Raw genomic sequence first — 57,671 nt, 5'->3', positions numbered from 1 at the left:
ACGGCGCGGGTAAATCGACGCTGATTAAGCTGCTGGCCGGCGAACTGGCCCCCATCAGCGGCGAGATTGGCCTGGCGAAAGGCATCAAGCTGGGCTACTTCGCGCAGCACCAGCTGGAGTTTTTACGCGCCGATGAATCACCAATTCAGCATCTGGCACGCATGGCGCCGCAGGAGCTGGAGCAGAAACTACGAGACTACCTGGGTGGATTCGGCTTCCAGGGCGATAAAGTCAGCGAAGAGACTCGCCGCTTCTCCGGTGGCGAAAAAGCGCGTCTGGTGCTGGCATTGATCGTCTGGCAGCGCCCGAACCTGCTGCTGCTCGATGAACCGACCAACCACCTGGACTTAGATATGCGTCAGGCGCTGACCGAAGCGCTGATCGATTTTGAAGGCGCGCTGGTTGTCGTCTCGCACGACCGTCACCTGATCCGCTCCACCACCGACGACCTCTATCTGGTACACGACAAGAAAGTCGAGCCGTTTGATGGCGATCTGGAGGATTATCAGCAGTGGCTGAGCGATGTCCAGAAACAGGAAAATCAGAGCGACGAACCAGCGAAAGAGAGCGTTAACAGCGCCCAGGCACGTAAAGACCAGAAGCGTCGTGAAGCGGAACTGCGCACTCTGACGCAACCGCTGCGCAAAGAGATCACCCGTCTGGAAAAAGAGATGGAGAAACTGCACGCGCAGTTAGCTCAGGCGGAAGAGAAACTCGGCGACAGCGAACTGTACGACCAAAGCCGCAAAGCCGAACTCACCGCTTGTCTGCAGCAGCAGGCCAGTGCGAAATCCGGACTGGAAGAGTGTGAAATGGCCTGGCTGGACGCTCAGGAGCAGCTTGAGCAGATGCTCGCCGAGTAGTCATAATTGCCGGATCCGACGCCAATACGTCCTATCCGGCATTTTTGTTGAATTATCCCTGCATCGCCAGACGCTGGCGGATTTCTTCGAAATGCTCGCGGTTAAACAGCTTGCCGTTGAGAAAACGAGTTTTCAGCTCCCCTTCCTGCTCTTGTTTCCAGGTTTGTTCATCATGCAGACGCAGTTCCCCTTGCTCATCACGTGTGACGCGAAGCAGACCACGGGCTGAACGCTTCAGGCCATTATCGGTTTTCGGCTCTTTGAAAATCGTCCGGCCTTTGCCGTCGACTTCTCCCCACGTCGCTTTCATCGCAAAACCGAAGGTGTCACGCGTGTTGTACTGATAGGTAAAGGAACCGACGCCAAACACGACGTTTGAACTGGCAAATCCTTTCGATTCCAGACGACGCAGGATCTCATTCGCCCGCTCAAGGGTGATGGAGTCGCCATAAATCAGTCCCACATGCGGGTCGAGCACCTTGTAACCTTTGGCGTTAATCGTACCGCCAAAAATCTCCCACAGCACTTCCACGGACCCTTTCTCCTGAGCGGTACGATCGCTGCTTGTATCGTTATCTTCGCCAGTACCGCACAGAATCTCTACCGGGTTGCCGCTATCCGGACGGAATACCACACGACCTTCACGCGCCAGAATGATGCTCTTCAGTTCGCGGGTATATTCCGACAGCACCTGCCAGTAGTCCCAGGTATCAGATACTATCGATACAAATCCTTGCGGGTAGAGATCGGCAATCAGGCGGCGGAAGGTTTCAATCTCATGCTCGCGCTCGCCCATACACATCACGCTGTGTTCAGTAGCTGGAATGCTGGCGCCGATAAAATAGGTCTCGCCGTCGGTGTAGTAATCGCGGGCGTACAACAGAGATGGAATACTGTCGGTCCCTTTAAAGCTCAACAAATGCCCACTGCCCGCCTGCATGGTGTCTTGTAATCCGGACATACCGCGAAATGAAAAGTCATGGCACTGGAAGTCAAGATGCGTCAAGTCGCTACAGGTTTTCTGTGCCCAGCGTGCGCAGATTTTACGGTAATGGTGAGCAATCGTGGCGTTTGTCGACGCTTTCCACAATTCCGCCGACAGGACGGTCTCCAGGTAATTCACCAGCCAGAAAAATTCGGGTTTGGTGTTGATAATGGTTAAAACCGGTACCGCCATCGGGACTTTACTGCCTTCATCCAGCGCCTTGATGTGCAGCGGCAGATAGCCCAACTGATGCAATGCACGAATATGGTCCACCGCCACCGCATCTTTGCCGAGATAGCTATCCATGACCTGTTTGTATTCACTCACAACCTCATCTTCCGGACGGGCAAAGAACGCCTCATTAAACAGGTCGACTAAAAACCACTGCATAAACCCCTGCAGGCCGAAAAATACCAGTTTGCCATCCGCCAACGGCGAGGAGAAAAAGCGATCGCTGCGTGGGGTAAAGTTGGAATACACGCGACGGGTGCCCTGCGGATACTGCACGCGGTGAGACACTTTGTAGCCGTCGATAGCTAAAATAGGATTCATTTTCATAACAGGTGTCTCCCTCAGGCGCGGTAAATCGCGTCAATATCGATAAGTTCAAGCTGCGGATGTTCCAGCGTCGGGGCAGCTAAAGAAGTGGAGGTGTAGATGGCGTCAATACCGTTAGCAAACAGGTGTTCAACGCCCTTAGAAAAGATCCCGTGGGTGACGTACAGGCTAACGCTGCGGGCACCGGCATCACGTAGCACCTGCGCAGAACCTATGAAGGTGCCGCCAGCATCACACAGGTCGTCGACAATCAGCAGATCCCTCCCCCTGACGTCTCCGGCCAATAACGCAAATCCCGTCAGGCTGCCGCTTGCCACATCACGTTTTTTGCTCAGGATGGCGTACTGCTCCACACCGGCCGCTCTGGCTACGGCATCAATCTTCTTCAGGGATCCTGCATCGGGAGCAACCAACATCAGCGCGTTTTGCTGAAACAGCCGCGATAATGACGCGCTTTGCATCAGGCAAACCTCCTGGGGGATCGCCACAAAGTTGTCGATTGCAGCCGCCGCCGCGTCACTGTGCGGGTCGAGCACGTTGACCTTGTCAAACTTCAACGTATTGAGCTGACTGGCGAAGACTTTCAGCGCAAAGCTGTCACCCGATACCATATGTCTGTCCTGACGCGCCCACGGCAGCCAGGGAAGGTCGAGATGGCTGACCAGTACATCGGTCTGATGACGGACCGCCTCAACCAGTTGCGCCAGCAGCATAAAATCGTTCATATCGCGCAAAGCCGTGGCACGGATGCGCATCAGGCGAGCAAAGGTTGGCAACGCATCGGTGACTTTTAACCAGACAGCACCATCAGGAAAAACACCGCTGGCAACGGCATAGGACTGGTCGTCCAAAGTTAGTGTCAATTTTATGTTCATCGCGTTCACCCCTCAATTGTGTCCCTTAGACACAATTAATAATGTCCTTAAGACACATATTAGGCAAGCATAAAATGAATTATTTTTAAGCTGTTAGTTAATCCACTGATAAGTAATAAGAAAAAACGAGCCTTGCCCCCCAGTACCGGGCTGGTACACTTATCAGCGTTACAAATCATCGTGAGTACCTTATGACCACCGAAGCCGACTACCTGAATCAGTACGACGCCAGCCGCTTCCCTTCACCTCTGGTGACAGTAGATAGTGTGTTATTTACCCTGCATCAGCAGGCGCTGTGCGTATTACTGGTCGAGCGGGCAAAGCAGCCGCAAAAAGGACGTTGGGGATTACCCGGCGGCTTTATTGATATCGAAAACGATGATTCAACCCGTGCCACCGCACTGCGCAAACTCACTGAAAAAACGGGTGTTTCGCCTTCGTGGCTGGAACAACTGGATACCTTTTCCGGGCCTGATCGTGACCCGCGCGGCTGGAGCCTGACGGTCACCTGGTTTGCACTAATCGCCTGGGTAGACTGCGCGCCCCATATCGCCAGCGTCAGCAATGCCCGTTGGGTGCCGGTTGATGAGTTGAAAAACTATTCACTCGCGTTTGATCACGAGAAAATCATTACAGCGGCGCTGCATCGCTTGCGGCAAAAAACGATGTACTCGCTCCTGCCAGTGTACTGCTTGCCGGAAACATTTACCCATGGGCAACTACTCGAAGCCACTGAGGTGATCCTCGGTCAGTCGATCCAGCGTAAAAGTCTGATTCGTCGCTTTGAAGCGTCAGGAATGTTTGAAGATACTGGAGAAAGCGTGGCGACAGGGACGCGTAAAGCCCGCCTGTGGCGACGTAAACCTAACGTCGATTTTCATTTTTTCTCGCGTAACCTGCTGACTGACTAGCGACAAAATCACATATTGGCTAACCCGCACGCGCTGTGCGCGGTATAGTTATTCTTTCCGATTATTAATTGCTCCGGTGTTATGGTTGAAATCACGTCCACAGAAATGACCCCACCTACCGACGATTCGCGAGAATTCCGCCCGATGCGCGGTATCAGTAACCGCCATCTGCAGACGATGCTGCCGCGATTAATTCGCCGTAAGGTGAAGTTCGACGCCCACTGGCAGCGTCTGGAATTGCCCGACGGTGATTTCGTCGATCTGGCGTGGAGTGAAGATCCGCAACAGGCGAAACACAAACCGCGCCTGGTGGTTTTTCACGGTCTGGAAGGTAGTCTGAACAGCCCCTACGCACATGGCCTGATTGAAGCAGCACAAAAGCGCGGCTGGCTGGGCGTGGTAATGCATTTTCGCGGTTGCAGTGGTGAGCCCAATCGTTTGAACCGTATTTATCACTCCGGTGAAACAGAAGATGGCACCTGGTTTTTACACTGGCTGGAACGTGAGTTCGGTCGCGCACCGACCGCCGCGGTAGGTTATTCACTCGGTGGAAACATGCTGGCTTGTCTGCTGGCAAAAGAAGGCAACGATATTCCGATAGATGCAGCGGTTATCGTTTCTGCGCCTTTCGTGCTCGAAGCCTGTAGCTACCATATGGACAAGGGCTTTTCCCGTGTCTATCAGCGCTACCTGCTCAATTTATTGAAAGCCAACGCCTCGCGTAAGCTTGAGGCGTATCCAGGTTCGCTGCCGGTAAGTCTGGCCCAGTTGAAATCTTTGCGCCGCATTCGCGATTTTGACGATCTGATCACCGCCAAAATCCACGGTTTCGCCGATGCTATAGACTATTACCGCCAGTGCAGCGCCATGCCGTTGCTCAATCGGATCGCCAAACCAACGCTGATTATCCATGCTAAAGACGATCCGTTTATGGATCATCACGTGATCCCGAAACCGGAAAATCTGCCTTCGCAGGTGGAATATCAGCTGACTGAACATGGCGGCCACGTCGGATTTATTGGTGGCACAGTGCGCCGTCCTGAGATGTGGCTGGAATCAAGAATCCCGGACTGGCTGACAACGTATCTGGAGGCGTCATCATGATTATCCCATGGCAAGATATCTCTCCGGACGCGCTGGACAATCTGATTGAAAGCTTTGTCTTGCGTGAAGGCACCGATTACGGTGAACATGAACGCTCGCTCGAACAAAAAGTCGCCGACGTCAAACGCCAACTACAATCAGGTGAAGCCGTGCTGGTGTGGTCCGAACTGCATGAAACGGTCAACATTATGCCGAGGAAGCAGATTCACGAGTAATCCCTAGCCGCCGGCCGACTTTACTATAATTACAACCATTTCATGGAGTTGTTATGTCTGCCAAACATCCGGTGATTGCGGTAACAGGATCCAGCGGCGCGGGGACCACCACCACCAGCCTCGCGTTTCGTAAAATTTTCGCGCAGTTAAACCTGCGCGCCGCCGAGGTGGAAGGTGACAGTTTTCACCGCTATACCCGTCCGGAAATGGACATGGCGATTCGCAAAGCACGCGATGCCGGGCGGCATATCAGCTATTTCGGCCCCGAAGCTAACGACTTCGGTCTGCTGGAGCAAACCTTCATTGAATACGGCCAGACGGGCAAAGGTCAGTCGCGTAAATACCTGCACACCTACGATGAAGCAGTACCGTGGAATCAGGTTCCGGGGACATTCACGCCCTGGCAGCCGCTGCCTGAACCGACGGATGTCCTGTTCTATGAGGGACTTCACGGCGGCGTTGTCACCCCTCAGCAAAATGTGGCCCGGCATGTCGATCTGCTGGTTGGCGTGGTGCCAATCGTGAACCTGGAGTGGATCCAGAAGCTGATCCGCGATACCAGCGAGCGTGGACACTCGCGTGAAGCGGTGATGGACTCGGTGGTGCGCTCAATGGACGATTACATCAATTACATCACGCCACAGTTTTCCCGTACGCATATCAACTTCCAACGCGTACCAACCGTCGATACCTCTAATCCCTTTGCCGCCAAGAGCATTCCGTCACTGGATGAAAGCTTTGTCGTGATTCATTTTCGTAATCTGGAAGGGATCGACTTCCCGTGGCTGCTGGCCATGCTGCAGGGCTCATTCATTTCTCATATCAATACGTTGGTCGTACCGGGCGGAAAAATGGGTCTGGCGATGGAATTGATTATGCTGCCGCTGGTGCAGCGACTGATGGAAGGCAAAAAGATAGAGTGATATGTGGAAAGCGCCCGATGGCGCTTCGCTTATCGGGCCTACGACTCAACATCGCCCTGTAGGCCGGATAAGGCAACGCCGCCATCCGGCATCAGCAATTACGCGGCAACCACTTCATAGGAGTGGGTAATGTTCACCGCCTTTTCCAGCATCAGCGCCACGGAGCAGTATTTTTCCGCCGAAAGATCGACCGCACGTGCGACGGACGCATCTTTCAGATCGTTACCCGTTACGATGAAATGCAGGTTGATATGGGTAAACAGGCGCGGCGCTTCATCACGACGCTCGGAGGTCAGCTTCACTTCGCAGTTGGTCACATCCTGACGACCCTTTTGCAGGATCGACACCACATCAATTGCGCTGCAACCACCCGCAGCCATTAAGACCATTTCCATCGGGCTCGGCGCTTTATCACCGGAATTACCGTCCATCAAAATCTGGTGGCCAGAGGCGGACTCACCGAGGAAGGTCAGCCCTTCAACCCACTTAACACGTGCTTGCATATTTTATTACTCCGATGCATCAATTTTCCTGACAGATTACGCGCACACAACAAATCTCGCAACGGAAGGCGACCTGCGTCATGCTGAAGCGAGACACCAGGAGACACACGGCGAAAGCTATGCTAAAACAGTCGGGATGCTACAGTAATACATTGACGTACTGCATGTATGCAGAGGACATCACATTACAGGCCGTCGCACGTATTGACAGCCCCCTTCCCAGGTAGCGGGAAGCACATTTTTGCAAACCCAGAGACAGGATGTTTTTTGGCTCTGGAGACAGCTTATAACAGAGGATAACCGCGCATGGTGCTTGGCAAACCGCAAACAGACCCGACTCTCGAATGGTTCTTGTCTCATTGCCATATTCATAAGTACCCATCGAAGAGCACGCTGATTCACCAGGGTGAAAAAGCGGAAACGTTGTACTACATCGTTAAAGGCTCAGTGGCAGTGCTGATCAAAGATGAAGAAGGGAAAGAAATGATCCTTTCTTATCTGAATCAGGGCGATTTTATTGGTGAATTAGGCCTCTTCGAAGAAGGTCAGGAACGCAGCGCCTGGGTCCGTGCTAAAACTGCATGTGAAGTCGCTGAAATTTCCTACAAAAAATTTCGCCAATTAATCCAGGTCAATCCAGATATTCTGATGCGCCTGTCCTCTCAGATGGCTCGCCGTCTGCAGGTCACGTCTGAAAAAGTGGGCAACCTTGCCTTCCTCGACGTTACCGGTCGTATCGCGCAGACTCTGCTGAATCTGGCGAAACAGCCTGATGCGATGACCCACCCGGACGGCATGCAGATTAAAATCACCCGTCAGGAAATCGGCCAGATCGTTGGCTGCTCCCGTGAGACCGTCGGTCGTATTCTGAAGATGCTGGAAGATCAGAACCTGATCTCCGCACACGGTAAGACCATCGTCGTCTACGGCACACGTTAACCCCATCGAAGTGGCGCGTTACCCCGTAATGCGCCACTTTTGTTTGCTCCGATGTGGCGAAGACTGATATACCACCCAGAGATCAACTACGCACTACGACAAACGCTGGTGCTATGTTTACCTGTGGCCGTCGGCCTGATCATCGGTCAGCTTCATCTGGGACTCCTCTTTTCCCTCGTCCCTGCCTGCTGCAATATTGCCGGTCTTGATACCCCGCATAAGCGCTTTTTCAAACGCTTAGTGATTGGCGCGTCTTTGTTTGCCGGATGCAGTCTGATCATGCAATTACTGCTGGCACAGACTATACCGCTGCCGCTGATCCTCACCGGCCTGACGCTGATTCTTGGTGTAACCGCAGAATTAGGCCCTCTGCATGCGCGACTACTACCTGCCTCGCTTATCGCGGCAATTTTCACACTCAGTCTGGCAGGTAACATGCCCGTCTGGGAGCCGCTGCTAATCTACGCGCTGGGCACATTGTGGTATGGCCTGTTCAACTGGTTCTGGTTCTGGATGTGGCGCGAGCAGCCGCTGCGTGAGTCGCTCAGCTTGTTGTACCGCGAATTAGCCGATTACTGTGAGGCCAAGTACAGCATGCTGACCCAGCATGCCGACCCAGAAAAAGCGCTGCCTCCCCTGCTGGTGCGCCAGCAAAAAGCGGTGGATTTAATTACCCAGTGCTATCAGCAAATGCATATGCTGTCGGCGCATCGCAACAACGATTATAAGCGCCTGCTACGTGCCTTTCAGGAGGCGCTCGATTTACAGGAACATATTTCCGTTAGCCTCCACCAGCCGGAAGAGGTGCAAAAGCTGGTCGAACGTAGCCACGCCGAACAAGTGATTCGCTGGAATGCGCGCACCGTCGCCGAACGCCTTCGCGTACTGGCCGATGATATTTTGTATCACCGCTTACCGACCCGTTTCTCAATGGAAAAGCAGATTGGCACGCTGGAGAAAATCGCCAACCAGCATCCGGACAATCCGGTGGGTCAATTTTGCTACTGGCACTTCAGCCGTATTGCCCGTGTGCTACGCACCCAGCGGCCACTGTATGCCCGTGATTTAATGGCTGACAAGCAGCGTCGGCTGCCGCTGATCCCTGCCCTGAAAAGCTATCTGTCGTTGAAATCCCCGGCGCTGCGTAATGCCGGACGCATCAGCGTCATGTTGAGCATTGCCAGCCTGATGGGCAGCGCCTTACACCTGCCAAAACCCTATTGGATTTTGATGACAATCCTGTTTGTCACGCAAAATGGCTACGGGGCAACCCGGGTACGTATCTTACACCGTTCAGTAGGGACGCTCGTCGGTCTGGTGATCGCCGGCGTCACGCTGCACTTTCATATTCAGGAAGGTTACACGCTGGCAGGCATGCTACTGATAACCCTGGTGAGTTATCTGACCATCCGCAAAAACTACGGCTGGGCTACCGTCGGCTTTACCGTCACCGCGGTATATACCCTGCAACTGCTGACACTGAACGGGGAACAGTTTATCGTGCCGCGGTTTATCGATACGGTCACTGGCTGCCTGATCGCTTTTGGCGGGATGCTCTGGCTGTGGCCGCAGTGGCAGAGCGGTTTACTGCGTAAAAACGCCCACGATGCGTTAGAAGCCGATCAGGAGGCCATTCGCCTGATTCTTAGCAACGATCCCCAGGCCACACCGCTGGCGTATCAACGCATGCGGGTCAACCAGGCGCATAACACGCTGTTCAACTCACTTAACCAGGCGATGCAGGAGCCTGGGTTCAACTCGCACTATCTGGCGGACATGAAACTGTGGGTTACGCATAGTCAGTTCATCGTCGAACACATCAACGCAATGACTACGCTGGCAAGGGAACATACGATGCTGACGCCGGATTTGGCGCAGCGATATCTGGAGTCCTGTGAAATTGCGATCCAGCGCTGTCAGCAGCGGCTGGAATATGACGGACCCGGAAGCTCCGGCGATGTGAATATTCTTGAGGCGCCAGAGATGCTGTCCCATGGGCCTTTAAGCACCCTTGAGCAGCATCTGCAGCGGGTTTTGGGGCATCTGAACACCATGCATACCATTTCGTCGGTAGCATGGCGTCAGCGACCGCACCATGGGATCTGGCTGAGCCGCCGGTTGCGGGACATGAAAGGTTAAGATCGACTGCCGGATGCGCTACGCTTATCCGGCCTACGAATCACACCTTACCCTGTAGGCCGGATAAGGCGCTCGCGCCGCCATCCGGCAATCAACCCACCACTTTCGCCACGGCCTGCGCGAAGCGCTGCATCCCTTCATCGATATCGGTCTGCTCCACCACCAGCGACGGCGCGAAACGCATCACGTCCGGTCCGGCGTTCAGTACCATCACGCCTTCATTCGCCGCGGCGTACAAGAAATCACGCGCCCGGCCTTTAAACTGCGGCTTCAGTTCGGCGCCAATCAGCAGTCCCATACCGCGAATGTCGCTGAAAATGTCAAACTGCTGGTCAATTTTCTGCAAATGCTGAACAAACGCCTGGCGTTTGGCCTGAATACCTTCCAGCACTTCCGGCGTGTTGATGATATCAAACGCAGCTCCCGCAACCGCGCAGGCCAGCGGGTTACCGCCGTATGTGGAGCCGTGTGAACCCACGTGGAACGCGGAGGCAATCTCCTGGGTGGTCAGCACCGCGCTCACCGGGAAACCGCCACCGAGCGCCTTGGCGCTGGTGAGGATATCCGGCGTCACGCCGTAGTGCATATAGGCAAACAGTGAGCCAGTACGCCCCATCCCGCTCTGTACTTCATCAAATACCAACAGCGCCTGGTGCTGATCACAGAGCTCACGCAAGCCTTGCAGGAATGCCGGCGTTGCCGCAGTAACGCCACCCTCGCCCTGAATAGGCTCGATCACCACCGCGCAGGTGTGATCGTCCATCACCGCTTTGACCGCATGCAGATCGTTAAACGGGACATGGATGATATCTGCCGGCTTTGGTCCAAAGCCGTCGGAATATTTCGGCTGCCCGCCGACGGATACGGTAAACAGCGAGCGGCCGTGAAACGCGTTATGGAAGGCAATGATTTTGGTTTTGAACGGGCTATGACGCACGCAGGCATAGTGGCGCGCCAGCTTAAAGGCGGTTTCGTTAGCTTCGGTACCGGAGTTCATGAACAGTACGCGTTCGGCGAATGTTGCCTCAATGATTTTACGGCCTAAGCGCAACGCAGGTTCGTTGGTGAAAACGTTGCTGGTATGCCACAGGGTTTCACCCTGGGTTTTTAACGCCTCAACCAGTGCAGGATGGCAATGCCCTAACGCGGTAACTGCAATGCCGCCCGCGAAATCAACATACTCTTTACCCTGTTGATCCCATACTCGACTCCCTTTCCCTTTTACCGGGATAAACTCAGCCGGTGCATAAATCGGCAGAATCACTTCATCGAATGTCGCGCGTGTAATTGCAGTTTGTTCAGTTGCCATGTCATTACCACCCTGTTAAGCAGAAATGCTAGTGAAATTATAATCACAAAATATGAATAAAAAATCACTGAATAGCAACCACAAATCACCGGTTGAGGAAATTAGCCAGCAGCTGATGCCCCTGTTCGCTGAGAATGCTCTCCGGGTGAAACTGCACCCCTTCCATATCCCACTCCCGGTGGCGAATACCCATGATCTCCTGCGTTTCACTCCAGGCGGTCACCTCAAAGCAGTCAGGAAGGGTTTCGGGAGCAACCACCAGAGAATGGTAGCGCGTTACCGTTAATGGATTGGCGAGCCCCTGAAAAACGCCCTGCCCGTTATGCGTAATCGGCGACGTTTTACCATGCATCACTTTCGCCGCCCGAACCACGGTCGCGCCAAAGGCCTGCGCCATCGCCTGGTGCCCCAGACAAACGCCCAGCAGAGGGATCTTCCCTGCGAAATAGCGAATAACCTCCAGCGAAATACCGGCGTCATCCGGCGTACAGGGTCCCGGGGAAATGACGATTTTTTGCGGGCTCAGCGCGTCAATTTGCGCCAGCGTCAGCTCGTCGTTGCGCCTGACAAGGACATCAGCCCCCAGTTCGCAGAAGTATTGGTACAGGTTCCAGGTGAAAGAGTCATAGTTATCGATAAGCAGGATCATGGCGGCTCCGGTACATAAGAACCGCGCTATTCTACTCAGTTTCCGGTGCTTCGCTTACCACTTTACGAAATATCGCCCGCAGTGCAGACAGGTCACCCATCGCCCCGCTCTGATTAGCCTGATTCCACTCCTCAACCGGAATGCCATCCCAGCTCAGCACATACCCTGCATGAATCGCTAACTGTTCGAAGAAAATACGCTGCGCCAGACCGCTACCAATGCGAAACGGATGCAGCACATTGATTTCGCAATAATAGTGCGCAAGACGATCGACAAACTTGTCTTCCGGTAATCCCACCAGCCAGGACTCATCTTCCAGGTCCTGCATCAGTGCATTGCCCTCTTTCTCGATATAGGCGAAATGGCAAAAGCGAGTATCGCCCTGGTAAATATCGACTTCGCGCAGGTGTCCCGCCCAGTCAAAAATATCCCGATACAGCTGGCGATGAATGGCGCACAGGTGCGGTAAGCCCCGTTTAAGCGGCCCCAATTCGATAGTCGCCGCACGCAGCGCCGTCAGTTCATAAGCCGCCTGTGCCAAACGCTGCGCCTGATGAATCCCCAGACGGTTACGCATGACATTCAGGCCCGGATATAAATACGGGTCGCGACCATCACCGAATTTATCGCTCATAGTGCCTCCTCAGCTCTTCAAGACGCGCCAGAGCGTCTTCAGCACTCAGAGTAACCCGTAGAATATCTACGCCTTCCAGCCGTCGGCTGGCCTGGAAATTGGCGTTTCGCCGCTGTTCCCACAGCCTGGACTTTTGTTTATCGGTGAGTTTTTTCACGTGACCTCCCTGAATGAGCCGACACTTGCCACAAGTATAAGCAGCAATTTCGGGTTACGCAGAGATAGGGGGGAACGCGGGCAAGAACTACCCGCGCGAGATACGATTACGGCAGAACTTTAGCAGAAAGGATAACAATCGGTTTTGACGGAACATTCTGGTATGGACCGACATCATGGGTCTGTACCTGAGAGATCTTATCCGCGACATCCATACCTTTCACAACTTTTCCGAAGACAGCATAGCCAAAGTCGCGCTGGCCGTGATCGAGGAAAGCGTTGTCTGCAATGTTGATAAAGAACTGGCTGGTCGCGCTGTCTTTATCCGCTGTACGCGCCATAGCAATCGTGCCGCGGGTGTTACGCAGTCCGTTATCGGCTTCATTCTTGATGGGCGGGTTAGGTTTCTTCTGCTGCATCTGCTCGGTAAAACCGCCGCCCTGCACCATGAAGCCAGGGATCACACGGTGGAACGTAGTGTTGTTATAGAAACCGCTGTTGACATAATCGACAAAGTTTTGCACTGAAACCGGGGCTTTCTGACTGTTCAGCTCCAGCTCAATGTTACCAGCAGAGGTTGTCAGCAGAACATGAGGGTCACCTTTTGCTGCCAGTGCTGCGGGAGAGAGAGCAGAAAGAGCGAGAACAGCTGCAACAGCCGCCAGAGTCGATTTGAGCATGAGAATTCCTTAACAAGAGCAGAAATGAAGCAAGTGAATTGATTCTAAAGAGCCTTCAAGGACAAGGCCATCCCTTTACCTAATTTTACGTACTTGAAACAAATGTAACCTTACTGCCGCATGAATCAATGTGATTTAGATCACACACAAAAATGTAATAAACAAAGTCATTACCAATAAATATTTAAATACATCACAAAAGCGCCTAAAATCTGCCCGCTCACGGCGCAGTCAATGCGCCTTACACTTCTATACAGGCCAGTCATGACTAACAGCAATCGCATCAAGCTCACATGGATTAGCTTTCTCTCCTACGCCCTGACAGGTGCGTTGGTAATTGTCACCGGGATGGTGATGGGAAACATCGCAGATTACTTCCATTTGCCCGTTTCCAGCATGAGTAACACCTTCACCTTCCTGAATGCCGGCATTCTGATCTCTATCTTTCTAAATGCATGGCTAATGGAAATCGTGCCCCTGAAAACCCAGTTGCGCTTCGGCTTTATCCTGATGGTACTGGCAGTCGCCGGACTGATGCTCAGCCATAGCCTGGCCTTGTTCTCTGCCGCCATGTTTGTATTGGGTCTTGTGAGCGGTATAACCATGTCGATTGGTACGTTCCTGGTAACTCAAATGTACGAAGGTCGCCAGCGCGGTTCACGCCTGCTGTTTACTGACTCCTTCTTCAGCATGGCCGGTATGATTTTCCCGATGGTTGCCGCGTTCCTGTTAGCGCGCAGCATCGAATGGTATTGGGTCTATGCCTGCATCGGCCTGGTATACGTCGCCATTTTCCTGCTGACCTTCGGTTGTGAATTTCCGGCACTGGGTAAACACGCTCAGCAGTCAGATGCGCCGGTAGTAAAAGAAAAATGGGGGATTGGCGTGCTGTTTCTGGCGATCGCCGCACTGTGCTACATCCTCGGTCAGTTGGGCTTTATCTCCTGGGTTCCGGAATACGCCAAAAGCCTGGGTATGAGCCTGAACGACGCAGGTAAACTGGTCAGCGACTTCTGGATGTCTTACATGGTTGGCATGTGGGCGTTTAGCTTCATTCTGCGTTTCTTCGATTTGCAACGCATCCTGACCGTACTGGCGGGTCTGGCCACCGTACTGATGTATCTGTTTATCACGGGTACGCCGGAACATATGCCGTGGTTCATTCTAACGCTGGGCTTCTTCTCCAGCGCGATTTATACCACCATCATTACCCTTGGATCCCAGCAGACGAAGGTCGCCTCACCCAAACTGGTTAACTTCGTTCTGACCTGCGGCACCATCGGTACTATGCTCACCTTCGTGGTAACCGGCCCTATTGTGGCACATAGCGGCCCACAGGCGGCATTGCAGACGGCTAACGGCTTATATGCGGTTGTATTCGTAATGTGCTTTATTCTTGGCTTCGTCACGCGTCATCGCCAGCATAACGCGCCAGCAACGCATTAATTTCAGTGCCGGGGACGCTTCGCTAGCCCGGCCTACACACTGCCGGATGGTATCCACATCATCCGGCATATTTTCGCCTCCTCTCTTCTTTCTCTGGTCATGTAGGCCAATTCTTACAAAAACCCCTTAATTTGTACGCTATTTGTACAAACACGAAAACTCAAATAATTCCGTCACTTATAAAAATGCTGACAAATCAGTTATATACCTCTTAAGGAGTATATAAGGGCGAATTTGATTTGCATCAATAAGTGCGGTTGCTGAATCGTTAAGGTAGGCAGTAATAGAAAAGAAATCGAGGCAAAAATGAGCAAAGTCAGACTCGCTATTATCGGTAATGGTATGGTCGGCCATCGCTTTATTGAGGATCTTCTTGATAAATCCGACGCTGCCAATTTTGATATTACCGTCTTCTGTGAAGAACCCCGCAAAGCATACGACCGCGTACACCTGTCTTCCTACTTCTCCCACCACACCGCCGAAGAGCTTTCTCTGGTGCGTGAAGGATTCTACGAGAAGCACGGCGTTAAGGTGTTAGTGGGCGAGCGCGCAATTACCATTAACCGCCAGGAGAAAGTAATCCACTCCAGCGCAGGTCGTACGGTTTACTACGATAAGCTAATCATGGCGACGGGCTCTTACCCGTGGATCCCACCGATTAAAGGTTCGGAAACCCAGGACTGCTTCGTTTACCGCACCATCGAAGACCTCAACGCGATTGAGTCTTGCGCGCGCCGTAGCAAACGCGGTGCCGTGGTCGGCGGTGGCCTGCTGGGCCTGGAAGCCGCTGGTGCGCTGAAAAGCCTCGGCGTTGAAACCCACGTGATTGAATTCGCCCCAATGCTGATGGCTGAACAGCTGGATCATATGGGTGGCGAGCAGTTACGTCGCAAAATTGAAAGCATGGGCGTGCGTGTGCACACCAGCAAAAACACCAAAGAGATCGTTCAGGAAGGTACCGAAGCGCGCAAAACCATGCGTTTTGCCGACGGTAGCGAACTGGAAGTCGATTTCATCGTCTTCTCTACCGGTATTCGTCCACGCGACAAACTGGCCACCCAGTGCGGCCTTGACGTCGCGCCACGCGGCGGTATCGTCATTAACGACACCTGCCAGACTTCTGACCCGGACATCTATGCCATCGGCGAATGCGCAAGCTGGAACAACCGCGTGTATGGTCTGGTCGCTCCTGGCTACAAAATGGCGCAGGTTGCCGTTGACCATATTCTCGAAACTGAAAACGCCTTTGAAGGCGCGGACCTGAGCGCCAAGCTGAAGCTGCTCGGCGTTGACGTCGGCGGTATTGGCGACGCGCATGCTCGCACGCCGGGCGCACGTAGCTATGTCTATCTCGACGAAAGCAAAGAAGTCTACAAACGCCTGATCGTTAGCGAAGATAACAAAACCCTGCTCGGCGCGGTTCTGGTTGGCGACACCAGCGATTACGGCAATCTGCTGCAGTTGGTGCTGAACGCCATTGAACTGCCGGAAAATCCAGATTCACTGATTCTGCCAGCACATGCGGGCAGCGGTAAGCCATCTATCGGTGTCGATAAACTGCCGGACAGCGCGCAGATTTGCTCCTGCTTTGACGTCACCAAAGGCATGCTGGTTGCCGCTATCAACAAAGGCTGCCATACCGTTGCGGCGCTGAAAGCGGAAACCAAAGCCGGTACCGGATGTGGCGGGTGTATCCCGCTGGTAACGCAGGTCCTGAACGCCGAACTGGCGAAACAGGGTATCGAAGTTAACAACAACCTGTGCGAACACTTCCCGTATTCACGTCAGGAACTGTTCCACCTGATCCGCGTAGAAGGCATTAAAACTTTCGAAGAGTTGCTGGCCAAACACGGGAAAGGCTACGGCTGCGAAGTGTGTAAACCTACCGTGGGTTCTCTGCTGGCGTCCTGCTGGAATGAGTACATCCTCAAACCACAGCACACGCCGCTGCAGGACACCAACGACAACTTCCTGGCTAACATCCAGAAAGACGGTACTTACTCCGTGATCCCGCGCTCTGCGGGCGGTGAAATTACCCCTGAAGGCCTGGTGGCCGTGGGCCGTATCGCGCGTGAGTTTAACCTGTACACCAAAATTACCGGTTCTCAGCGTATCGGTCTGTTCGGCGCGCAGAAAGATGACCTGCCGGAAATCTGGCGTCAGCTGATTGAAGCGGGTTTTGAAACCGGCCACGCGTATGCCAAAGCGCTGCGTATGGCGAAAACCTGCGTAGGTAGCACCTGGTGTCGTTATGGCGTCGGCGATAGCGTCGGCTTCGGCGTGGAGCTGGAAAATCGCTACAAAGGCATTCGTACCCCGCACAAAATGAAATTCGGCGTCTCCGGTTGTACCCGCGAATGTGCGGAAGCTCAGGGCAAAGACGTGGGTATCATCGCCACTGAGAAAGGCTGGAACCTGTACGTTTGCGGTAACGGCGGGATGAAACCTCGCCATGCAGACCTGCTGGCAGCAGATATCGATCGCGAAACGCTGCTCAAGTATCTTGATCGTTTCATGATGTTCTACATCCGTACCGCCGACAAACTGACCCGCACCGCACCGTGGTTAGACAATCTGGAAGGCGGTATCGAGTATCTGAAGTCCGTCATCATCGACGACAAGCTGGGCCTGAACCAGCATCTTGAAGAAGAGATGGCCCGTCTGCGTGAAGCGGTGGTCTGCGAGTGGACAGAAACCGTTAACACTCCATCCGCGCAGGTTCGCTTCAAACACTTTATCAACAGCGATAAACGCGATCCGAATGTCCAGGTTGTGCCTGAACGTGAACAACATCGTCCGGCCACGCCTTATGAGCGTATCCCGGTGACTCTGGTGGAGGAAAACGCATGAGCCAGTGGAAAAACATCTGCAAAATCGATGACATTCTGCCTGCAACAGGCGTCTGCGCCCTGTTAGGTAACGAGCAGGTTGCGATTTTCCGCCCGTATCACAGCGACCAGGTGTTTGCGATCAGCAACATCGACCCGTTCTTTGAGTCCAGCGTGCTTTCTCGTGGGCTGATTGCTGAACACCAGGGCGAATTGTGGGTTGCCAGCCCGCTGAAAAAACAGCGTTTTCGTTTAAGCGACGGACTGTGCATGGAAGACGAACAATTCTCCGTGAAACATTACGAAGCGCGAGTGAAAGACGGCACGGTGCAACTGCGCGGTTAATTAATTTTTGGGAGGCGCAACGCCTCCCCTTTTTTGATGTATTTGTAGGTCTTTTATTGGTAGGCCTGATAAGCGTAGCGCCATCAGGCAATTGCAAAAGCACATTGCCGGATGGCGGCATAAATGCCTTATCCGGCCTACGGTTACGATTTCTTTTTATTTTTGTACTTCAAGGATAATCAACACATGTTCACAGACACTATCAATAAGTGTGCGGCTAACGCTGCGCGCATCGCACGCCTGTCGGCAAATAACCCGCTCGGGTTCTGGGTCAGTTCGGCAATGGCAGGGGCCTATGTTGGCCTCGGCATCATCCTTATTTTTACCCTCGGTAACCTGCTCGACCCGTCCGTACGTCCGCTGGTGATGGGTGCAACCTTTGGTATCGCCTTAACGCTGGTTATTATTGCCGGTTCAGAACTGTTTACCGGTCACACCATGTTCCTGACGCTCGGCGTCAAAGCGGGCACCATCAGCCACGGCCAAATGTGGGCTATCCTGCCGCAAACCTGGCTGGGAAATCTGGTCGGATCCGTGTTTGTCGCCCTGCTTTATAGCTGGGGAGGCGGCAGTCTGCTGCCGGTCGATACCAGCATCGTCCATTCGGTCGCGCTGGCGAAAACCACCGCGCCTGCAACGGTGCTGTTCTTTAAAGGCGCACTGTGTAACTGGTTGGTTTGTCTGGCAATATGGATGGCAATCCGTACCGAAGGCGCGGCAAAATTCCTTGCTATCTGGTGGTGTCTGCTGGCGTTTATCGCTTCAGGCTACGAGCACTCGGTGGCCAACATGACGCTGTTTGCCCTCTCCTGGTTCGGTCATCACAGCGAAGCTTATACCCTGTCAGGAATTGGTCATAACCTGCTGTGGGTGACACTCGGTAATACTTTGTCCGGTGTCGTATTCATGGGATTAGGTTATTGGTATGCTACGCCAAAATCGGAGCGTCCGGCTCCGGCAAAAATCAACCAGCCAGAGGCGGCTGCTAATAATTAATTAAGGGGTAATGTCGTGGACCATTTGCCTATATTTTGTCAACTACGTGACCGCGACTGCTTGATCGTCGGCGGTGGTGATGTCGCAGAACGCAAAGCGCGGTTACTGCTGGAAGCGGGCGCCCGTTTAACGGTTAATGCACTGGCGTTTATTCCGCAGTTCAAAGTATGGGCAGATGAAGGCATGCTGACGCTGGTTGAGGGACCGTTCGATGAGTCCCTGCTCAACACCTGCTGGCTGGCTATTGCCGCCACCGATGACGATGCCGTCAACCAAAGCGTCAGCACCGCCGCGGAGTCACGTCGTATCTTCTGCAACGTGGTCGACGCGCCAAAAGCAGCCAGTTTTATCATGCCCTCCATTATCGACCGCTCGCCGCTGATGGTGGCGGTCTCCTCCGGCGGGACATCGCCGGTGCTTGCCCGTCTGCTGCGTGAAAGGCTTGAATCCGTACTGCCTCAGCATTTGGGCCAGGTCGCACAATATGCCGGCAAGTTGCGCTCCCGGGTGAAGAAACAGTTTGCCAGCATGGGTGAACGTCGCCGCTTCTGGGAAAAATTGTTCGTGAATGACCGCCTGGCGCAGTCGCTGGCTAACAATGACCTAAAAGCCGTCGAGGAAACCACCGAGCAAATGCTCAGCGAACCGCTGGATCACCGTGGTGAAGTGGTGCTGGTTGGCGCCGGTCCTGGCGATGCCGGACTATTGACGCTGAAAGGGTTACAGCAGATCCAGCAAGCGGATGTCGTGGTTTATGACCGCCTGGTTTCCGACGACATCATGAACCTTGTCCGCCGCGATGCAGACCGAGTGTTCGTCGGCAAACGTGCGGGCTATCACTGCGTACCGCAGGAAGAGATCAATCAGATCCTGCTGCGTGAAGCACAACAGGGCAAGCGCGTGGTACGACTGAAAGGTGGCGACCCGTTCATCTTTGGCCGTGGTGGCGAAGAGCTGGAAACGCTGTGCCATGCCGGTATTCCATTCTCTGTAGTGCCTGGTATTACCGCAGCCTCTGGTTGTTCTGCCTATTCCGGCATTCCACTGACCCATCGTGATTACGCTCAGAGCGTGCGTCTGGTTACCGGACACCTGAAAACCGGCGGTGAGCTGGACTGGGAAAACCTGGCGGCCGAGAAACAGACGCTGGTGTTCTACATGGGACTGAATCAGGCAGCCACCATCCAGGAAAAACTGATTGAGTTTGGCATGCAGCCTGATATGACCGTCGCGTTGGTAGAAAACGGGACTTCCGTGAAGCAACGCGTCGTCAACGGGGTTCTGACGCAGCTCGGCGAGCTGGCACAGCAGGTTGAAAGTCCGGCGCTGATTATCGTCGGTCGCGTGGTTGGACTACGCGATAAGCTGAACTGGTTCTCGAATCATTAATTGAATGCTAATAAATGCCCTGATATTCAGGGCATTTATTTATGATTCACAAAAGTTAATATTTAATCTAAATAAAATATCATCCATAGCATTCATCAATTTATTAAAAATAGATACATTTCATAGCATTTTAATTCATTAAAAATATAATTTATCCTAACATTATCATGTCCTTATTCGGACTATTTAAAATCTTCCTTAGTTGATATCTTAATCGCCGAGAAATGGATTTCATCCATTTAATAAATAGATATTTTACAAGGATTTTATCATGTTTAAATTTGCAAAAATCACCATCGTGGCAGGTGTACTGGCTACGCTGACCGCATGCACTGGTCATATTGAAAACACAAAAAACAACTGTAGCTACGATTATTTATTCCATCCGGCAATTTCAATTTCTAAAATTATTGGTGGCTGCGGCCCGGCTGCAAATCAATAATATACGCGATTGCGCAGATACAAAAAAACCGGGAATTTCCCGGTTTTTTCATTTTAGATTTACGCTCACTCACATGCACTCACGCTTTCCCGCAAAATCCGCAGCACCGTGTCCTCGCCACTGCGATTGGGATTAATACGAATCGCATAGTTGCTCAGCTCTGGATTCGCTTCACGGAAGGTCCCGGAGAGGCGATAAAACAGCGGCGGGATTTCATATTTCGACTCCGCTCCTACCGGATACGGTAGCGCACCTCTCTCTTGCGCCGCTTTCAGCACACGGGCGGCAATCGGCTGGTGAAACTCCACGATCAGCACCTTCGACTGGGCATTAGCAATAACCGCTTTTTTCACCTCAGGTATCGCTCCACTATCGAGCAGATTCAGCAGACGCTCAGAAACGCCAGCCTGCACCGCATGCATCACCGGGGTGAAAACCAGGCCACGCAGCACCTCCAGCGCCTGCGCACCCTGGATCTGGCTGCCGCCGGAATAGAGGGTGTTACGGATTTTAGCGATGACCTCTGCCTTGCCAACAACCGCCCCTACGCCTTCCGGGCCGAAGAGCTTAAAGCAGGAAAAGGTGGACAGCGTCGCCCCGCATTCGCAGCCGATACCCTCTACTTTCATCACCGCGTAGTTGTCATCGGTTAACGTCGGTACGCCGCATTGTGTTATTTCCGCCAACACATCTGCTAAAACGTAATGGTCCTGCGGTTGCTGCCGCGTATGCTGTACCAGCGCGGCATCAGGGCGATACTGCGTAACAGCACGCGCGATTGCCGGGAGGCAGTTGAAATCAGCCCTGACCAGGGTGATGCCCATCTGCTCGATGATCACCTGTGTTGTAGGATACACAGGTGCGTCGTGTACCAGCAGCCGCTGCCCGGGTTTGAGCAGTGCGGCCAGCCCGGCGCGAATAGCCCCGGTGCCAGCACCCTGAACCAGCACGGCGGCTTCAGCATGAAACGCCTCGGCCAGCACCTTTTCCACACGCTGCGTGACCCGGGGCTGATTCAGCCCTGGGGTCAGCCCGAAATCGCCACCGGCCAGAAAGTCAGCGCCAGGAAAGTGACGGCAGAGCGTATCCACCAGCGCAAACTGCTTTTGTTGTGCTTGCGCGAGCGTCAGACTTTGTAGAGGGAACGTCTTCATGTTTTACGCCTCCTCAGGCCGGAACAAACAGACCAAACCAGTAGAGAATATTCAGCACAATACCCGTAATCATCACCGCCACGACCGGGGCCGCCATCTTCTGCACCGGACGCCCGATCGATTCGTTGAGGAAGTAAATCGCTACCGCAATCGAGAAACCGGTGTAGCCAGCCATCTTAATGGCGGCAAAAATCGAGCCTATCAGCAGCGCCATTTCCATCAGCATATTCATCGCATTACGAATATTGTCCGATGCGTTACGCACTGACGGATAACGCCCCAGCCATTTGCCAATTGAGCGCAGCAGCAACACTTCCGCGGAAATCACGATAGCGCCAAGGATTGCCGCTATCCACGGGTTCGGTGCCAGATAACCAACGGAATAAACAAAGGTGAAGCCCGCTACCGCGTATACACCGGTTGCCAGCGCGGTGGTGGCAATCAACGGCACAAAACCCAACCCACGCATAAATTCCGCCAGCGCCGCCTGGTTAACCAGCGTCTGCGATTGCTCAGGCGTAATCCCCGCTGAATAGGCTTTTTCCAGCGTAAAAATTGAGACCTCGCTACCAGCAAAAATTTTCATACTGGCAACGGCGGCAATCAGCGCGCCAACGATGGCAATATACGGCAGGTTTTTAATAATCCGTGAGGTTCGTTCTTCAAAGACAGATAATCCGCTGGCATCCATCTCTTCATCGCCACGATGGCGAATATCATGCGTAATGGCGATCGCCAGCAGCATCATCATCCCCACAAAAATCTCAATTGATTCCGGGTTCAGATGCGGGAAGTAACGCACCACCACCACGCGGGTCATCAGTACCACTACCGCCGCGATAATGCTGTGTTTCCAGCCAAACTGGTAGAAAATAGCGACCAGCGGGAACAGCGCGAACGCGGAAACCACCGGCGAGCTTAATTCACCCAGGCTACCCAGCACATCCACCGGCAACGCCGTGAGCAGATGGTTCACCGGCAGCAGGCAGGTCAGAATCAATACGCCCCAGATAGCGCCCAGACCGAACGCCAACAGGCTGTTCATTGCCAGCACGCCGAGAATATCCGTCGGCAGGAACAGCAGCCAGGCGTTGAGCAAGCCGGTTTTCAGGGTAAAGGAGATCCCCACCGACGCGACAAAGCCGATACTCAGACCAAACGCGATACTTCCCGCCTCCCGGCGGTTCATGTACCCCTCGATCAGTTGCGGCAGAATCGGGCGGATGCCGTCATGAAAGACGGCCGCCGAGCGGTGTGCCAGAAGTGACGTCATGCCGGTCAGGCAGGCCACCACCACAATCTGAATATACAGATCCATAGTCATGCCTTTTATTTCAGGTGGTTAACCAGCATCGGAATCGCATGTTCAACATGTTCGACGGAGAGACCAAACGCCACTTTCCCTTCCGCAACCATTTTTGCGATATGTTCGTCTTTCGCCTTAATACCCGGCTTGGCGATAGTGCAACTCTTGTTGTAGCCAATCACCGCGATGGCAATCGACAGTGCTGCACCCGCACCGGTGTTACAAGCGCCGATGTAGTAATCCAGTTGTCCGGATTTCACCTTCATCGCCGCTTCCATATCGTTATGAATGGAGACTTCAAAGCAGCCCGGTGCTGCGGTTTCGATGGTTTTTTTAATCTGCTCACGCTGTAAGCCAGCAACGCCAATCTTTTTCATGATTCTGTCCTTATTGGAAAAATTTTGAGGGGTTATCACGTAACATCGTGTCCACATCGGCCTGACTGAATCCTGACTGGCGCAGCTGTGGGATAAAGGTGGTTAACAGATAGTCGTAGCCATTGCCGCCATTGGCTTTTAAATGCGAGCGGCGGGTAATGTCCATAGAGAGCATGACGTGGCTAAGCAGTCCGCAATCGCGTATCGCGTGCAGCATGGCGATGCGTTTCTCGTCCGGGTAATAGTTGTTTTTTCCGATGGTATCGAATTGCACATACGCGCCGAGCTCGATCATGCGTAAGATATTGTCGAGATTATCTTTCAGGTCGCAGTGACCAACGGTTACGCGGGAAAGGTCGACGCCGTGCGCCTGTAGCAACACCAGCTGTTCCACTCCCATCGTGCTAAAAGAGGTATGGGTTGAGATGGGGCGTCCGGTTTCGATGTGTGCCCGTGCCGCGGCGATAAACACCTTCTCTTCAAGCGGCGTAATCACGCCTTCACTAGAGCCAATTTCCGCGATAATTCCGGCCTTCAATTCAGTACCATCAATACCGATGACTATCTCATCGACCATCTCCTGCGCGAGCTGTTCCACGCTGTGCGCCGCAACATGTTCAGGGAAGAACGCATCCTGGTAATAGCCTGTGCAGGCCACGACGTTGATTCCGGTATCGCGCATCAGGTCGAGCATGAATTGCGGATTACGTCCCATATAGCGGTTGGTCATCTCAATAATGTTGCTGACGCCTGACGCCCGGAGATCCTTCATTTCCTGACAAATGAGATCGTACTGATCTAACCGGCAGTCGAGGTTATTCTTAAATCCGGAGAGATCGATATGCAGATGTTCGTGGACCCAGGTGTAGCCCGTCGGATCAAAGTTCATAAGGTGTCTCCTGTAAGGCGCAATGCCGAGAGAAAAGAACAGCCGTTTTGTGGCGCCGCCGCGCCGAAAAATTCACACACCGTAGCGCCAACATCGGATAACGTCGCCCGGATGCCTAATTGCGCAGGCTCAAGCCCCTGTTGATACACCAATACCGGCACAACTTCCCGGGTATGGTGGCTGTGCCCTATGGTCGGATCGTTGCCGTGATCGGCCATGACCACCAGACAGTCATTTGGCTCCATAGCGGTCAGAAGGCGTGAAAGATTAAGATCAACAAGCTGCAGCCGTTCGGCATAACGTGCGACGTCTTCAGCGTGTCCGGCGAGATCGGTTTCCTGAATGTTGGTACAGATAAATACCGTCGATTCCGCGTTAAATTCGTTAAGCGTGATATCCATAATCTGCTGGCTATCTACCAGGTTTTGCCAGCTGCGCCCGTGCGGATTGCCAACGATGTCCGCCACTTTACCGACCAGCACGGTAGGGATTCCGGCGTCATGCAGTTTTTGCGGTACCTGTACCTGCTCATCTACGCCAAAGCCCATATGCCTGACCTGAAAACCGCTTTCATACGCACCGGAGCGTGGAGCATTAATGCCGACAAAACGCCCTTCCATCGTTTCGGCGGCATCCAGAATGCGCTGGCTGTTCGCAAGCTGGCCGCCAAAGGTGATGACGCGCCCGACCTGAACCTGTTCACGCACTACGCGGCCAATCTTTAGCACCTCATCAAACGCAATGGCGGACAGGTTGGCAGTGACGTTGTAGACCTGACCTAAATCCGCCTCTAGGTTATCGCCCACTGCAACCGCATCGTTGACCCACAGAAACGCCAGTTCGCCGCCGCGACGTTCCACCTGCCAGCCTGCGGCTTTCAGCACTTGCTCAACGCGATCAATGACGTCGCTAAATGGCATCCGCAGCGGGGCCTGAGGCCGTGCGCCTAAAATCTCCTGATGGCCCATAAAGGTATCTCCCCCTTCATGCTGCAGTTCCGCAACGCCCCAGACCGCCGATTCCGAAGGTTTCATCACGCCAGGCGCAAAGCCCAGAGCGTTAATCAGCCCCAACTTCTCAAGCGTTGGCAGCCGTAACTGCGGGAGTTCGCCCAGGATATGACCACAGGTATTCGCTCCGGCATCCTGCGGCCTGACCCGCGTGACGTCTTTCATTGCGCCAACGCCAAAACTGTCGATTACCAACACCACGAATCGGGCCATTAGTCCTCCAGAATATTGCCGAGACTGTCGTATCGCGCGACGATTTCAGCTACGCCGCGCTGAATGCCCGACACCAGCACCACGTCGCTACGCGTCACGAAGATCTGGGTGCGAAAACAGAAGATCACCGCGCTGCTCACCGGAAACTCACCGGCCACAGGCAGGTAGTAGTCAATGCTGCTGTCGTCCACGGGTTTTAGCTTCGCTGCGATCGGCGCGTCATTTTCTGGCGTAAAGACCAGCGCATTTTGCGCATGGCCGCGACGATAATAGCCCCCGCCGTAGCAATAACTGTCCCCGCGAAAATTGTGCGATATCTCGCTCAACCACAGCATCGCAATGCGTTCCGGCTGGTCGCCTTTTTGATTGGAAGGAATGGTGCCGGTCAACGCATGACCCGGCTCCGCATGGGTGACACCATATTCCGCCAGCAAAGGGAGTGACGAACAGCTACTGGCTGACGGTGCATTAAGCTGCTCAATGGCAATCCCGGCCTCAACCAACTGACGTCGGGCATTTACCAGCGTATGCAGATTAGGCGTCGGCATCGTCTGCGCGGAGTTTTCATCCCATAACAGGCATGGGAAATGGGTGAGGCCGCTCAGGCGCAGGCCCGGCAGTCTGCGGATTTCATTGACCACATCCGTCAGATACATCAGCGGAAATCCGCTTTCCTGCCCCGGGTAGAGAAAATCATCTTTGTCGTACACCTTCAGCATCACATTCTGTTCACAACCGGCCTTCACCGCAGCAGCGGAAACTTCGCGCGCTTTCTCCAGTGAGAACAATGTGATGACTTCAGTACCTTGCGCTACAGCTTCATTGACCAGCCGCGACGGGATCTGCACCAGATGTCCCTGATGCGCAACCGGTAACCCGGCACGGCGCATGACGCGACTCTCCTTGTAATCGACAACCACGATGCCTTCATAGCCAAGCTGCAACAGTTTCTCCGCCAGCCACGGGTTACGTCCAACCTGTTTGGTCATCAGATACAGCGAGATACCATGTTGCCCCGCGACATCCAGCAGACGTTTGCCATTCTCAATGACCTGGTCAACATCAATGACCCAACTATCAGGGGCGATCTTTCCCTGCTGCCATAACGCGATAGCGGCGGAGATTAGCGCGGGGTTCTGGCGTTTCAATGCGTCTATAAACATTTCTCGGCCTCGTTTCTAATCCTTCAGTTAAATATTCATTTTTTTGAATATTTAAGATGCAATAAGCTCATTTCCCAGTGATTTCAGACACCTTCGTTCGCCGCCATCCACAATCCATACAAGTTCGCCAACATATAGCCTTCTTCATTCGCGTGCAGCGCCACCGTAAACTCTTTCATCAGCGCCTGATGTACCAGCAAAATAGTTGGCCAGAGATGAGATTGCGCCAACTCCTCCAGCAACTCACCATCCAGCGCTTCAATCACTTCGCCCTGGCGACTGCGCATTAACGCACTCGCCATATGGGTCATCGCCATGGTTCCTTGCTCGCTGTGAATCGGCAAACGCCACTCTTCATCCAACCGCCTGACCACTTGCAGCATGCCGCTACAAATATCCTTGTCGATAACGCCTGCTTCACACAGCAGGTTAAGCCTGTTTTCCATGTCGTTTGCCTTCACTTAATAACTGGGTTCCTGTTCACCGTTCGCCACACGTTGTTGGTGGGCAAGCAGCGCCTCTTTGTTAACAACGGCGCGCAGTAGCTGCTGCATCGCATAATCCTCTGCGCGGGTAAGTACCACGGCCTCCGTGGCCTGCAAAAATCGCGGGTCGTTGGTGAGCGGCGTAGCTTCTAACCCCAAAACCGCCAGCTCGGCCTCGGCAACCACGTTCCAGATAACCGCATCCACATCCCCTTTCGCAATACGCTGCAAGCTTTCGTGATAAGGCATATCGATCAATTCAACGTCACGGTTGCCAAAACAGGCCTCGGTCATGATTTTCTGATCCGCCGAACGGTTATCGAGTCCGACACGTTTTACATCTGCAGATTCGCCCTTGCGACAAATTAGCTGATGCTCGCCAACGTAGGTATGCGGTCCCAGCGCCAACGTGATGCGCAGCCCGTCCTGAGCAAGGTAACTTTCCGCCGCCAGACGAGAAACCACCGCCATGTCGTAGACGCCGTTTAGCAGGCATTCCACGCGAATATCAGCCCCACGCATGTGTGCATAATAAAACGGGATCCCATCGAACTGCGCTTTCAGCCCACTCGCCAGTCCTTCATATAAACGGGTGTAAGGCAGCGGCATCGCACAGACCACGTTATTAATATCCACATGCTTTAGCAGCGTACGGTTATCCATATCCACCAGATAGCTACCGTTACGCCCACGACGCTCAATACGGATTGCCCCAGAGGATTCCAGCGTTTTCAACGCAGCCTGAGTTAACCCTACCGATGAGTGACACTCGGCTGCCAGTTCATCAATAGTTTTCAATCTGTTACCGCACTTCTCACCGAGCAGGTAACGAGCCAGGGTTGTCAGCACAACCCCCTCTTTCTTGATAAATGTCCGACGCATTTTATATTTTCAGTAAATTGAATATTTATATCTTCATTAAAGTGAAGATATAACGCAATGAGGAAATATGCAAACGGCGAGGCGCTTCACATTTTTTGAGGTTCACAAACCAACAGGCGAAAAAAAACCGGGCGTAACCCGGTTTCTTCAACAACACAGAGCGCATTACGGCTTGGCGACAAAACCAATCGCTTCGTAAACGGCTTTAAGCGTAACAGAAGCACGTGCGCTGGCTTTTTCCGCACCGTCTTTCATCACTTTCTGCAGGAAAGCTTCATCGTTACGGAAACGGTGATAACGCTCCTGAAGCTCGGTCAGCATACCGGAAACGGCCTCTGCGACTTCACCTTTCAGATGACCATACATTTTGCCTTCGAAGTGCTGTTCCAGCTCCGGAATGCTCTGGCCGGTGACCGCAGAGAGGATATCCAGCAGGTTGGAAACGCCCGCTTTGTTCTGCACGTCGTAGCGTACAACAGGCGGCTCTTCAGAGTCGGTCATCGCGCGTTTGATTTTCTTAACCACAGATTTCGGATCTTCCAGCAGGCCGATCACGTTGTTGCGGTTGTCATCCGACTTGGACATTTTCTTCGTCGGCTCCAGCAGCGACATCACGCGCGCGCCGGATTTAGGAATGAACGGCTCAGGCACTTTGAAGATCTCGCCATACAGGGCGTTGAAGCGCTGGGCGATATCGCGGCTCAGTTCCAGATGCTGTTTCTGATCTTCGCCAACCGGTACCTGGTTGGTCTGATACAGCAGAATGTCTGCCGCCATCAGTACCGGATAATCAAACAGGCCGGCGTTGATGTTCTCCGCATAGCGTGCGGATTTATCTTTGAACTGGGTCATACGGCTCAGCTCGCCGAAGTAGGTGTAGCAGTTCAGTGCCCAACCTAACTGTGCATGCTCCGGTACGTGAGACTGCACGAAAATTGTACTTTTTTCAGGATCGATACCGCATGCCAGGTACAGCGCCAGCGTATCGAGCGTTGCTTTACGCAACTGCTGAGCATCCTGACGAACGGTGATGGCATGTTGGTCAACGATGCAGTAGATGCAATGGTAGTCATCCTGCATGCTCACCCACTGACGCAGCGCACCCATATAGTTGCCAATGGTCAATTCACCTGAGGGCTGTGCGCCACTAAAAACGATGGGCTTAGTCATTTTTTGATTCCTGATTTTCGCTATGCGGAAGCCCGAGAGCGGGCAGTAGTTCATTAATACGGTCGTAAATAATGTCGGGCTGGCTCAGCGTGATCGACTCACCGTAGTTGTAGCCATAGGTCAGGCCAACGGACGGACAGCCAGCAGCTTTTGCCGCCTGAATATCATTGCGTGAATCCCCTACGAAGAGCATTTGCTCAGGCTTGATGCCAAGCTTGCTTGCCACCAGCAGCAGCGGATCCGGATGCGGTTTTTTATTCTGCACGTCGTCACCACCGATGACCACGCTAAAGTATTTGGCGATATCTAATGCTTCGAGTAATGGCGCGACAAACGGGGTCGGTTTGTTGGTTACCAGACCCAGCGGCAATCCTTTCGCATGCAGCGCGCCCAGCGTGTCGGCAACATCAGGGAACAGGAATGTCCCCTCTTCTGCGACATCACCGTAGTATCTGTCGAACAGCTTACGCAAAATACGTACCTGTTCCTCAGCGGGAATATCATCATCAACGGGCGGTTTACCCATCGTTTTACGTAATGTCGCGCGCTCCTGACGAGACCACGCCAGCGCGCGCTCCATCAGTACATCTGCACCGTTACCAATCCAGGTGATAACGCGTTCTTCTCCGGCAACCGGCAATTCCAGCGCATACAGCGCCATATCCACCGCTGCGGCTAATCCCGGCGCGCTGTCGACCAGCGTGCCGTCGAGGTCAAATGCAGCGCCCCGAATATCCTGAAACTTATCCATGACTTACCTTCGCCAGTTCATTGCGCATTTCATCAATGACTTTTTTGTAGTCTGGTTGGTCGAAAATAGCGGAGCCTGCGACAAACATATCTGCGCCTGCCGCGGCAATTTCGCCAATGTTGTTCACTTTGACACCGCCGTCCACTTCGAGGCGGATATCGTAGCCAGATTCATCAATGCGACGACGCACTTCGCGCAGTTTATCCAGCGTTTGTGGGATGAAGGACTGCCCGCCAAAGCCTGGGTTAACGGACATCAGCAGGATCACATCGAGCTTATCCATGACGTAGTCCAGATAGCTCAGCGGCGTTGCCGGGTTGAACACCAGGCCCGCTTTACAGCCATGTTCTTTGATCAGCTGTAAAGTGCGATCGACATGCTCGGAGGCTTCCGGGTGAAAAGTAATGATGCTGGCACCGGCGGCGGCGAAGTCCGGGACAATACGATCGACCGGTTTCACCATCAGGTGAACATCAATCGGGGCAGTGATGCCATATTTACGCAGCGATTTCAGTACCATCGGTCCGATGGTCAAGTTCGGTACGTAGTGATTGTCCATGACGTCGAAGTGCACAACGTCGGCACCGGCAGTCAGCGCTCTCGCAGTGTCCTCACCCAGGCGGGCAAAATCAGCCGACAGAATTGAGGGGGCGATCAAATACTGTTTCATCCGCTTCTCCTTGAGATTTATTTCTTCGCAGGCGTTACAACTCCTGGTTTATACAGTGCCAGCAGTTCGTTCACCTTTTTACGCGTGCCGCCATTGCTGCTTATGCTGCGCCGCACTTTGACCTGAAAATGTTTCGCCGCTCGGTACCATTCACGGGTATCGGGCGTATCGTGGTTCGAAATTAACACTGGGATCTGCTTACTGACCAGCTTTTCTGCCATCTCGGCCAAATGCGCCTGCTCTTTCGGGCTAAAGCTATTGGTGTGATACGCAGTGAAATTTGCCGTCGCCGAAAGTGGTGCATAAGGCGGGTCACAATAGACCACAGAGTTGCTATCCGCACGGTCCATACACTCTTCATAGGAGAGGCAATGGAACTCCGCATTCTGCGCTTTCTCAGCAAAATGGTACAACTCGGCTTCCGGGAAGTAAGGTTTTTTATAACGCCCAAACGGGACGTTAAACTCGCCGCGCAGGTTATAACGGCATAATCCGTTGTAACCAAAGCGGTTCAGATACAAGAACAGCACTGCTCTGCGGAACGGATCCTGGCTGGCATTAAATTCTTCTCTGAACCGATAGTACACCTCAGCCTGATTGGTTTCAGGCATAAACAGCTCACGAGAAGCCTGCACATACTCATCGGTACGCGTCTTCACGATGTTATAGAGACTGATAAGGTCGCTGTTGATATCGGCAAGAATATAACGAGAAAAGTCGGTGTTGAGAAACACCGACCCGGCACCCACGAAAGGTTCAATCAGGCACTCACCCTGAGGTAAATGCCGTTTAATATCATCAAGCAGGGGGTATTTCCCCCCTGCCCATTTCAAAAAAGCGCGATTTTTTTTCATGCTGACTAACTAATTACACCTTCTCCGGCTGTGGAGAAAGCTCCGACAGCATCCTGCGCTTTAGTCTTTGTCCCGCAATTGGGCGAAACAGCAAACCATTGCAGAACATATCCTATCTTACTTCAAATCGGCCTGAACCTGGTGCAGCGGTTTTGCCCACGGGTTTTTCGCCTGAATATCAGCGGGTAACGTAGACACTGCACGTTTCGCATCTTCTTTAGACGCATACACGCCTGTCACCAGAACATACCACGGTTGACCGTTACGCGTCGTCTGGTACACCACATAGTTCTTCAGGTTTTCTTTCTTCGCCCAACCGTTCAGGTTGTCGTAGTTAGAAGAACTGCTGAGCTGCAGCGTGTAATGGCTGGACGGCGCAGATTTTAACGCTCCAACGTTACCTGCACTTTTCGCTCCGCCAGCAACAGGTGTTGTCGTTGTTGCTGTCGCCGTTGGCGCAGGCGTTGCGGTCTGTGCTGGCGCCGTCGTGGTTGCTTTCGGCTCAGCGGTCGCTTTCGGCGTAGCGGTTACCACAGGCGCTTTGGTTGTGGTAGTCGGCGCAGTTGCGGTTGGTTTTGCCTGGGCAACAGGTTTCGGCTCTGTCGGCGTCGCTTTCACCGTAGTTTGCGGTTTGCTCTTCGGCTCAATTACGGCCTGTTTACGTTCCTGATGCGTAGCCGCAGGACGTTCAGTCGTTTCCGTTTTCGCAGTCTGGCGCGCAGCACTACCATTACGCATCGGCGCAACGGTCGCAGGTTCGGTCGGCAGCGTAGAGTTAACCACAGCGTTGTTAACTTGCTCCTGGCCTTGCGGTTGTGTCAGAGCGTTGTTCAAATCGCCCTGCACTTCAACACGCTGCTGCCCTTCAGTTGCCGCAGGTGCCTGACCTTGAGTCGGGGTAGAGGAAATCGGTGGCAGGGAAACATCCTGCTGGGTATTGCCAGCAGTCTGCTCTGCGCCCGTTGCAGGTGGCGTTGCACTCGCCTGATCCGTTGCATTGCTGCCAGAGAGATCGATGCTCTTCTCACCAGATGCTGCCTGCTCATTGGAAGAAGATGAGGGGGCTTTCAGCGCAGAACCAATGCCGATAATCAGCAGCAGCAGTACCAGAACACCCACGCCCATCATCATATACTGGCGGGAGGCAGGCTTGCTGGCGGCTTTCTTACGCTTGCGCGGACGACGTTCTACACGCTCTTCATCCACGGTATCGTCATCAGATTCATACTCTTCTTCAATGTCCTGCTCTTCATCACGCTCTTTGCGTGCGCGCGCAGGACGGCGATCGTCAGCATCCAGATCAACATCATCAAAATTGATTTGCGGCTCATTATCGCGTTCAGACGATTGACGAGAACGACCAGTACGACGATCGCTGGGATCGGGTTTCAGCTCGTCTTCTGGTTTGAATTCATCCATTTAACACCCCACTCAAAGGTTAATGCTTACGACTTTGCACATAACCTGAAGCTAAAAGACCTACGTTTCGCAACGTAAGCCTGACCTTTCTTGTTGTTACGCCTGCTGGCAATCAGCAATAGCGTTAAGAACCACCTCGTGCGACACTCCGCCGCGCACTTCACTCTTCCCTATCGCTCGCGGAAGCACCAAACGAATCTCTCCCGCTAACACTTTTTTATCTCGCAGCATGTGCGGCAGATAAGCCTCAGTGGACATTTCACGCGGCCCATTCACCGGTAAGCCTGCTCGCTGTAACAGCGTAATGATGCGCTGCGTATCAGCGGAGGTGAACTGACCCAAACGTTCAGACGTACGGGCAGCCATTACCATACCAGCGGCCACCGCTTCACCATGTAACCAATTGCCATAACCCATTTCAGCTTCGATCGCATGGCCAAACGTGTGCCCCAGATTCAGTAAAGCACGTAAGCCCATTTCACGCTCGTCTGCTGCGACAACTTCTGCTTTCAGCTCACAACAACGACGAATACAGTACGCCATCGCCGGGCCGTCCAGACGCAACAACGCATCCAGATTGTCTTCCAACCAGCTGAAAAATTCACCGTCAAGAATGATGCCGTATTTGATCACTTCCGCCAGCCCCGATGCCAGCTCACGCGCAGGAAGCGTTTTCAGACAATCGAGATCCACCACCACGGAGGCCGGTTGGTAAAACGCGCCAATCATGTTTTTACCGAGGGGATGGTTTACGGCGGTTTTGCCGCCAACGGAGGAGTCGACCTGCGACAACAGGGTTGTCGGGACTTGAATAAAACGAACACCACGTTGATAGCTGGCTGCCGCAAAACCGGTCAGATCGCCAATCACGCCGCCGCCAAGGGCAACTAACGTGGTATCACGACCGTGCGGTTTTTGCAGTAATGCGGTGAAAACCGTATCCAGAACCGTCAGGCTTTTATGCTGCTCGCCATCGGGAAGGATAACGCTATCAACGTTAACACCCGCCTGTTCAAGTACGCCGCGAACCTTATCGAGATAAAGGGGGGCCAGGGTTTCGTTGGTCACCAACATAACCTGATCGCCCGATTTCAGCGGTAAGAATGAAGCTGGTTCATTGAACAAACCAGCCGCGATGGTGATAGGGTAACTACGTTCCCCGAGAGTGACTGTGATCCTCTCCATTACGCGACATCCACCTTAGTTACTTGTACCCGCAGACGAGTGTGTATTCAGCCAGAATTAGTTGCTTTCCAACATATGAATAATCTGGTTTGCTACGACTTTTGCGCTCTGATCGTCGGTGCGAATGGTCACGTCAGCAATCTCTTCGTACAGAGGATTGCGTTCGTCAGCCAACGCTTCCAGAACTTCACGAGGCGGTGATTCTACCTGCAGCAGCGGGCGTTTCTTGTCACGTTGAGTACGCGCAAGTTGTTTTTCAATTGTCGTTTCAAGATAGACCACGACGCCACGCGCGGAAAGACGGTTACGTGTTTCACGTGATTTTACAGAGCCACCGCCAGTTGCCAGCACAATACCCTGTTTTTCCGTCAACTCGTTGATGACTTTTTCTTCGCGATCACGGAAGCCGTCTTCACCTTCTACATCGAAGACCCAGCCCACATCAGCTCCGGTTCGTTTCTCAATCTCTTGATCAGAATCGTAAAATTCCATATTGAGTTGTTGAGCTAACTGGCGCCCAATAGTGCTTTTTCCGGCACCCATAGGCCCAACCAGAAAGATATTGCGTTTCTCTGCCATTTTTTCGGTACTACTAAGACTATTCGTTAATGGTAAACCCGCTTCGCAGACACCCAGCGCAGCAGGACATGAACTGAAACCTCATAAGATATTGCGAGAGTCAGACTGAAAATTATCTCAATACTCAAGCGGGTTTGGCAACTGAATAAATCACCAAACCTAACGCATTTCTGGTCGTGGCAGGCATGCTACCCTGCAAACATCAGACCTGGCGACGTATCGCGCAGCCAAATGACACCCAATAAGCCTATGGCACACCACCGGAAAGGCAAAGCGTATTCACTGCCGCATAAGTAAAGAAAAGTACCGACGCTCAAATCGGTACTCCTTGTATGCTAAATACACCCTCACGTCAAATCCCTGAAACGTGTTCAGTGCAAAAACAACGGCTTTTCATGCATAAGTTATTCCGTTGAAACCAGCCTGGGCGTAATAAAGACCACTAACTCGCGCCGTTCATCTTCTTTACCATCATGGCGAAAAAGAGAGCCAAGCCAGGGAATGTCGCCTAATAGCGGCACGCTGTCGGCTGCGGATTTATTCTTATGTGAAAAAATCCCGCCAAGCGCAATCGTCTCGCCGCTTCTTACCTCGACCTGCGTTTCAATCTCTTGCTTGTCGATAGCCAGCACTTCGCCATCTGCCTGTTGTAGAACCTGTCCCGGAACATTCTGGCTGATATGCAGTTTCAGCCTGATTCTCCCTTTCTGCAACACCGTTGGCGTCACCTCCATCCCCAGTACCGCTTCCTTGAACTCGACGGATGTCGCACCGCTTTCACCGCTGGAGACCTGATAAGGGATCTCACTGCCCTGCTTAATACTGGCAGGTTGCAGGTGAGATGCCAGTAATCGTGGACTGGCAATGATATCCAGTTGCTGTTTTTGCTCCAGCGCAGACAACTCCAGTTCCAGTAAACGACCGTTAATACGGCCAATGTTAAATCCCACACGGGATGTGGCGGTGGCTACAGAGAGATCGCTGGCAAGCGTTGTGACATTCCCAACCGCCCCCGGTTGTTGTGCGTCAGCCAGTGACCACTTCACCCCCAGCTCACGCAAACTTTTTTCATTAATGGTGACGATATGCGCCGCCAGTTCAACCTGGGCAACCGGCAAATCCATTTGCGCTACCCACGTTTCCAGGGTGTCGAGAACAACACGATTGTCACGCAGCAGTAAGCGGTTGGTTCGTTTATCCACCGTCATGCTTCCTTTGGCACTGAGCAACTTTTCTCCGGCTTTTACCAGCTCGGTGGCATCAGCATAGTGCAAAATGATGCTGCGATGTTCCAGCGGAAGACTAGCCTGAATCCGCGCCTGCTCGTTTTCCTGACGAGCCGCATTTTCACTCTGCCATTGAACAGAATGCACATGCAGGACGTTGCCTTCCTGACGTAATACCAGCCCGGCACTTTTTACCACCGTCTGCAATGCCTGCTTCCAGGGGACATCCGTCAAATGCAGCGACAGCACACCGCTGACATCCGGCGAAACCACCAGGTTTTTTTGTTCCTGTTCAGCCAGCGCCTGCAATACCTGCGTAACCGGCACATTATCGACCACCAGCGTCACGTTTTGCGGTTTCGTCGCCAGCGCGCTCGTTATCCCGACCGCCAGTGCCATTACTATCAACGCTATCCATCGCTTCATTTACCGCTCCTTGTCGCTGCCACTGCCACCGCGGCGGTTCGCAGTTTTTTTCTGTGTCGAGGGTTATGTTCTGGGCCGTTATCTGCATAATCGTCCAACCGTTTTCCAGGACGTCATTTCGCTTAACCCGCCGCCATTTTTTCTGGCTATCCTGAACGATGCCGATGGGTCGTGTGCCCTGACTCACCATGCCCTGAAAACGCCATGTCGACAGCTCAGCAATTTGACAACGGTCCTCCGGCGGCAGGAAGGGATTACGCATACCGGTGAGCATCAGTACGCTTATACATGCCAACAACCAGCGTTCAACCATCATTCAGGCGCTCCAGCTGTAGCGTTAGCAGCAGCTCCGTGCCTTCTGCGCTAAGCGAAAATCGGCTGACGTTCATCCCCTGATCCGCCAACTGGACAAACGTCAGCGGGATAGCATCCCAGGCCGATATCAGCGCCATCTCTCCCCCCTGAGCTGAGGGTTGCCAGTGGATAAGACGGGTAAGTGAATTCTGAAACAGCAGCGGGGAGAACAAGGTCAGTTTCTCTTCAGACTCTGCTGGTGATGCCGCCAGCAGATATACATCTCGCCATTGCATCTGAATAGCTGCACGTTGCTGGACCAGCGACTCGCGTTGCATAGTCCGCTCCCGCGCTACGGGGTAAAGACATAGCGTCACCAGTATGAGTAACCCCAACATCCAGCCGCACCAGCATATGAGTCGAAAGCGTGGCGACTGCGCTAACCAGACATCACAGAGCTTTATCATGCGCGTCGCTCCGTGTCAGTCGAAAGTGGAATTGCCAGCGTCCCTGCGCATCCTGCTGCGTTTCTCCTGGGCTGTTCAACATAAACAACGGCAACTGGCGTAATTGCGCTTCCAATGCCTTCAATGCGGCAAAGTTCAGCGTGTTTCCCGTCAGTTCCAGCGTGTCCTGCTGCCAGGTCATTTTTGTTAACCACGCCTGCTCCGGCAGTAATTCCGCCAGCCCTTGCAAAGCCCGCTGCCAGCTTCGGGTCTGCTCACGCTGTTTGTTCCGCGCCTGAACCTGCTGCCATCGTTGCTGGCGCTGTTGCACACGCGGCTTCAGCGCCATGAGGGCCTCGGCCCGCGTCTTTTCGGCGTCTGCCAGCAACAATTCAGCCCGATTCTCTACACTCAAAGCGCTGTAATAGCGCAACAACACGCCAATACTAAGCAAGAGTGAAGCGCTAAATAAGATGCCCCAGAAGCGCAGGCAAGCGTAACGCCGAGCCTGACGCCAGGGCAGAAGATTAATGGTCGCAATCATCAGTACACGCCCCCCATAGCGAGTCCCAGAGCAATGGCGAAGTGATGGCTTTGCGTTGGAATGGGCGGCTGGCGCACAGACACGGCGCTTAAAGGATCGAAGCCGCCGGGGGAGCATTGCGCAATGACTGTCGTGGGCAGAGATAATGTCGTGGCAAGCTCCTCGATACGGCCAATATCGCCCGTTGATTTACGTCCCCATGCTGAACGGGTCGCCCATAACCACTGGGCATCATCACGCCATACCAGACACTGGTGATGCTCCGGCAGGAAGGGAATAAATCGCTGTAACGCGCTGGCGTCCGGGGTAATCGCCGTAACCTGCACCTTCAGGGTTTGGATAAGCGTCAGAAGCGCTGAAATCTCTTTGCTTTGCGCAGCAGTGACGTTAAACGCCGGGCTCAAAGTGTCTTCGCTATAATCAAAATGCAGTGCATCCGGCGCCATATCCAGTTCACGCGCCATCGAACCGGACAACCATGCGGTTTGCTCTGGCTCGCGTAACGTCATTGTCGGACGAGGAAACTTTTTTTGTAACGTCCTGTTGGCGGGAAAAGAGAGATGAATATAGTGTCGGCGAGGGAGCTCCCGGCTCCACGGCAGTAGCGCGGCGACCAGCTGTTCAGGCTCGCGAATGTGGCCATCGACGATAACCTGAGGCGTCAGCGGTATACGCCACCAGCGCTGCAGATACCAACCTGATGCTTCGCGAACGATAGCGACAGCCAGCACTTCATGTTGCTGAATATGCAGACCAATTTTCCAGATATTGAAAGCCATTGCTGATGATCTCCTTATCACCCGTCGCTTTAACGGGTATATCAATGCGTCTGGCTTGCCTTTATACTACCGCGCGTTTGTTTATAAACTGCCCAAATGCCACTAAATGGGAAATCTCCAGTGAAGTTCGTAAAGTATTTATTAATCCTTGCAGTATGTTGCATCCTGCTGGGAGCAGGCTCGATTTATGGCCTTTATCGCTATATCGAGCCGCAATTACCTGACGTCGCGACGCTCAAAGATGTGCGTTTACAGATCCCGATGCAGGTTTACAGCGCTGACGGCGAGCTAATCGCGCAGTATGGCGAGAAACGTCGAATCCCGGTCACGCTGGATCAGATGCCGCCGGTAATGGTTAAAGCCTTTATCGCCACAGAAGACAGCCGCTTTTATGAGCACCACGGGGTAGACCCGGTGGGGATCTTCCGTGCGGCCAGCGTAGCATTGTTCTCTGGTCACGCGTCGCAAGGGGCGAGTACCATTACCCAGCAGTTGGCGAGAAACTTCTTCCTGAGCCCGGAACGTACGCTGATGCGTAAGATCAAAGAAGTGTTCCTGGCGATCCGCATTGAACAACTGCTGAGTAAAGATGAGATCCTCGAGCTGTATCTGAACAAGATTTACCTGGGGTATCGCGCCTATGGCGTGGGTGCTGCCGCGCAGGTCTATTTCGGTAAAACGGTGGATCAACTCAGCTTAAGTGAAATTGCGGTGATTGCCGGTCTGCCAAAAGCGCCGTCAACCTTCAACCCTCTCTATTCGATGGACCGGGCAACCGCGCGACGTAACGTTGTACTGTCGCGTATGTTGAGCGAAAACTACATCACGCAGGCCCAGTACGATCAGGCGCGCGGCGAGGCCATTGACGCCAACTACCACGCGCCGGAAATCGCTTTCTCTGCACCGTATCTGTCTGAAATGGTGCGCCAGGAGATGTATAACCGTTATGGTGAGAAAGCCTATGAAGACGGGTATCGCATCACCACCACCATTACACGCAAAGTACAGCAGGCAGCTCAGCAGGCAGTACGCAACAACGTGATGGATTACGACATGCGCCACGGCTACCGCGGCCCGTCGAACGTGCTGTGGAAAGTGGGCGAAAGCAGTTGGGACAGCAAAAAAATCACCGATACGCTGAAAGCGCTGCCGACTTATGGACCGCTGTTACCGGCGGTTGTTACCAGTGCCAATCCTCAGGAAGCCATTGCCGCGCTGGCGGATGGTACGTCAGTGTCATTACGCATGGATGGTATGCGCTGGGCGCGTCCTTACCGCTCGGATACTCAACAAGGCCCAACGCCGCGTAAAGTGACCGACGTGGTACAGGCCGGCCAGCAAATCTGGGTACGCCAGGTGGGCGATGCCTGGTGGCTGGCGCAAGTGCCGGACGTCAACTCCGCACTGGTCTCCATCAATCCGCAAAACGGCGCGGTGCTGGCACTGGTTGGTGGTTTTGACTTCAACCAGAGCAAGTTTAACCGTGCAACGCAGGCGTTACGCCAGGTGGGTTCTAACATCAAGCCATTCCTGTATACCGCCGCGATGGATAAAGGTCTGACGTTGGCGAGCATGCTCAACGACGTACCAATCTCCCGCTGGGATGCCGGTGCTGGTTCCGACTGGCAGCCGAAGAACTCCCCGCCGCAGTATGCCGGTCCTATCCGCTTACGTCAGGGGCTGGGTCAGTCGAAAAACGTGGTGATGGTACGCGCCATGCGCGCCATGGGCGTGGATTATGCGGCAGAGTATCTGCAACGTTTCGGTTTCCCGGCACAGAACATTGTGCATACCGAGTCACTGGCGCTGGGTTCGGCTTCGTTCACACCGTTGCAGGTGGCGCGCGGTTACGCAGTGATGTCTAACGGCGGCTTCCTGGTCGATCCGTATTTCATCAGTAAGATCGAAAGCGATATGGGCGGCGTTATCTTCGAAGCGAAGCCGAAAATTGCCTGCCCGGAATGCGATATTCCGGTGATTTACGGCGATACCCAGAAATCTAACGTGCTGGAAAACAGTAACGTAGAAGATGTCGCCGTCTCGCAGGAACAGCAGAATGCCGCCGTGCCTATGCCGCAGCTTGAGCAGGCTAACCAGGCACTGGTCGCGCAAAGCGGCACACAGGAATACGCTCCGCACGTGATCAACACACCGCTGGCCTTCCTGATTAAAAGCGCGCTGAACACCAATATATTTGGTGAACCAGGCTGGATGGGAACCGGTTGGCGCGCAGGTCGCGATTTACAGCGTCATGATATCGGCGGGAAAACCGGAACCACCAACAGCTCTAAAGATGCGTGGTTCTCCGGTTACGGACCAGGCGTGGTGACGTCAGTATGGATCGGCTTTGATGATCATCGCCGCAACCTTGGTCATACGACAGCTTCCGGCGCGATCAAAGACCAAATCTCCGGCTACGAAGGCGGTGCGAAGAGTGCGCAGCCAGCATGGGATGCCTACATGAAGTCCGTGCTGGAAGGCGTGCCTGAACAGCCGTTGACGCCGCCACCGGGTATCGTGACGGTCAATATCGATCGCAGCACAGGACAACTGGCAAGCGGTGGCAATAGCCGCGCGGAGTACTTCATTGAAGGCACTCAGCCGACGCAACAGGCGGTGCATGAGGTGGGAACAACCATTATCGATAATGGTGAAACGCACGAACTGTTCTGATCAAAAAAGGCGCTTAGGCGCCTTTTTTGTTGTTCGTGTATTAGCTGCAGAGTAATTAAAGCCGCCCCTGCCCTTTCAGCCATTCGCGTACGAGGAACAACGCACTGACATTACGCGCTTCGTGAAAATCAGGATCTTCCAGCAGGTCCATCAAATGCGCCAGCGGCCAGCGCACCTGCGGTAATGGCTCAGGTTCATCACCCTCCAGCGATTCAGGATATAAATCTTCTGCCACCACGATGTTCATCTTGCTGGAGAAATAAGATGGCGCCATGCTGAGTTTCTTTAAAAACGTCAGATCTTTTGCGCCAAACCCCACCTCTTCTTTCAGCTCCCGATTCGCCGCCTCAAAAACGCTTTCGCCAGGATCGATTAATCCCTTGGAAAAACCCAGTTCGTAAGATTCGGTCCCGACTGCGTACTCGCGGATGAGGATCATGTGGTCGTCAACAATCGGCACAATCATTACCGCTTCACGCGTGGATGGACGCATACGTTCATAAACGCGGCGTACGCCATTGCTGAACTCAAGGTCCACGCTTTCGACTTTAAACAGCCGGGATTGGGCGACGGTTTCCACTTTCAAAATCGTGGGTTTCTGTAATGATTTGCTCATTGTGAGGATCTTTGCTGTGAAATCTGGGGTTATTGTGCGATATACCGCACGGTTTCGGCAATGTGAATTGCCGTTTATTTACATTTATGTAACGTACTAAAAGTTAATCCCTATTTCAAATTAAAAGTCAATAGGTTGAAATAACTCCAGGAATTTGCTGATATTCCATTTTTAGTGATTTTGTTATGATTCGCTTTTACTGGGCTGTACTTAAAGATGCTCAAGTTCGACTCCACACTTGCCGATAGCCAACCACAGAATCACGAATATTGAACAGGGTGCGACTGACCACGCCTGACAGACTAAGTAAGATGGGGAAAGCATGAGCACCATTCTGATTTTTTTAGCTGCTTTGCTGGCCTGCTCATTGCTTGCAGGATGGCTACTCAAATCAAAATCCAGGCAGAAAAATTTACCCTTGAGCAGCGTTTTCTCAGACGCCTCGAAACGTAAACTCGCGCCTGAAGAACGCACTGCCGTCGAAAACTATCTCGAAAGCCTTAGTCAAATTCAGCAAGTACCAGGTCCAACTGGAGCCAGTTCTGCGCCAGTCTCATTAACGTTGAATGCCCAAAGTAATAGCGTCATCGTGCTTACTCGTTCGATTACACGTTACGGCATCACTACCGACGATCCTAACAAATGGCGCTACTATCTTGATTCCGTTGAGGTACACCTTCCCCCTTTCTGGGAACAATACATCAATGACGAAAACAGCGTTGAGATAATCCATACCAATACAATACCGCTGGTTATCTCGTTGAACGGCCATACGCTGCAGGAATATATGCAGGAAGCGCGTGGCTATGCGTTGCAGCACACCGCTTCTACCCAGGCATCCATTCGTGGTGAAGAAAGTGAGCAGATTGAACTGCTGAATATTCGCCAGGAAACCCATGAAGAATATGCGCTCAGCCGCCCTTCGGGATTGCGCGAGGCGTTGCTGATAACCGCATCATTCCTGCTGTTCTTTTTCTGTTTGGTTATCCCGAATACGTTTGTTCCGTGGGCAGTCGGTGGCGCGGTGTTGCTGTTAGCTGCGGGTCTGTGGGGATTATTCGCCCCGCCGTCCAAAACCGCCCTGCGGGAAATTCATTGTCTGCGCGGTACGCCGCGTCGCTGGGGATTGTTTGGCGAAAACGACCAGGAGCAAATTAATAATATCTCGCTGGGTATTATCGATCTGATCTACCCACCTCACTGGCAACCTTACATCGCCCAAGACCTTGGCCAGCAAACGGATATCGATATTTATCTCGATCGCCACGTTGTCCGCCAGGGGCGTTTTTTATCTCTGCACGATGAAGTCAAAAATTTCCCGTTGCAACATTGGCTGCGCAACGCCGTCATCGCTGGCGGCTCGTTGCTGGTACTGCTGATGCTGCTGTTTTGGATCCCGCTGGATATGCCGATAAAGGTCACGCTTTCCTGGATGAAGGGCGCGCAAACTATCGAAGCCACCAGCGTTAAACAGCTCGAAAACGCGGGCGTTCGCGTGGGTGACACGCTGCACCTGAGCGGTACGGGTATGTGTAATATTCATACCCAAGGGAGCTGGAATGCGCAGCCCACCACGCCGTTTATGCCTTTCGATTGCTCGCAAATTATCTGGAATGACGCACGCGCATTACCGCTGCCCGAATCCGATCTGGTGAATAAGGCCACTGCGCTCACGCAGGCCGTGAACCGCCAGCTGCATCCCAAACCTGACGATGACTCTCGCGTCAGCGCATCGTTACGCTCGGCAATCCAAAAGTCCGGCATGGTGTTACTGGACGATTTTGGTGAGATTGTCCTGAAAACGGCCGATCTGTGTGCAGCCAAAGATGAATGTGTACGCTTAAAGAATGCGCTGGTTAACCTCGGTAACAGCAAGGACTGGGCCGCGCTGGTAAAGCGAGCGAACGCAGGCAAACTGGATGGGGTGAACGTGCTGCTGCGTCCGGTAAGCGCTGAGTCGTTAGATAATCTGGTGAATACCTCTACGGCACCATTTATTTCACGCGAGACTGCGCGAGCGGCCCAGGCGCTGAATAGCCCTGCTCCCGGCGGTTTCCTGATTATCAGCGATGAAGGCAGCGATCTGGTCGATCAGCCGTGGCCGACGACCTCGCTATATGACTATCCTCCCCAGGAACAGTGGAACGCCTTCCAGCGCCTGGCGCAGATGCTGATGCAGACACCGTTTCGCGCAGAGGGGATCGTCACCAATATTTCGACTGACGCCAATGGCACCCAGCACATTGGCCTGCACCGTATCCCGGATCGTTCAGGGTTATGGCGCTACCTTGGCACGACGCTGCTGATGTTCTCCATGCTCGGATGCACTGTCTACAACAGCGTGCAGGCATTCAGACGCTACCAGCGTCACCGCACCCGCATCGCGGAAATTCAGAGCTACTACGAAAGTTGCCTGAATCCAACGCTGATTGACGACCCGGAAAGCCTGATTCGATAACACGCTTGCACGACAGGATATGCTACTCTGTCGCGCATCATGTTTTCTTGTGGGGAGTTTCCATGCATATCAATATTGCCTGGCAGGATGTCGACACCGTGTTGTTAGATATGGACGGCACGCTGCTCGACCTGGCATTCGATAACTATTTCTGGCAAAAACTGGTGCCGGAAACCTATGGCGCGAAGCAGGGTATCTCTCCCCAGGAAGCCCAGGACTATATTCGTCAGCAGTATCATGCCGTGCAGCATACGCTAAACTGGTACTGCCTGGATTACTGGAGCGAGTGCCTGGATCTGGATATTTGCGCCATGACAACGGAACAGGGACCGCGCGCCGTTTTGCGTGAAGATACCGTACCGTTTCTTGATGCTTTAAAAGCCAGCGGCAAGCGCCGTATTTTGCTCACCAACGCGCATCCGCATAATCTGGCGGTGAAGCTGGAGCATACCGGTCTGGCCTCACACCTTGATTTATTACTTTCCACCCACACATTTGGTTATCCCAAAGAGGATCAGCGGTTATGGCACGCTGTGGCTGAAGAAACGGGAATGAGTGCAGAGAAGACGCTGTTTATTGACGACAGCGAACCCATTCTCGACGCCGCTGCTCTGTACGGTATTCGTTACTGCCTCGGCGTGACCAATCCCGACTCCGGCATCGCCGAAAAGCAGTACGCACGCCATCCGTCACTGAATGACTACCGCCGACTGATCCCCTCACTGATGTGAAGGAGACGCCATGAAAGAAAAGCCCTCTGCTGAAGTCAGGCTGGATAAATGGCTGTGGGCTGCACGCTTTTACAAAACGCGTGCGCTAGCCCGCGAAATGGTTGAAGGCGGTAAGGTGCATTACAACGGCCAGCGCAGTAAGCCGAGCAAGATTGTCGAGCTGAACGCCACCCTCACCCTTCGCCAGGGAAATGACGAGCGAACGGTCATTATCAAGGCCATTACCGAGCAGCGTCGCCCGGCAACGGAAGCCGTTACGCTGTATGAAGAAACCGCGGAAAGCGTGGAAAAACGCGAAAAAATGGCGCTGGCGCGTAAACTTAACGCGTTAACCATGCCGCACCCGGACAGACGACCGGACAAGAAAGAGCGCCGCGACCTGTTACGATTTAAACATGGCGACAGCGAGTGACTGTCACCTGCAAGAGAGATGATTATGCCGCAACATGACCAATTACATCGTTATCTGTTTGAAAACTTTGCCGTGCGCGGCGAGCTGGTGACCGTTTCGGAAACCCTGCAACAGATCCTCGAAAATCATACTTACCCGCAGCCGGTCAAAAACGTACTGGCTGAGCTGCTGGTTGCCACCAGCCTGCTCACCGCTACGCTGAAGTTTGCCGGTGATATCACTGTGCAGTTGCAGGGTGATGGTCCGCTGAGCCTGGCCGTCATCAACGGCAACAACAATCAGCAGATGCGCGGCGTGGCCCGCATGCAGGGTGATATTCCTGAAGATGCCGATTTGAAAACCCTGGTGGGCAACGGCTACCTGGTGATCACCATTACCCCGGAAGAAGGCGAGCGTTATCAGGGCGTGGTCGGTCTGGAAGGTGACACGCTGGCAGCCTGTCTGGAAGACTACTTCATGCGTTCCGAACAGCTGCCGACACGCCTGTTCATCCGCACTGGCGACGTTGATGGCAAACCCGCTGCTGGCGGAATGCTGCTGCAAGTGATGCCGGCGCAAAACGCACAGGCAGATGATTTCGATCACCTGACCGCCCTGACCGAAACCATCAAGGCCGAAGAGTTGCTGACGCTGCCGGCCAACGAAGTGCTGTGGCGCTTATACCACGAAGAAGAGGTTACTCTCTACGATCCGCAGGACGTTGAGTTCAAATGCACCTGTTCACGCGAACGCTGCGCAGGCGCACTGAAAACGTTGCCGGACGAAGAAGTTGACAGCATTCTGGCGGAAGAAGGCGAGATCGATATGCACTGCGATTACTGCGGTAGCCACTATCTGTTTAACGCCATGGATATTGCAGAGATCCGCAGCAACGCCTCCCCTGCCGATCCACAGGTGCATTAATCACCGTCTTGCCTGAAGGCGCTTATCAGGCCTACGGAAAAACTGTCGTAGGCCGGATAAGGCGTTCGCGCCGCTATCCGGCAAAAACGCTGTCGGCAACACACTCACTCGGTGTAATAAGTCATCGGCAGTCTTTTGCCATCAATAGTGATATCCCGCCAGATTCTGGGGGCTGAACCCAGTTGCTGATTCGCCACCGCCTGCAGCAATTTATCCTTATTGAATCCTTCAGGTAGCCTGGCAACAGCTAACAAATCCCATTTGTTTTTCTGCATGCCGAAGACCAGACTCTCCCCATCGCCAAAAGCATATAGCACCTGCTCAGGATGACCATCCGCATTGAGGTCCTGACTCACCAATACGCACGCATTCTGCTCAGCACAAGAGGTGATGCGATACCCCTGTGCTTTGACAAACGTCCAGAACGCATCGTCTGGCTTCTCGCTCCCCGGAGCAATCACAACCTTCGATACTAACTGTGTTGCGGTTAGCTCTTTAACCGGATCCCGGCTCCCTTGCAGCAGAGAATTCAAGTCGCGTCTGCGCTTACTGTCTTGATTAAACGCCACATCTTTTTGTAATGCTTCCAACGCTGCGCGCCCCGGTTTTCCGCTGTGATCCAACATATACAGGCTGACCTGATCCGGTTTAATTTTCCCGCTGTGATACAGCCCCATATGGCTGCTAACGCTGATACGCCAGGCATCAATAACCGGCGACGACAGCAGAACCAACAGCCCCAATGCCAGCAACGAAACGCCAAGAATGACCGGCCCCTGAAGCTCAAGCGGATTGCGCCCGCGGCGTAAAATGCTGGCCAGATAGCCAAACGACCATACCAGCAGTACCACGACCACCAGCACGCCATACAAACGCTCAGGCGTCCAACCGTACTGCTTGTATTCGCACCCACAGTGACCAACCGGCAATCAGCATATAGATGGGCGCGACAATCAGAGAGCATTTGATCAGGTAGCGTAACGCGCCAGGATAGGGTAACGCCTCTTTTTGCGGTTCACGCACGATAGCCATCAACAGCAACAGGAGCAGCGTCAGCGTTGACATCAACCCGGCCGCAGACACGCGTTGCGAAATAGCCTCCAGTCCGGTGAAGGGCAAGGTCAGTATGAACATCAGCGCCAACAGCGCGACCAGAGGTAACAGACCGGTGGCAATAAACGTCAGTAATTTTTGTACCGCCGTGACCAGACGCGACTGTGTACGAGCCAGTACCACTGCCAGTGCGGTAATCAGACCAAAGGCCACATAGCCAAACCAGTCGGTATCAAAGAAGAGCGTGCTGAAGAAGGGAATACCGACCAGCTTAAACATCTCGCTCCATAGCAGGAGCACCAGCCAGAACAGACCGTTGGCGACAAAGACAATCAGCAACGTCAACGCATTAAGCCACAATTGCCGATAAAAATGCGGGTAACGCGCCTGCTCACGAGAGACATGAAGCGAGTACTGAATCCAGGGCAAGGCAAGCATCGCCATCAGCAGTAAGCGCCAACCGTAGAACATAAAAACTTCATGTTGCCGCCACTTATCACTGTCCTCGACTTGCCACTTTAGCCAGACGCTCATCGCCAGCACCACAACAAAGATCAGCGCCATCCAATACCACAGCGCGCGTTGTTTGAAAGAAACGACAGTAAGCAAAAGTGCCGAGGTGATCGCAATCGTCGCAGGCATGCCATAGAACAGCCAGTCGTCGTTATGGGGCACCAGATATGTCATCAGCAGGTAGCATAATGCCCCCTGCAACAGGCCGATAAATATTATGCCCAAACGCGTTGTACGTGAAATTTCAGCACTATCCATGTCAGTTTCCAGAATGAAGGGAAAAGCTAATTATCGCATCAACTTCACAATTTTGAGCATTGGTAGGCTGATTTCAGACTAACGCGACGGGAAGTGAATCGATATTGTATATGTATGAGTTACGTTATTTTCTTACGTGAATGCGATTACACTCACAAGATTCCCGCCAAAAACACTCTTCATTAACGTTTTAAGAACATTTTCCACAACAAAAAAGGGTTTCCTGCCATAATATCCGCCTCTTTGTGACAGGAGTCGCAGCGTATTCGGTAACCCGTGATTTTCCCGGATGCGTAAATCTATGAGCCTTGTCGCGGTTAGCAATCCCTAAAAAACCTTACTATTCCAGGTAATACATATTGGCTAAGGAGCAGTGAAATGCGTGTGAACAACAGTTTAACCCCGCAAGATCTCAAGGCTTATGGTATCAATGACGTTCAGGATATCGTTTACAATCCAGACTACGACACGCTTTTCCAGGAAGAACTTGATCCAAACCTGGAAGGTTATGAACGTGGCGTGTTAACGAATCTGGGCGCCGTTGCCGTTGATACCGGTATCTTTACCGGACGTTCGCCAAAGGATAAGTACATTGTCCGTGACGACACCACGCGCGACACGCTCTGGTGGTCCGACAAAGGTAAAGGTAAGAACGACAACAAACCGCTCTCCCCGGAAACCTGGCAGCATCTGAAAGGATTAGTTACCCAGCAACTTTCCGGCAAGCGCCTGTTTATCATTGATGCATTCTGCGGCGCTAACGCCGATACCCGTCTTTCCGTGCGCTTCATTACCGAAGTTGCCTGGCAGGCGCATTTCGTCAAAAACATGTTCATCCGCCCAAGCGACGAAGAGCTGGTTGATTTTAAACCGGATTTCATCGTGATGAACGGCGCTAAGTGCACCAACCCACAATGGAAAGAGCAGGGTCTGAACTCTGAAAACTTCGTGGCTTTCAACCTGACTGAGCGTATCCAGCTGATTGGCGGCACCTGGTACGGCGGCGAAATGAAGAAAGGTATGTTCTCCGTGATGAACTACCTGCTGCCGCTGAAAGGCATTGCCTCCATGCACTGCTCAGCAAACGTCGGGGAAAAAGGTGATGTGGCAGTCTTCTTTGGCCTGTCCGGTACCGGTAAAACAACTCTGTCCACCGATCCGAAACGTCGCCTGATTGGCGATGACGAACACGGCTGGGATGACGACGGCGTATTTAACTTCGAAGGCGGTTGCTACGCGAAGACCATCAAACTGTCTAAAGATGCCGAGCCAGAAATCTACAACGCAATTCGTCGTGACGCGCTGCTGGAAAACGTCACCGTGCGCGAAGATGGCTCCATCGACTTCGACGACGGTTCCAAAACTGAAAACACCCGCGTTTCCTACCCGATTTATCACATCGATAATATCGTTAAGCCAGTGTCAAAAGCGGGTCATGCAACGAAGGTTATCTTCCTGACTGCCGACGCATTTGGCGTGCTGCCGCCGGTTTCTCGCCTGACAGCAGACCAAACTCAGTACCATTTCCTGTCTGGCTTCACCGCCAAACTGGCCGGTACCGAACGCGGCGTTACCGAACCGACCCCAACCTTCTCTGCCTGCTTCGGCGCAGCATTCCTGTCTCTGCACCCAACGCAGTATGCAGAAGTGCTGGTGAAACGTATGCAGGCGGCAGGTGCGCAGGCGTATCTGGTTAACACCGGCTGGAACGGTACTGGCAAACGTATCTCTATCAAAGATACCCGTGCGATTATTGACGCCATCCTGAACGGTTCGCTGGATGACGCAGAAACGTTCCGTCTGCCGATGTTTGACCTGGCTATCCCGACCGAGTTGCCGGGCGTGGATACGCGCATTCTCGATCCGCGTAATACCTACGCGTCTCCAGAGCAGTGGCAGGAAAAAGCCAATGCACTGGCGAAACTGTTTATCGAGAACTTCGAGAAATACACCGACACCCCTGCGGGTGAAGCGCTGGTTAGCGCCGGACCGAAGCTGTAACGAAAAATGCCGGATGGCGGTTGCCACATATCCGGCCTACAGCAACAAAAAGGGAGGCATTTCGCCTCCCTTTCTTATACGTCTTTCGTGATACCCTGCGCGCGAGTGAAAGGAACCGGAAGCCATGCACGAATCGACAACCCACCACGTTCACTGGTACCAATCTCCAGCATGCCGTTATGGTTATCGATAATACGTTGCACAATCGCCAGACCCAGCCCCGTGCCGCTGGTACTGCGCGCGCTGTCGCCGCGGACAAATGGCTGGAACAGGTGCTTACGCTGCTCCGGCTTGATGCCCGGACCATCATCTTCTACCTGGAACCAGGCGCGATGCGTCTCCGTACCGCTACTGACCTTAATCCAGCCATTGCCGTAGCGGGCGGCGTTAACCACCATATTGGCAACCGCACGCTTGATCGACAGCGGGTGCATCTTCACCTGAATGGCGCCAGGCTGCAGCGCAGTTTCGATTTCACGTTCATAGCCGCTTTCTGCCGCAACCACTTCACCCAGCACCGAGTTCAGATCCGCCATCTCCATCGGCATCTCCTGACCGGTACGCAGGTAATCGATGAACTGCTCGATGATGGCGTTACACTCTTCGATGTCCTTATTGATGGACTCCGCAAGATAACCGTCCTCTTCGCCCATCATTTCCGTTGCCAGACGAATACGCGTCAGCGGAGTACGTAAATCGTGGCTCACGCCCGCCATTAACAGCGTACGGTCATCGGCCAACTGCTTCACACCTGCGGCCATATGGTTAAAGGCTCGGGTTACGGAGCGCACCTCTGAAGCGCCATACTCACGCAACGGCGGTGGAATGATACCTTTCCCCACCTGCAGCGCCGCATGTTCAAGATCCACCAACGGTCGGTTCTGGATACGGATAAACAGCCACGCGCCACCGATAGCCAGCAGCATAATCGCCAGCGTATAGCGGAACAGCGGTGAGAAATCGCCTTGATGAATTTCCGTAAGCGGCACACGTACCCAGATGTTGGGCGACAGCCAGGTTTTCAGCCACACAACCGGCGAGCTTTTGTTTACCTCAACGCGGACTTCCGTTGGGCCACCCAACTGCTGCGCCATCTGATGGCTTAAGAATTCATAGTGTTGCGCCCAACGCAGTCCGGCTTCTTCAGCGGCCTCGTTGGAATAGAGGGAAATACCCAGCTCACGATAAATTTCCCGACGGAATGCGGGCGGCACCACCAGTTGCGTACCGTCCTCCAGCTGTAGTTTATCGGTCATCAGCATACGAACTTCGTAGGCCAGGACCTTATTAAACTGCTGGAGGCTCGGCAGAATCGCGAAGTTCAGCACGACCAGGTAAGTCGTCACCAGGCTGGCAAACAGCAAGGTGACGATGAGCAATAACGTGCGGGCAAACGAACTTCGTGGCGAGAAGCGCATTCGCCTCATGCTTTAGAACCGTCCGGAACAAAGACGTAGCCCAGACCCCATACGGTCTGAATGTAGCGTGGATGCGCCGGGTCTTCTTCCACCATGCGACGCAGACGGGAAATCTGGACGTCGATAGAACGTTCCATCGCAGAATATTCACGACCACGGGCCAGGTTCATCAACTTGTCGCGGGACAGCGGCTCACGCGGATGGCTGACCAGTGCTTTCAGCACCGCAAACTCACCGCTGGTGAGCGGCATAGGCTCATCTTCACGGAACATTTCACGCGTACCGAGGTTCAGTTTGAACTTACCAAACGCAATGACTGCTTCTTCCTGAGAAGGCGCGCCCGGCAGTTCATTCGCCTGACGGCGCAGGACTGCGCGAATACGTGCCAGTAGCTCACGCGGGTTAAACGGTTTCGGAATGTAATCGTCAGCGCCGATTTCCAGTCCTACAATACGGTCCACTTCTTCGCCCTTCGCCGTGACCATAATGATCGGCATCGGGTTGCTCTGGCTGCGCAGGCGACGGCAAATAGACAGGCCATCTTCTCCCGGCAGCATTAAATCCAGCACCATCAGGTGGAAAGACTCACGGGTCAGCAGACGATCCATCTGCTCAGCGTTTGCGACGCTTCGAACCTGGAAGCCCTGCTCGGTCAGATAACGCTCCAGAAGCGCACGTAAGCGCATGTCGTCATCGACCACCAGAATCTTATAGTTCTCTTGCATTGTTATTACTCCCAAAGGTTCGCAACAATTAAGTGTATATTCTTAAGAAAGCTAACGTGAGTCACCAGCGAATTCTGGTATGAATTCCAGGCTAAATTGTTACAAAGCATATTAAACAGCAGCTTAAGTATACAATGTTTCTCGCAATACATTATTTATTCTGTTGATATGCTCACGTAATACTAATTGTGCGTATCATCACAGAGTCGAAGGTAAAACAATAAGATGAAAACGCCCCTGATAACCCGTGAAGGGTATGAAAAACTCAAACAAGAGCTGAATTATCTCTGGCGTGAAGAGCGCCCGGAAGTCACCAAAAAAGTTACCTGGGCCGCAAGTCTGGGTGACCGCAGCGAAAATGCCGACTACCAGTATAATAAAAAGCGCCTGCGTGAGATCGACCGCCGCGTCCGATATTTGACCAAGTGCATGGAGAATCTGAAAATCGTCGATTACTCCCCGCAGCAGGAGGGCAAAGTCTTCTTTGGCGCATGGGTTGAGATTGAAAATGACGATGGCGACATCCGCAAATTCCGTATTGTTGGCTACGATGAGATCTTCGGTCGTAAAGATTACATCTCTATCGACTCACCAATGGCGCGGGCGCTGCTGAAAAAAGAAGTCGGCGATCTCGCAGTAGTAAACACCCCTGGTGGCGAAGCCAGCTGGTACGTGAACGAGATTGAATACGTTAAGTGAGACCGGAACAATCCGAAGCCCCGGCAGATGGCTGGCATTTTTGTCAGTCAATCCGTATAACTATCCCCTGATTTTTTATCCTATAGACGAAGCTATCCATGATGAATGATTCTTTCTGCCGCATTATCGCAGGTGAAATTCAGGCTCGTGCTGAACAGGTAGAAGCTGCCGTTCGCCTGCTTGACGAAGGGAACACCGTGCCGTTTATCGCACGATATCGTAAGGAAATCACCGGCGGTCTGGACGATACGCAACTGCGTAATCTGGAAACCCGTCTGGGATATCTGCGTGAACTGGAAGACCGCCGTCAGGCAATCCTGAAATCTATCGGCGAGCAAGGCAAACTGACCGACGACCTGGCGAAAGCGATCAACGGCACGTTAAGTAAGACCGAACTCGAAGATCTCTATCTGCCGTACAAACCTAAGCGCCGTACCCGTGGGCAGATTGCCATTGAAGCAGGCCTTGAGCCGCTGGCAGACCTGCTGTGGAACGAGCCGTCTCACGACCCGGAAACAGAAGCCGCTAAATATCTCAACGCCGACAACGGCGTGGCGGATACCAAAGCGGCCCTCGACGGCGCACGTTACATCCTGATGGAACGCTTCGCTGAAGATGCCGCGCTGCTGGCGAAAGTGCGTGACTACCTGTGGAAGAACGCGCATTTGGTTTCCACCGTGGTAAGCGGTAAAGAAGAGGAAGGCGCGAAATTCCGCGACTACTTCGATCACCACGAACCGATCTCTACCGTGCCATCCCACCGTGCGCTGGCCATGTTCCGTGGCCGTAACGAGGGCGTGCTGCAGCTTTCGCTGAATGCCGATCCGCAATTCTATGAGCCGCCAAAAGAGAGCCACGGCGAGCAAATCATTCAGGATCACCTTGGCCTGCGACTGAACAACGCACCGGCAGACAGTTGGCGTAAAGGCGTTGTGAGCTGGACATGGCGAATTAAGGTGCTGATGCACCTCGAAACCGAACTGATGGGCACCGTGCGCGAACGCGCGGAAGATGAAGCAATCAACGTCTTTGCCCGTAACCTGCATGACCTGCTGATGGCGGCTCCGGCCGGCCTGCGCGCCACCATGGGCCTCGATCCCGGCCTGCGTACCGGCGTGAAGGTGGCGGTTGTTGACGGTACCGGTAAGCTGGTCGCGACCGACACCATTTATCCACACACCGGTCAGGCCGCCAAAGCCGCCGTTGCCGTTGCGGCGCTGTGTGAAAAATACAACGTTGAGCTGGTGGCGATTGGTAACGGTACAGCGTCGCGCGAAACCGAGCGCTTCTTCCTCGACGTGCAGAAACAGTTCCCGAAAGTCACCGCGCAGAAAGTGATCGTCAGCGAAGCCGGGGCATCGGTTTACTCGGCTTCCGAGCTGGCGGCGCAGGAGTTCCCGGATCTCGACGTTTCATTGCGTGGCGCAGTGTCTATCGCCCGTCGTCTGCAGGATCCGCTGGCTGAGCTGGTGAAAATCGATCCGAAATCGATCGGTGTGGGCCAGTATCAGCACGACGTTAGTCAAACGCAGCTGGCGCGTAAGCTGGACGCGGTGGTGGAAGACTGTGTGAACGCCGTCGGCGTCGATCTCAATACCGCTTCCGTTCCGCTGTTGACCCGCGTGGCCGGCCTGACACGCATGATGGCGCAAAATATCGTTGCCTGGCGTGATGAGAACGGTCAGTTCCAGAACCGTCAGCAATTGCTGAAAGTCAGCCGTCTGGGGCCAAAAGCCTTTGAACAGTGTGCAGGCTTCCTGCGCATCAACCATGGCGATAACCCACTGGATGCCTCCACCGTTCACCCGGAAGCCTATCCGATTGTGGAACGCATTCTGGCCGCTACCGAGCAATCGCTGCGTGACCTGATGGGCAACAGCAACGAACTGCGCAATCTGAAAGCCGCCGATTTTACTGACGAACGCTTCGGGGTGCCGACCGTCACCGACATCATCAAAGAGCTGGAAAAACCGGGCCGCGATCCGCGTCCTGAATTTAAAACCGCGCAGTTTGCCGATGGCGTCGAAACCATGAACGATCTGCTGCTGGGAATGATCCTGGAAGGGGCGGTCACCAACGTCACCAATTTCGGCGCGTTTGTTGATATCGGCGTTCATCAGGATGGTCTGGTGCATATCTCTTCGCTGTCGAATAAGTTCGTCGACGATCCACACACCGTGGTGAAAGCGGGCGACATTGTGAAGGTGAAAGTGCTGGAAGTGGACCTGCAACGTAAGCGTATCGCGCTGACCATGCGTTTGGACGAGCAGCCGGGTGAAACCAATGCGCGTCGCGGCGGCGGGAATAACGATCGCACTCAGGGCAATCGCCCGGCGCCAAAAGCGGCGAAACCGCGTGGCCGTGACGCCCAGCCTGCGGGCAACAGCGCGATGATGGATGCGCTGGCGGCGGCAATGGGTAAAAAGCGCTAAGTTTAAACCGTGTGCCGGATGACGGAATCAATACCTTATCCGGCATATTTAATATATGCCCCGCTTTTCACCACAATATATTTATCACTTTATTAACAGATGAAACCTTAATTAAACATTAAGATTCTCAATAATTACCTCCGCGAACCATTCTTTCCCTACCAGAATAAATATTGAGGAATATCAAAATTGGCTCAAATTATTATCCAATTGTACATTCCGTCACATTTATTCTATTGATGATAGAAACCATTCTCATTATCATTGTTTTGTTGATTATTTACTCTTTCCTTACGTTGGCTAATCATCTGGTCTCATGCCGCCCTGTCGCCCCATGAGGTAATCATCCAGTTAGCGAGATATAAGTAGGTCCCTATGCAATTCACTCCTGACAGTGCGTGGAAAATTACCGGCTTTGCCCGTGAAATCAGCCCGGCTTATCGTCAGAAACTGTTGTCACTTGGCATGCTGCCCGGCTCCTCCTTCAACGTAGTACGCGTCGCCCCGCTCGGCGATCCTATCCATATCGAAACGCGTCGCGTAAGTCTGGTATTGCGTAAAAAGGATTTGGCGTTATTAGAAGTGGAAGCGGTTTCCTGTTAATACAGTGAGTCTATAAAAATGAAAAAACTAACCATTGGTTTAATTGGTAATCCTAATTCCGGCAAGACAACTTTATTCAACCAGCTCACCGGCGCGCGCCAGCGTGTAGGTAACTGGGCTGGCGTTACCGTTGAGCGTAAAGAAGGTCATTTCGCCACAACGGACCATCAGGTCACGCTGGTGGATTTACCCGGCACCTATTCTCTGACGACAATCTCATCCCAGACCTCTCTCGATGAGCAGATTGCCTGCCACTATATTTTAAGCGGCGACGCGGATCTGTTGATCAACGTGGTCGATGCTTCAAACCTTGAACGCAACCTCTACCTGACGTTGCAACTGCTTGAGTTGGGCATCCCCTGCATCGTCGCGTTGAATATGCTGGATATCGCTGAAAAGCAGCAAATCCGTATTGATATCGACGCCCTCTCAGCACGTCTTGGCTGCCCGGTGGTTCCGCTGGTTTCCACCCGCGCCCGCGGCATTGAAGCGCTGAAGCTGGCGATCGATCGCTACAAAGAAAACGACACTGTCGAGCTGGTCCATTATGCCCAGCCGTTGCTGCAGGAAGCGGACTCCCTCGCCGACGCGATGGCCAAAGATATGCCGCTCAAACAGCGCCGCTGGCTTGGCCTGCAGATGCTGGAAGGCGATATCTACAGCCGCGCCTATGCGGGTGATGCCGCGCAAAATCTCGATGCCTCTATCGCACGCCTGAGCGAGACAATGGATGATCCGGCGCTGCATATCGCCGATGCGCGCTATCAGTGCATTGCCGCTATCTGCGATACCGTCAGCAATACTCTGACGGCAGAACCGAGCCGTTTCACCACCGCGGTAGATAAAATCGTTCTCAACCGCTTCCTCGGGCTACCGATTTTCCTGTTCGTGATGTACCTGATGTTCCTGCTCGCCATTAACATCGGCGGCGCACTGCAACCGTTGTTTGACGTTGGCTCCGTAGCACTCTTTATCCATGGTATTCAGTGGATTGGCTACACGCTGCACTTCCCGGACTGGCTAACCATCTTCCTGGCCCAGGGCCTTGGCGGCGGGATTAACACCGTGCTGCCGCTGGTACCGCAAATCGGCATGATGTATCTGTTCCTCTCCTTCCTTGAAGACTCCGGCTACATGGCGCGCGCCGCGTTTGTGATGGACCGTCTGATGCAGGCGCTGGGACTGCCGGGAAAATCGTTCGTCCCGCTGATCGTCGGCTTTGGCTGTAACGTACCGTCCGTGATGGGCGCACGTACGCTGGACGCCCCGCGTGAGCGTCTGATGACCATCATGATGGCGCCGTTTATGTCCTGCGGCGCACGTCTGGCGATTTTCGCCGTCTTTGCCGCGGCGTTCTTTGGTCAGAACGGCGCACTGGCGGTCTTCTCGCTGTACGTACTGGGTATCGTGATGGCTGTTTTGACGGGCCTGATGCTCAAACACACCATCATGCGTGGTGAAGCAA

The 57,671-nt window shown here is 53.4% G+C and carries 53 protein-coding genes and 2 pseudogenes (2 of these 55 running past the window's edge); 23 read left to right on the top strand and 32 right to left on the bottom strand.

Annotated elements, in window-relative coordinates:
* On the top strand, positions 1 to 863 hold the 3' portion of the coding sequence (locus OGV85_RS12365) for an ABC transporter ATP-binding protein (protein WP_061547485.1). 1,039 nt of this gene lie to the left of the window's left edge; the window shows 863 of its 1,902 coding nt (coding positions 1,040-1,902); its start codon lies off the left edge, out of view; its stop codon occupies positions 861 to 863.
* A gap of 52 nt (positions 864 to 915) precedes the next feature.
* On the opposite strand, the gene OGV85_RS12360 is transcribed toward OGV85_RS12365, so the two are convergent.
* Together OGV85_RS12360 and prs are read right to left on the bottom strand one after the other, a co-directional pair.
* A complete protein-coding gene (locus tag OGV85_RS12360) occupies positions 916 to 2,406 on the bottom strand; it encodes a nicotinate phosphoribosyltransferase (RefSeq protein WP_061547484.1) in 1,491 nt (496 codons plus the stop codon).
* 14 nt (positions 2,407 to 2,420) lie between these two features.
* Positions 2,421 to 3,281 carry a ribose-phosphate diphosphokinase gene (gene prs, locus OGV85_RS12355; RefSeq protein ID WP_061547483.1) on the bottom strand — a complete coding sequence of 287 codons (861 nt, stop codon included), beginning with the start codon at positions 3,279 to 3,281 and terminating at the stop codon, positions 2,421 to 2,423.
* Positions 3,282 to 3,472: 191 nt separating this feature from the next.
* On the opposite strand from prs, the gene OGV85_RS12350 reads away from it, so the two are divergent.
* The 4 genes and pseudogenes from OGV85_RS12350 to OGV85_RS12335 all read left to right on the top strand — a co-directional run bounded on the left by OGV85_RS12350 (position 3,473) and on the right by OGV85_RS12335 (position 6,434).
* Positions 3,473 to 4,192 (top strand): NUDIX hydrolase, encoded by a 720-nt coding sequence (locus OGV85_RS12350; RefSeq protein WP_048218763.1) that lies wholly within the window; start codon positions 3,473 to 3,475, stop codon positions 4,190 to 4,192.
* 35 nt (positions 4,193 to 4,227) lie between these two features.
* Positions 4,228 to 5,296: pseudogene (locus tag OGV85_RS12345) on the top strand (hydrolase).
* Entirely contained in the window at positions 5,293 to 5,511 is a 219-nt protein-coding gene (locus OGV85_RS12340; RefSeq protein WP_003023615.1) for a YheU family protein, read from the top strand. Before OGV85_RS12345 ends, OGV85_RS12340 begins: the two are co-directional and overlap by 4 nt.
* A gap of 53 nt (positions 5,512 to 5,564) precedes the next feature.
* Entirely contained in the window at positions 5,565 to 6,434 is an 870-nt protein-coding gene (locus tag OGV85_RS12335; protein WP_003023614.1) for a phosphoribulokinase, read from the top strand.
* Positions 6,435 to 6,532: 98 nt separating this feature from the next.
* On the opposite strand, the gene OGV85_RS12330 is transcribed toward OGV85_RS12335, so the two are convergent.
* Positions 6,533 to 6,937 (bottom strand): OsmC family protein, encoded by a 405-nt coding sequence (locus OGV85_RS12330; protein WP_003023611.1) that lies wholly within the window; start codon positions 6,935 to 6,937, stop codon positions 6,533 to 6,535.
* Positions 6,938 to 7,243: 306 nt separating this feature from the next.
* Here OGV85_RS12330 and crp point away from each other — a divergent pair, with 306 nt between their 5' ends.
* On the top strand, positions 7,244 to 7,876 hold the full coding sequence (gene crp / locus OGV85_RS12325) for a cAMP-activated global transcriptional regulator CRP (protein ID WP_000242758.1): 633 nt from the start codon (positions 7,244 to 7,246) through the stop codon (positions 7,874 to 7,876).
* 51 nt (positions 7,877 to 7,927) lie between these two features.
* Positions 7,928 to 10,015: a YccS/YhfK family putative transporter gene (locus OGV85_RS12320; protein WP_003023605.1), complete on the top strand. Its 2,088-nt coding sequence runs from the start codon at positions 7,928 to 7,930 to the stop codon at positions 10,013 to 10,015.
* 91 nt (positions 10,016 to 10,106) lie between these two features.
* On the opposite strand, the gene argD is transcribed toward OGV85_RS12320, so the two are convergent.
* From argD to ppiA, 5 genes are all read right to left on the bottom strand, one after another.
* Complete coding sequence (gene argD, locus OGV85_RS12315) at positions 10,107 to 11,324, bottom strand: bifunctional acetylornithine/succinyldiaminopimelate transaminase (RefSeq protein WP_003023603.1); 1,218 nt, start codon at positions 11,322 to 11,324, stop codon at positions 10,107 to 10,109.
* An 85-nt stretch (positions 11,325 to 11,409) separates the two neighbouring features.
* On the bottom strand, positions 11,410 to 11,973 hold the full coding sequence (gene pabA, locus OGV85_RS12310) for an aminodeoxychorismate synthase component 2 (protein ID WP_046671296.1): 564 nt from the start codon (positions 11,971 to 11,973) through the stop codon (positions 11,410 to 11,412).
* Between the two features lie 31 nt (positions 11,974 to 12,004).
* A complete protein-coding gene (locus tag OGV85_RS12305) occupies positions 12,005 to 12,607 on the bottom strand; it encodes a putative adenosine monophosphate-protein transferase Fic (RefSeq protein ID WP_003023599.1) in 603 nt (200 codons plus the stop codon).
* Positions 12,597 to 12,764, bottom strand: coding sequence for a FicA/YhfG family antitoxin (gene ficA, locus OGV85_RS12300; RefSeq protein WP_003023597.1), 168 nt, complete (start codon positions 12,762 to 12,764; stop codon positions 12,597 to 12,599). Before ficA ends, OGV85_RS12305 begins: the two co-directional genes overlap by 11 nt.
* Before the next feature lie 106 nt (positions 12,765 to 12,870).
* Positions 12,871 to 13,443: a peptidylprolyl isomerase A gene (ppiA, locus tag OGV85_RS12295; RefSeq protein ID WP_003023595.1), complete on the bottom strand. Its 573-nt coding sequence runs from the start codon at positions 13,441 to 13,443 to the stop codon at positions 12,871 to 12,873.
* 264 nt (positions 13,444 to 13,707) lie between these two features.
* On the opposite strand from ppiA, the gene tsgA reads away from it, so the two are divergent.
* The 6 genes from tsgA (at position 13,708) to OGV85_RS12265 (ending at position 20,889) form a co-directional block, all read left to right on the top strand.
* Positions 13,708 to 14,889, top strand: coding sequence for an MFS transporter TsgA (gene tsgA, locus OGV85_RS12290; RefSeq protein WP_003023593.1), 1,182 nt, complete (start codon positions 13,708 to 13,710; stop codon positions 14,887 to 14,889).
* A 306-nt stretch (positions 14,890 to 15,195) separates the two neighbouring features.
* Positions 15,196 to 17,739: an NADPH-nitrite reductase large subunit gene (gene nirB, locus OGV85_RS12285; protein ID WP_003023592.1), complete on the top strand. Its 2,544-nt coding sequence runs from the start codon at positions 15,196 to 15,198 to the stop codon at positions 17,737 to 17,739.
* Positions 17,736 to 18,062: a nitrite reductase small subunit NirD gene (gene nirD, locus OGV85_RS12280; RefSeq protein WP_003023590.1), complete on the top strand. Its 327-nt coding sequence runs from the start codon at positions 17,736 to 17,738 to the stop codon at positions 18,060 to 18,062. Before nirB ends, nirD begins: the two co-directional genes overlap by 4 nt.
* Before the next feature lie 186 nt (positions 18,063 to 18,248).
* Complete coding sequence (gene nirC, locus OGV85_RS12275) at positions 18,249 to 19,058, top strand: nitrite transporter NirC (RefSeq protein WP_003023587.1); 810 nt, start codon at positions 18,249 to 18,251, stop codon at positions 19,056 to 19,058.
* A 15-nt stretch (positions 19,059 to 19,073) separates the two neighbouring features.
* On the top strand, positions 19,074 to 20,447 hold the full coding sequence (gene cysG, locus OGV85_RS12270) for a siroheme synthase CysG (protein ID WP_016151091.1): 1,374 nt from the start codon (positions 19,074 to 19,076) through the stop codon (positions 20,445 to 20,447).
* 271 nt (positions 20,448 to 20,718) lie between these two features.
* Positions 20,719 to 20,889 carry a YhfL family protein gene (locus tag OGV85_RS12265; RefSeq protein ID WP_003837939.1) on the top strand — a complete coding sequence of 57 codons (171 nt, stop codon included), beginning with the start codon at positions 20,719 to 20,721 and terminating at the stop codon, positions 20,887 to 20,889.
* A 65-nt stretch (positions 20,890 to 20,954) separates the two neighbouring features.
* Here OGV85_RS12265 and OGV85_RS12260 read toward each other — a convergent pair whose 3' ends face one another.
* From OGV85_RS12260 to OGV85_RS12165, 20 genes are all read right to left on the bottom strand, one after another.
* Positions 20,955 to 22,043: an aminotransferase class I/II-fold pyridoxal phosphate-dependent enzyme gene (locus tag OGV85_RS12260; RefSeq protein ID WP_061547482.1), complete on the bottom strand. Its 1,089-nt coding sequence runs from the start codon at positions 22,041 to 22,043 to the stop codon at positions 20,955 to 20,957.
* Positions 22,044 to 22,056: 13 nt separating this feature from the next.
* Positions 22,057 to 23,361: a YhfT family protein gene (locus OGV85_RS12255; protein WP_032950373.1), complete on the bottom strand. Its 1,305-nt coding sequence runs from the start codon at positions 23,359 to 23,361 to the stop codon at positions 22,057 to 22,059.
* A gap of 11 nt (positions 23,362 to 23,372) precedes the next feature.
* On the bottom strand, positions 23,373 to 23,726 hold the full coding sequence (locus tag OGV85_RS12250; protein WP_003023576.1) for a DUF2620 domain-containing protein: 354 nt from the start codon (positions 23,724 to 23,726) through the stop codon (positions 23,373 to 23,375).
* 10 nt (positions 23,727 to 23,736) lie between these two features.
* A complete protein-coding gene (locus OGV85_RS12245; RefSeq protein WP_003023575.1) occupies positions 23,737 to 24,615 on the bottom strand; it encodes a phosphotriesterase-related protein in 879 nt (292 codons plus the stop codon).
* Positions 24,612 to 25,838 carry a phosphopentomutase gene (locus tag OGV85_RS12240; RefSeq protein WP_286553602.1) on the bottom strand — a complete coding sequence of 409 codons (1,227 nt, stop codon included), beginning with the start codon at positions 25,836 to 25,838 and terminating at the stop codon, positions 24,612 to 24,614. Before OGV85_RS12240 ends, OGV85_RS12245 begins: the two co-directional genes overlap by 4 nt.
* A complete protein-coding gene (locus tag OGV85_RS12235) occupies positions 25,838 to 27,001 on the bottom strand; it encodes a YhfX family PLP-dependent enzyme (protein ID WP_003023571.1) in 1,164 nt (387 codons plus the stop codon). The genes OGV85_RS12240 and OGV85_RS12235 overlap by 1 nt, the downstream gene beginning before the upstream one ends.
* 83 nt (positions 27,002 to 27,084) lie before the next feature.
* Entirely contained in the window at positions 27,085 to 27,447 is a 363-nt protein-coding gene (locus tag OGV85_RS12230; RefSeq protein WP_003023568.1) for a hypothetical protein, read from the bottom strand.
* 15 nt (positions 27,448 to 27,462) lie between these two features.
* Positions 27,463 to 28,368, bottom strand: a complete 906-nt coding sequence (yhfZ, locus tag OGV85_RS12225) for a GntR family transcriptional regulator YhfZ (RefSeq protein WP_044701428.1) — start codon at positions 28,366 to 28,368, stop codon at positions 27,463 to 27,465.
* A gap of 165 nt (positions 28,369 to 28,533) precedes the next feature.
* Positions 28,534 to 29,538, bottom strand: coding sequence for a tryptophan--tRNA ligase (gene trpS, locus OGV85_RS12220; protein ID WP_003023564.1), 1,005 nt, complete (start codon positions 29,536 to 29,538; stop codon positions 28,534 to 28,536).
* A complete protein-coding gene (gene gph, locus OGV85_RS12215; RefSeq protein ID WP_181522687.1) occupies positions 29,531 to 30,289 on the bottom strand; it encodes a phosphoglycolate phosphatase in 759 nt (252 codons plus the stop codon). The genes trpS and gph overlap by 8 nt, the downstream gene beginning before the upstream one ends.
* Positions 30,282 to 30,959, bottom strand: a complete 678-nt coding sequence (gene rpe, locus OGV85_RS12210) for a ribulose-phosphate 3-epimerase (RefSeq protein WP_003023561.1) — start codon at positions 30,957 to 30,959, stop codon at positions 30,282 to 30,284. The genes gph and rpe overlap by 8 nt, the downstream gene beginning before the upstream one ends.
* A 17-nt stretch (positions 30,960 to 30,976) precedes the next feature.
* Positions 30,977 to 31,813, bottom strand: a complete 837-nt coding sequence (gene dam / locus OGV85_RS12205; protein WP_003023558.1) for an adenine-specific DNA-methyltransferase — start codon at positions 31,811 to 31,813, stop codon at positions 30,977 to 30,979.
* Between the two features lie 117 nt (positions 31,814 to 31,930).
* Positions 31,931 to 33,232: a cell division protein DamX gene (damX, locus tag OGV85_RS12200; protein WP_061547480.1), complete on the bottom strand. Its 1,302-nt coding sequence runs from the start codon at positions 33,230 to 33,232 to the stop codon at positions 31,931 to 31,933.
* Between the two features lie 96 nt (positions 33,233 to 33,328).
* A complete protein-coding gene (aroB, locus tag OGV85_RS12195) occupies positions 33,329 to 34,417 on the bottom strand; it encodes a 3-dehydroquinate synthase (protein ID WP_003837915.1) in 1,089 nt (362 codons plus the stop codon).
* Positions 34,418 to 34,474: 57 nt separating this feature from the next.
* Positions 34,475 to 34,996 carry a shikimate kinase AroK gene (aroK, locus tag OGV85_RS12190; RefSeq protein WP_003023552.1) on the bottom strand — a complete coding sequence of 174 codons (522 nt, stop codon included), beginning with the start codon at positions 34,994 to 34,996 and terminating at the stop codon, positions 34,475 to 34,477.
* A 404-nt stretch (positions 34,997 to 35,400) separates the two neighbouring features.
* Positions 35,401 to 36,648: a DNA uptake porin HofQ gene (hofQ, locus tag OGV85_RS12185; protein ID WP_061547479.1), complete on the bottom strand. Its 1,248-nt coding sequence runs from the start codon at positions 36,646 to 36,648 to the stop codon at positions 35,401 to 35,403.
* Positions 36,551 to 36,964: a HofP DNA utilization family protein gene (locus OGV85_RS12180; RefSeq protein ID WP_003023548.1), complete on the bottom strand. Its 414-nt coding sequence runs from the start codon at positions 36,962 to 36,964 to the stop codon at positions 36,551 to 36,553. The genes hofQ and OGV85_RS12180 overlap by 98 nt, the downstream gene beginning before the upstream one ends.
* Complete coding sequence (locus OGV85_RS12175; RefSeq protein ID WP_061547478.1) at positions 36,954 to 37,409, bottom strand: HofO family protein; 456 nt, start codon at positions 37,407 to 37,409, stop codon at positions 36,954 to 36,956. The genes OGV85_RS12180 and OGV85_RS12175 overlap by 11 nt, the downstream gene beginning before the upstream one ends.
* The gene (locus tag OGV85_RS12170; RefSeq protein WP_061547477.1) at positions 37,393 to 37,932 is read right to left on the bottom strand and encodes a PilN domain-containing protein; all 540 of its coding nucleotides are present in this window, start codon (positions 37,930 to 37,932) and stop codon (positions 37,393 to 37,395) included. The genes OGV85_RS12175 and OGV85_RS12170 overlap by 17 nt, the downstream gene beginning before the upstream one ends.
* On the bottom strand, positions 37,932 to 38,711 hold the full coding sequence (locus OGV85_RS12165) for a type IV pilus biogenesis protein PilM (protein ID WP_061547476.1): 780 nt from the start codon (positions 38,709 to 38,711) through the stop codon (positions 37,932 to 37,934). Before OGV85_RS12165 ends, OGV85_RS12170 begins: the two co-directional genes overlap by 1 nt.
* Positions 38,712 to 38,831: 120 nt before the next feature.
* Here OGV85_RS12165 and mrcA point away from each other — a divergent pair, with 120 nt between their 5' ends.
* Positions 38,832 to 41,384, top strand: a complete 2,553-nt coding sequence (mrcA, locus tag OGV85_RS12160) for a peptidoglycan glycosyltransferase/peptidoglycan DD-transpeptidase MrcA (protein WP_003837905.1) — start codon at positions 38,832 to 38,834, stop codon at positions 41,382 to 41,384.
* Positions 41,385 to 41,439: 55 nt separating this feature from the next.
* Here the strand turns inward: mrcA and nudE are convergent, their stop codons facing one another.
* Complete coding sequence (gene nudE / locus OGV85_RS12155) at positions 41,440 to 42,000, bottom strand: ADP compounds hydrolase NudE (protein WP_003837903.1); 561 nt, start codon at positions 41,998 to 42,000, stop codon at positions 41,440 to 41,442.
* Positions 42,001 to 42,322: 322 nt separating this feature from the next.
* Between nudE and igaA the strand changes: the two genes are divergently transcribed.
* The 4 genes from igaA to hslO all read left to right on the top strand — a co-directional run bounded on the left by igaA (position 42,323) and on the right by hslO (position 46,504).
* A complete protein-coding gene (igaA, locus tag OGV85_RS12150) occupies positions 42,323 to 44,458 on the top strand; it encodes an intracellular growth attenuator protein IgaA (RefSeq protein ID WP_061547475.1) in 2,136 nt (711 codons plus the stop codon).
* A gap of 62 nt (positions 44,459 to 44,520) precedes the next feature.
* The gene (yrfG, locus tag OGV85_RS12145) at positions 44,521 to 45,189 is read left to right on the top strand and encodes a GMP/IMP nucleotidase (RefSeq protein ID WP_003023533.1); all 669 of its coding nucleotides are present in this window, start codon (positions 44,521 to 44,523) and stop codon (positions 45,187 to 45,189) included.
* Between the two features lie 10 nt (positions 45,190 to 45,199).
* Positions 45,200 to 45,601, top strand: coding sequence for a ribosome-associated heat shock protein Hsp15 (gene hslR, locus OGV85_RS12140; RefSeq protein ID WP_003837900.1), 402 nt, complete (start codon positions 45,200 to 45,202; stop codon positions 45,599 to 45,601).
* A 24-nt stretch (positions 45,602 to 45,625) separates the two neighbouring features.
* The gene (gene hslO / locus OGV85_RS12135; protein WP_003023531.1) at positions 45,626 to 46,504 is read left to right on the top strand and encodes an Hsp33 family molecular chaperone HslO; all 879 of its coding nucleotides are present in this window, start codon (positions 45,626 to 45,628) and stop codon (positions 46,502 to 46,504) included.
* Between the two features lie 104 nt (positions 46,505 to 46,608).
* Here hslO and OGV85_RS12130 read toward each other — a convergent pair.
* Positions 46,609 to 48,328: pseudogene (locus OGV85_RS12130) on the bottom strand (DUF4153 domain-containing protein).
* Between the two features lie 378 nt (positions 48,329 to 48,706).
* Here OGV85_RS12130 and pckA point away from each other — a divergent pair.
* Positions 48,707 to 50,329, top strand: a complete 1,623-nt coding sequence (pckA, locus tag OGV85_RS12125; RefSeq protein ID WP_003023529.1) for a phosphoenolpyruvate carboxykinase (ATP) — start codon at positions 48,707 to 48,709, stop codon at positions 50,327 to 50,329.
* A gap of 74 nt (positions 50,330 to 50,403) precedes the next feature.
* On the opposite strand, the gene envZ is transcribed toward pckA, so the two are convergent.
* Together envZ and ompR are read right to left on the bottom strand one after the other, a co-directional pair.
* Positions 50,404 to 51,756 (bottom strand): two-component system sensor histidine kinase EnvZ, encoded by a 1,353-nt coding sequence (gene envZ, locus OGV85_RS12120; protein ID WP_003837891.1) that lies wholly within the window; start codon positions 51,754 to 51,756, stop codon positions 50,404 to 50,406.
* Entirely contained in the window at positions 51,753 to 52,472 is a 720-nt protein-coding gene (gene ompR / locus OGV85_RS12115) for an osmolarity response regulator transcription factor OmpR (protein ID WP_001157751.1), read from the bottom strand. The genes envZ and ompR overlap by 4 nt, the downstream gene beginning before the upstream one ends.
* A gap of 225 nt (positions 52,473 to 52,697) precedes the next feature.
* Between ompR and greB the strand changes: the two genes are divergently transcribed.
* The 4 genes from greB to feoB form a co-directional block, all read left to right on the top strand.
* Positions 52,698 to 53,171 carry a transcription elongation factor GreB gene (greB, locus tag OGV85_RS12110; RefSeq protein WP_003023524.1) on the top strand — a complete coding sequence of 158 codons (474 nt, stop codon included), beginning with the start codon at positions 52,698 to 52,700 and terminating at the stop codon, positions 53,169 to 53,171.
* Positions 53,172 to 53,269: 98 nt separating this feature from the next.
* Positions 53,270 to 55,603: a Tex family protein gene (locus OGV85_RS12105; RefSeq protein ID WP_061547473.1), complete on the top strand. Its 2,334-nt coding sequence runs from the start codon at positions 53,270 to 53,272 to the stop codon at positions 55,601 to 55,603.
* 375 nt (positions 55,604 to 55,978) lie between these two features.
* Positions 55,979 to 56,206 (top strand): ferrous iron transporter A, encoded by a 228-nt coding sequence (gene feoA, locus OGV85_RS12100; RefSeq protein ID WP_003023519.1) that lies wholly within the window; start codon positions 55,979 to 55,981, stop codon positions 56,204 to 56,206.
* Positions 56,207 to 56,224: 18 nt separating this feature from the next.
* Positions 56,225 to 57,671 carry the 5' portion of a Fe(2+) transporter permease subunit FeoB gene (feoB, locus tag OGV85_RS12095; RefSeq protein ID WP_032937253.1) on the top strand. It continues 872 nt past the right edge of the window, so 1,447 of the gene's 2,319 nt are visible here — the first part of the coding sequence; it begins with the start codon at positions 56,225 to 56,227; the stop codon falls past the right edge of the window.

This window comes from Citrobacter sp. Cf132 (assembly GCF_030333885.1).
In the GTDB taxonomy this organism is placed as follows: domain Bacteria; phylum Pseudomonadota; class Gammaproteobacteria; order Enterobacterales; family Enterobacteriaceae; genus Citrobacter; species Citrobacter freundii.
This window is presented reverse-complemented; position numbering and strand designations above follow the sequence as displayed.

Coding starts and splice junctions, on each gene's coding strand:
- OGV85_RS12360 (WP_061547484.1), bottom strand. CDS start 2,406: ATGAAAATGAATCCTATTTTAGCTATCGACGGCTACAAAGTGTCTCAC.
- prs (WP_061547483.1), bottom strand. CDS start 3,281: ATGAACATAAAATTGACACTAACTTTGGACGACCAGTCCTATGCCGTT.
- OGV85_RS12350 (WP_048218763.1), top strand. CDS start 3,473: ATGACCACCGAAGCCGACTACCTGAATCAGTACGACGCCAGCCGCTTC.
- OGV85_RS12340 (WP_003023615.1), top strand. CDS start 5,293: ATGATTATCCCATGGCAAGATATCTCTCCGGACGCGCTGGACAATCTG.
- OGV85_RS12335 (WP_003023614.1), top strand. CDS start 5,565: ATGTCTGCCAAACATCCGGTGATTGCGGTAACAGGATCCAGCGGCGCG.
- OGV85_RS12330 (WP_003023611.1), bottom strand. CDS start 6,937: ATGCAAGCACGTGTTAAGTGGGTTGAAGGGCTGACCTTCCTCGGTGAG.
- crp (WP_000242758.1), top strand. CDS start 7,244: ATGGTGCTTGGCAAACCGCAAACAGACCCGACTCTCGAATGGTTCTTG.
- OGV85_RS12320 (WP_003023605.1), top strand. CDS start 7,928: ATGTGGCGAAGACTGATATACCACCCAGAGATCAACTACGCACTACGA.
- argD (WP_003023603.1), bottom strand. CDS start 11,324: ATGGCAACTGAACAAACTGCAATTACACGCGCGACATTCGATGAAGTG.
- pabA (WP_046671296.1), bottom strand. CDS start 11,973: ATGATCCTGCTTATCGATAACTATGACTCTTTCACCTGGAACCTGTAC.
- OGV85_RS12305 (WP_003023599.1), bottom strand. CDS start 12,607: ATGAGCGATAAATTCGGTGATGGTCGCGACCCGTATTTATATCCGGGC.
- ppiA (WP_003023595.1), bottom strand. CDS start 13,443: ATGCTCAAATCGACTCTGGCGGCTGTTGCAGCTGTTCTCGCTCTTTCT.
- tsgA (WP_003023593.1), top strand. CDS start 13,708: ATGACTAACAGCAATCGCATCAAGCTCACATGGATTAGCTTTCTCTCC.
- nirB (WP_003023592.1), top strand. CDS start 15,196: ATGAGCAAAGTCAGACTCGCTATTATCGGTAATGGTATGGTCGGCCAT.
- nirD (WP_003023590.1), top strand. CDS start 17,736: ATGAGCCAGTGGAAAAACATCTGCAAAATCGATGACATTCTGCCTGCA.
- nirC (WP_003023587.1), top strand. CDS start 18,249: ATGTTCACAGACACTATCAATAAGTGTGCGGCTAACGCTGCGCGCATC.
- OGV85_RS12265 (WP_003837939.1), top strand. CDS start 20,719: ATGTTTAAATTTGCAAAAATCACCATCGTGGCAGGTGTACTGGCTACG.
- OGV85_RS12260 (WP_061547482.1), bottom strand. CDS start 22,043: ATGAAGACGTTCCCTCTACAAAGTCTGACGCTCGCGCAAGCACAACAA.
- OGV85_RS12255 (WP_032950373.1), bottom strand. CDS start 23,361: ATGGATCTGTATATTCAGATTGTGGTGGTGGCCTGCCTGACCGGCATG.
- OGV85_RS12250 (WP_003023576.1), bottom strand. CDS start 23,726: ATGAAAAAGATTGGCGTTGCTGGCTTACAGCGTGAGCAGATTAAAAAA.
- OGV85_RS12245 (WP_003023575.1), bottom strand. CDS start 24,615: ATGAACTTTGATCCGACGGGCTACACCTGGGTCCACGAACATCTGCAT.
- OGV85_RS12240 (WP_286553602.1), bottom strand. CDS start 25,838: ATGGCCCGATTCGTGGTGTTGGTAATCGACAGTTTTGGCGTTGGCGCA.
- OGV85_RS12235 (WP_003023571.1), bottom strand. CDS start 27,001: ATGTTTATAGACGCATTGAAACGCCAGAACCCCGCGCTAATCTCCGCC.
- OGV85_RS12230 (WP_003023568.1), bottom strand. CDS start 27,447: ATGGAAAACAGGCTTAACCTGCTGTGTGAAGCAGGCGTTATCGACAAG.
- yhfZ (WP_044701428.1), bottom strand. CDS start 28,368: ATGCGTCGGACATTTATCAAGAAAGAGGGGGTTGTGCTGACAACCCTG.
- trpS (WP_003023564.1), bottom strand. CDS start 29,538: ATGACTAAGCCCATCGTTTTTAGTGGCGCACAGCCCTCAGGTGAATTG.
- gph (WP_181522687.1), bottom strand. CDS start 30,289: ATGGATAAGTTTCAGGATATTCGGGGCGCTGCATTTGACCTCGACGGC.
- rpe (WP_003023561.1), bottom strand. CDS start 30,959: ATGAAACAGTATTTGATCGCCCCCTCAATTCTGTCGGCTGATTTTGCC.
- dam (WP_003023558.1), bottom strand. CDS start 31,813: ATGAAAAAAAATCGCGCTTTTTTGAAATGGGCAGGGGGGAAATACCCC.
- damX (WP_061547480.1), bottom strand. CDS start 33,232: ATGGATGAATTCAAACCAGAAGACGAGCTGAAACCCGATCCCAGCGAT.
- aroB (WP_003837915.1), bottom strand. CDS start 34,417: ATGGAGAGGATCACAGTCACTCTCGGGGAACGTAGTTACCCTATCACC.
- aroK (WP_003023552.1), bottom strand. CDS start 34,996: ATGGCAGAGAAACGCAATATCTTTCTGGTTGGGCCTATGGGTGCCGGA.
- hofQ (WP_061547479.1), bottom strand. CDS start 36,648: ATGAAGCGATGGATAGCGTTGATAGTAATGGCACTGGCGGTCGGGATA.
- OGV85_RS12180 (WP_003023548.1), bottom strand. CDS start 36,964: ATGATGGTTGAACGCTGGTTGTTGGCATGTATAAGCGTACTGATGCTC.
- OGV85_RS12175 (WP_061547478.1), bottom strand. CDS start 37,409: ATGATAAAGCTCTGTGATGTCTGGTTAGCGCAGTCGCCACGCTTTCGA.
- OGV85_RS12170 (WP_061547477.1), bottom strand. CDS start 37,932: ATGATTGCGACCATTAATCTTCTGCCCTGGCGTCAGGCTCGGCGTTAC.
- OGV85_RS12165 (WP_061547476.1), bottom strand. CDS start 38,711: ATGGCTTTCAATATCTGGAAAATTGGTCTGCATATTCAGCAACATGAA.
- nudE (WP_003837903.1), bottom strand. CDS start 42,000: ATGAGCAAATCATTACAGAAACCCACGATTTTGAAAGTGGAAACCGTC.
- igaA (WP_061547475.1), top strand. CDS start 42,323: ATGAGCACCATTCTGATTTTTTTAGCTGCTTTGCTGGCCTGCTCATTG.
- yrfG (WP_003023533.1), top strand. CDS start 44,521: ATGCATATCAATATTGCCTGGCAGGATGTCGACACCGTGTTGTTAGAT.
- hslR (WP_003837900.1), top strand. CDS start 45,200: ATGAAAGAAAAGCCCTCTGCTGAAGTCAGGCTGGATAAATGGCTGTGG.
- hslO (WP_003023531.1), top strand. CDS start 45,626: ATGCCGCAACATGACCAATTACATCGTTATCTGTTTGAAAACTTTGCC.
- pckA (WP_003023529.1), top strand. CDS start 48,707: ATGCGTGTGAACAACAGTTTAACCCCGCAAGATCTCAAGGCTTATGGT.
- envZ (WP_003837891.1), bottom strand. CDS start 51,756: ATGAGGCGAATGCGCTTCTCGCCACGAAGTTCGTTTGCCCGCACGTTA.
- ompR (WP_001157751.1), bottom strand. CDS start 52,472: ATGCAAGAGAACTATAAGATTCTGGTGGTCGATGACGACATGCGCTTA.
- greB (WP_003023524.1), top strand. CDS start 52,698: ATGAAAACGCCCCTGATAACCCGTGAAGGGTATGAAAAACTCAAACAA.
- OGV85_RS12105 (WP_061547473.1), top strand. CDS start 53,270: ATGATGAATGATTCTTTCTGCCGCATTATCGCAGGTGAAATTCAGGCT.
- feoA (WP_003023519.1), top strand. CDS start 55,979: ATGCAATTCACTCCTGACAGTGCGTGGAAAATTACCGGCTTTGCCCGT.